Origin of the sequence: Buttiauxella cochleicola (assembly GCF_021283185.1) — a bacterium.
GTDB lineage: Bacteria > Pseudomonadota > Gammaproteobacteria > Enterobacterales > Enterobacteriaceae > Buttiauxella > Buttiauxella massiliensis.
In genome coordinates this window covers 287317-344525 of record NZ_JAJSOS010000004.1, presented here as the reverse complement: position 1 = coordinate 344525, position 57209 = coordinate 287317, and the positions used below count along the sequence as shown (strand labels likewise).

At 51.3% G+C, this 57209-nt stretch carries 47 protein-coding genes, 2 tRNA genes and 1 other RNA gene (1 of these 50 running past the window's edge); 30 read left to right on the top strand and 20 right to left on the bottom strand.

Going from position 1 to position 57209, the window contains the following annotated elements:
- Nucleotides 1-211 precede the first annotated feature (211 nt).
- On the top strand, nt 212-1105 hold the full coding sequence (locus LVQ76_RS08725; RefSeq protein ID WP_232921425.1) for a LysR substrate-binding domain-containing protein: 894 nt from the start codon (nt 212-214) through the stop codon (nt 1103-1105).
- 314 nt (nt 1106-1419) lie between these two features.
- On the opposite strand, the gene metK is transcribed toward LVQ76_RS08725, so the two are convergent.
- Complete coding sequence (gene metK, locus LVQ76_RS08720; protein ID WP_232903765.1) at nt 1420-2565, bottom strand: methionine adenosyltransferase; 1146 nt, start codon at nt 2563-2565, stop codon at nt 1420-1422.
- Nucleotides 2566-2663: 98 nt separating this feature from the next.
- Complete coding sequence (cfa, locus tag LVQ76_RS08715) at nt 2664-3812, bottom strand: cyclopropane fatty acyl phospholipid synthase (RefSeq protein WP_232903764.1); 1149 nt, start codon at nt 3810-3812, stop codon at nt 2664-2666.
- Between the two features lie 389 nt (nt 3813-4201).
- Between cfa and LVQ76_RS08710 the strand changes: the two genes are divergently transcribed.
- Nucleotides 4202-5038, top strand: a complete 837-nt coding sequence (locus tag LVQ76_RS08710; protein ID WP_232864361.1) for an AraC family transcriptional regulator — start codon at nt 4202-4204, stop codon at nt 5036-5038.
- A gap of 101 nt (nt 5039-5139) precedes the next feature.
- Here the strand turns inward: LVQ76_RS08710 and LVQ76_RS08705 are convergent, their stop codons facing one another.
- Both LVQ76_RS08705 and LVQ76_RS08700 read right to left on the bottom strand, forming a co-directional pair.
- A complete protein-coding gene (locus LVQ76_RS08705) occupies nt 5140-6801 on the bottom strand; it encodes an NAD-dependent malic enzyme (protein WP_232864362.1) in 1662 nt (553 codons plus the stop codon).
- Between the two features lie 352 nt (nt 6802-7153).
- Entirely contained in the window at nt 7154-8074 is a 921-nt protein-coding gene (locus tag LVQ76_RS08700) for a L,D-transpeptidase family protein (protein ID WP_232921424.1), read from the bottom strand.
- A gap of 402 nt (nt 8075-8476) precedes the next feature.
- Between LVQ76_RS08700 and LVQ76_RS08695 the strand changes: the two genes are divergently transcribed.
- A complete protein-coding gene (locus LVQ76_RS08695; protein ID WP_232921423.1) occupies nt 8477-8968 on the top strand; it encodes a hypothetical protein in 492 nt (163 codons plus the stop codon).
- A gap of 192 nt (nt 8969-9160) precedes the next feature.
- On the opposite strand, the gene ychF is transcribed toward LVQ76_RS08695, so the two are convergent.
- Both ychF and pth read right to left on the bottom strand, forming a co-directional pair.
- Nucleotides 9161-10252: a redox-regulated ATPase YchF gene (gene ychF / locus LVQ76_RS08690; protein ID WP_232921422.1), complete on the bottom strand. Its 1092-nt coding sequence runs from the start codon at nt 10250-10252 to the stop codon at nt 9161-9163.
- A 134-nt stretch (nt 10253-10386) separates the two neighbouring features.
- Complete coding sequence (gene pth, locus LVQ76_RS08685) at nt 10387-10974, bottom strand: aminoacyl-tRNA hydrolase (protein ID WP_232864394.1); 588 nt, start codon at nt 10972-10974, stop codon at nt 10387-10389.
- Nucleotides 10975-11249: 275 nt separating this feature from the next.
- On the opposite strand from pth, the gene ychH reads away from it, so the two are divergent.
- On the top strand, nt 11250-11528 hold the full coding sequence (gene ychH, locus LVQ76_RS08680; protein WP_034455878.1) for a stress-induced protein YchH: 279 nt from the start codon (nt 11250-11252) through the stop codon (nt 11526-11528).
- A gap of 55 nt (nt 11529-11583) precedes the next feature.
- Here the strand turns inward: ychH and dauA are convergent, their stop codons facing one another.
- From dauA to lolB, 4 genes are all read right to left on the bottom strand, one after another.
- Nucleotides 11584-13257, bottom strand: a complete 1674-nt coding sequence (gene dauA, locus LVQ76_RS08675; RefSeq protein WP_232921421.1) for a C4-dicarboxylic acid transporter DauA — start codon at nt 13255-13257, stop codon at nt 11584-11586.
- A 174-nt stretch (nt 13258-13431) separates the two neighbouring features.
- Nucleotides 13432-14379 (bottom strand): ribose-phosphate diphosphokinase, encoded by a 948-nt coding sequence (gene prs, locus LVQ76_RS08670; protein WP_008454180.1) that lies wholly within the window; start codon nt 14377-14379, stop codon nt 13432-13434.
- Nucleotides 14380-14501: 122 nt separating this feature from the next.
- Nucleotides 14502-15371, bottom strand: a complete 870-nt coding sequence (gene ispE, locus LVQ76_RS08665) for a 4-(cytidine 5'-diphospho)-2-C-methyl-D-erythritol kinase (protein ID WP_151995662.1) — start codon at nt 15369-15371, stop codon at nt 14502-14504.
- A complete protein-coding gene (gene lolB / locus LVQ76_RS08660; RefSeq protein WP_232921420.1) occupies nt 15371-15994 on the bottom strand; it encodes a lipoprotein insertase outer membrane protein LolB in 624 nt (207 codons plus the stop codon). Before lolB ends, ispE begins: the two co-directional genes overlap by 1 nt.
- 205 nt (nt 15995-16199) lie before the next feature.
- Here lolB and hemA point away from each other — a divergent pair, with 205 nt between their 5' ends.
- From hemA to kdsA, 6 genes are read left to right on the top strand one after another with little or no spacing between them, the layout of a single operon-like run.
- Nucleotides 16200-17456: a glutamyl-tRNA reductase gene (gene hemA / locus LVQ76_RS08655; protein ID WP_151995663.1), complete on the top strand. Its 1257-nt coding sequence runs from the start codon at nt 16200-16202 to the stop codon at nt 17454-17456.
- 35 nt (nt 17457-17491) lie between these two features.
- Entirely contained in the window at nt 17492-18574 is a 1083-nt protein-coding gene (gene prfA, locus LVQ76_RS08650) for a peptide chain release factor 1 (protein WP_151995664.1), read from the top strand.
- Nucleotides 18574-19404 (top strand): peptide chain release factor N(5)-glutamine methyltransferase, encoded by an 831-nt coding sequence (gene prmC / locus LVQ76_RS08645; protein WP_232864396.1) that lies wholly within the window; start codon nt 18574-18576, stop codon nt 19402-19404. The genes prfA and prmC overlap by 1 nt, the downstream gene beginning before the upstream one ends.
- A 17-nt stretch (nt 19405-19421) precedes the next feature.
- Nucleotides 19422-19811 (top strand): invasion regulator SirB2, encoded by a 390-nt coding sequence (gene sirB2, locus LVQ76_RS08640; RefSeq protein ID WP_151995666.1) that lies wholly within the window; start codon nt 19422-19424, stop codon nt 19809-19811.
- Between the two features lie 3 nt (nt 19812-19814).
- Complete coding sequence (gene sirB1, locus LVQ76_RS08635) at nt 19815-20624, top strand: invasion regulator SirB1 (protein ID WP_151995667.1); 810 nt, start codon at nt 19815-19817, stop codon at nt 20622-20624.
- A gap of 40 nt (nt 20625-20664) precedes the next feature.
- The gene (kdsA, locus tag LVQ76_RS08630; RefSeq protein ID WP_151995668.1) at nt 20665-21519 is read left to right on the top strand and encodes a 3-deoxy-8-phosphooctulonate synthase; all 855 of its coding nucleotides are present in this window, start codon (nt 20665-20667) and stop codon (nt 21517-21519) included.
- 91 nt (nt 21520-21610) lie between these two features.
- Here the strand turns inward: kdsA and chaA are convergent, their stop codons facing one another.
- Entirely contained in the window at nt 21611-22714 is a 1104-nt protein-coding gene (gene chaA / locus LVQ76_RS08625) for a sodium-potassium/proton antiporter ChaA (RefSeq protein ID WP_232864398.1), read from the bottom strand.
- Between the two features lie 280 nt (nt 22715-22994).
- Here chaA and chaB point away from each other — a divergent pair, with 280 nt between their 5' ends.
- Together chaB and LVQ76_RS08615 are read left to right on the top strand one after the other, a co-directional pair.
- A complete protein-coding gene (gene chaB / locus LVQ76_RS08620) occupies nt 22995-23225 on the top strand; it encodes a putative cation transport regulator ChaB (protein ID WP_232864399.1) in 231 nt (76 codons plus the stop codon).
- Between the two features lie 292 nt (nt 23226-23517).
- Complete coding sequence (locus LVQ76_RS08615; protein WP_232903937.1) at nt 23518-24213, top strand: gamma-glutamylcyclotransferase; 696 nt, start codon at nt 23518-23520, stop codon at nt 24211-24213.
- A 61-nt stretch (nt 24214-24274) separates the two neighbouring features.
- Here LVQ76_RS08615 and LVQ76_RS08610 read toward each other — a convergent pair whose 3' ends face one another.
- Both LVQ76_RS08610 and LVQ76_RS08605 read right to left on the bottom strand, forming a co-directional pair.
- Nucleotides 24275-24520: a DUF1883 domain-containing protein gene (locus tag LVQ76_RS08610; RefSeq protein WP_154150083.1), complete on the bottom strand. Its 246-nt coding sequence runs from the start codon at nt 24518-24520 to the stop codon at nt 24275-24277.
- Between the two features lie 262 nt (nt 24521-24782).
- Nucleotides 24783-25136 carry a DsrE/DsrF/TusD sulfur relay family protein gene (locus LVQ76_RS08605; protein WP_232864401.1) on the bottom strand — a complete coding sequence of 118 codons (354 nt, stop codon included), beginning with the start codon at nt 25134-25136 and terminating at the stop codon, nt 24783-24785.
- Nucleotides 25137-25207: 71 nt separating this feature from the next.
- Here LVQ76_RS08605 and LVQ76_RS08600 point away from each other — a divergent pair, with 71 nt between their 5' ends.
- The 7 genes from LVQ76_RS08600 (at nt 25208) to LVQ76_RS08570 (ending at nt 37788) form a co-directional block, all read left to right on the top strand.
- The gene (locus tag LVQ76_RS08600; RefSeq protein ID WP_232921419.1) at nt 25208-26401 is read left to right on the top strand and encodes a nitrate- and nitrite sensing domain-containing protein; all 1194 of its coding nucleotides are present in this window, start codon (nt 25208-25210) and stop codon (nt 26399-26401) included.
- Between the two features lie 334 nt (nt 26402-26735).
- Complete coding sequence (locus LVQ76_RS08595; RefSeq protein WP_232921418.1) at nt 26736-27989, top strand: CmpA/NrtA family ABC transporter substrate-binding protein; 1254 nt, start codon at nt 26736-26738, stop codon at nt 27987-27989.
- A 10-nt stretch (nt 27990-27999) separates the two neighbouring features.
- A complete protein-coding gene (gene ntrB, locus LVQ76_RS08590) occupies nt 28000-28881 on the top strand; it encodes a nitrate ABC transporter permease (protein WP_232864515.1) in 882 nt (293 codons plus the stop codon).
- A gap of 2 nt (nt 28882-28883) precedes the next feature.
- A complete protein-coding gene (locus LVQ76_RS08585) occupies nt 28884-29672 on the top strand; it encodes an ABC transporter ATP-binding protein (RefSeq protein ID WP_232921417.1) in 789 nt (262 codons plus the stop codon).
- A gap of 10 nt (nt 29673-29682) precedes the next feature.
- The gene (gene nirB, locus LVQ76_RS08580) at nt 29683-33750 is read left to right on the top strand and encodes a nitrite reductase large subunit NirB (RefSeq protein ID WP_232921416.1); all 4068 of its coding nucleotides are present in this window, start codon (nt 29683-29685) and stop codon (nt 33748-33750) included.
- Nucleotides 33747-36320 carry a nitrate reductase gene (locus LVQ76_RS08575; RefSeq protein ID WP_232921415.1) on the top strand — a complete coding sequence of 858 codons (2574 nt, stop codon included), beginning with the start codon at nt 33747-33749 and terminating at the stop codon, nt 36318-36320. Before nirB ends, LVQ76_RS08575 begins: the two co-directional genes overlap by 4 nt.
- Nucleotides 36321-36387: 67 nt before the next feature.
- Nucleotides 36388-37788: a YchO/YchP family invasin gene (locus tag LVQ76_RS08570; protein WP_232921414.1), complete on the top strand. Its 1401-nt coding sequence runs from the start codon at nt 36388-36390 to the stop codon at nt 37786-37788.
- Between the two features lie 55 nt (nt 37789-37843).
- Here LVQ76_RS08570 and narL read toward each other — a convergent pair whose 3' ends face one another.
- Together narL and narX are read right to left on the bottom strand one after the other, a co-directional pair.
- A complete protein-coding gene (gene narL, locus LVQ76_RS08565; RefSeq protein WP_064518454.1) occupies nt 37844-38494 on the bottom strand; it encodes a two-component system response regulator NarL in 651 nt (216 codons plus the stop codon).
- A complete protein-coding gene (gene narX, locus LVQ76_RS08560; protein WP_232921413.1) occupies nt 38487-40271 on the bottom strand; it encodes a nitrate/nitrite two-component system sensor histidine kinase NarX in 1785 nt (594 codons plus the stop codon). Before narX ends, narL begins: the two co-directional genes overlap by 8 nt.
- Nucleotides 40272-40579: 308 nt before the next feature.
- Here narX and LVQ76_RS08555 point away from each other — a divergent pair, with 308 nt between their 5' ends.
- The 8 genes from LVQ76_RS08555 to narI all read left to right on the top strand — a co-directional run bounded on the left by LVQ76_RS08555 (nt 40580) and on the right by narI (nt 52220).
- Nucleotides 40580-41971, top strand: a complete 1392-nt coding sequence (locus tag LVQ76_RS08555; RefSeq protein ID WP_232903715.1) for a NarK family nitrate/nitrite MFS transporter — start codon at nt 40580-40582, stop codon at nt 41969-41971.
- Nucleotides 41972-42169: 198 nt separating this feature from the next.
- On the top strand, nt 42170-42877 hold the full coding sequence (locus LVQ76_RS08550) for a GntR family transcriptional regulator (protein ID WP_232864410.1): 708 nt from the start codon (nt 42170-42172) through the stop codon (nt 42875-42877).
- 8 nt (nt 42878-42885) lie between these two features.
- Nucleotides 42886-43860 (top strand): sugar phosphate isomerase/epimerase family protein, encoded by a 975-nt coding sequence (locus LVQ76_RS08545; protein ID WP_232864411.1) that lies wholly within the window; start codon nt 42886-42888, stop codon nt 43858-43860.
- 97 nt (nt 43861-43957) lie between these two features.
- Nucleotides 43958-45223 (top strand): MFS transporter, encoded by a 1266-nt coding sequence (locus LVQ76_RS08540; protein WP_232864412.1) that lies wholly within the window; start codon nt 43958-43960, stop codon nt 45221-45223.
- Between the two features lie 340 nt (nt 45224-45563).
- Nucleotides 45564-49310, top strand: a complete 3747-nt coding sequence (locus LVQ76_RS08535; RefSeq protein WP_232921412.1) for a nitrate reductase subunit alpha — start codon at nt 45564-45566, stop codon at nt 49308-49310.
- Nucleotides 49307-50842, top strand: a complete 1536-nt coding sequence (gene narH / locus LVQ76_RS08530; protein ID WP_232864414.1) for a nitrate reductase subunit beta — start codon at nt 49307-49309, stop codon at nt 50840-50842. The genes LVQ76_RS08535 and narH overlap by 4 nt, the downstream gene beginning before the upstream one ends.
- A complete protein-coding gene (gene narJ / locus LVQ76_RS08525; protein WP_232903711.1) occupies nt 50839-51540 on the top strand; it encodes a nitrate reductase molybdenum cofactor assembly chaperone in 702 nt (233 codons plus the stop codon). The genes narH and narJ overlap by 4 nt, the downstream gene beginning before the upstream one ends.
- A gap of 2 nt (nt 51541-51542) precedes the next feature.
- Nucleotides 51543-52220 (top strand): respiratory nitrate reductase subunit gamma, encoded by a 678-nt coding sequence (gene narI / locus LVQ76_RS08520; RefSeq protein WP_232864416.1) that lies wholly within the window; start codon nt 51543-51545, stop codon nt 52218-52220.
- 179 nt (nt 52221-52399) lie between these two features.
- Here narI and LVQ76_RS08515 read toward each other — a convergent pair.
- The 5 genes from LVQ76_RS08515 to LVQ76_RS08495 all read right to left on the bottom strand — a co-directional run bounded on the left by LVQ76_RS08515 (nt 52400) and on the right by LVQ76_RS08495 (nt 54454).
- Nucleotides 52400-52530: non-coding RNA, RtT sRNA (locus LVQ76_RS08515), on the bottom strand.
- A 43-nt stretch (nt 52531-52573) separates the two neighbouring features.
- Nucleotides 52574-52658 (bottom strand) — tRNA-Tyr (locus LVQ76_RS08510).
- Between the two features lie 191 nt (nt 52659-52849).
- Nucleotides 52850-52934 (bottom strand) — tRNA-Tyr (locus LVQ76_RS08505).
- 164 nt (nt 52935-53098) lie between these two features.
- Nucleotides 53099-53944, bottom strand: a complete 846-nt coding sequence (purU, locus tag LVQ76_RS08500; protein ID WP_151995688.1) for a formyltetrahydrofolate deformylase — start codon at nt 53942-53944, stop codon at nt 53099-53101.
- 51 nt (nt 53945-53995) lie between these two features.
- On the bottom strand, nt 53996-54454 hold the full coding sequence (locus tag LVQ76_RS08495) for a YchJ family protein (RefSeq protein WP_232864417.1): 459 nt from the start codon (nt 54452-54454) through the stop codon (nt 53996-53998).
- 175 nt (nt 54455-54629) lie between these two features.
- Between LVQ76_RS08495 and rssA the strand changes: the two genes are divergently transcribed.
- The 3 genes from rssA to galU all read left to right on the top strand — a co-directional run.
- Nucleotides 54630-55538, top strand: coding sequence for a patatin-like phospholipase RssA (gene rssA / locus LVQ76_RS08490; protein WP_034455850.1), 909 nt, complete (start codon nt 54630-54632; stop codon nt 55536-55538).
- Nucleotides 55539-55631: 93 nt separating this feature from the next.
- Entirely contained in the window at nt 55632-56645 is a 1014-nt protein-coding gene (gene rssB / locus LVQ76_RS08485; protein WP_232864418.1) for a two-component system response regulator RssB, read from the top strand.
- A 200-nt stretch (nt 56646-56845) separates the two neighbouring features.
- Nucleotides 56846-57209, top strand: partial view of a UTP--glucose-1-phosphate uridylyltransferase GalU gene (gene galU / locus LVQ76_RS08480; RefSeq protein ID WP_151995691.1) — the start only. Its footprint extends 545 nt past the window's final position; 364 of the gene's 909 nt are visible here — the first part of the coding sequence; its start codon is at nt 56846-56848; its stop codon lies off the right edge, out of view.

Here is a 57209-nt window from a genome sequence, read left to right as displayed (position 1 = left end):
CTTCAGAACGGAGATGATCTGGTGCTCGGTGAATCGGATCTTACGCATAGCGATCTCCACAGGTGACATAATCAGTATGTCGGAAGATCTCTAAAAGTGAATGGCGCGGATTACGGGGATGCTTACAGATTCAGTTTGGTCCCGAAAGTAGTTAAACTCAAATATATAGATTTTACTGATTAATCATTTTTAATGATTAATGGAGCGATTTATGGATTTACGCCACCTGAAGTATTTTCTGGCTGTCGCAGAGGAACGGCATTTTGGCCGGGCGGCGGAACGGCTCAATATTGTTCAACCCGCGTTAAGCATGCAGATTAAAGCCCTTGAGGCTGAGCTGGGTGGGCCATTGTTGATTCGGACCAGCCGTCGTGTGGAACTGACCGAAGCCGGGAAGCTATTGCAAGCGGAAGCCACGCGCACACTAAAGCAAGTAGAACATACCCGTCTTTCCGTGGAGCGTTCTATTCGCGGTGAAACAGGCCGGGTGCGGATAGGGTTTGCCGGTAATGCTGTCTTCAGCGGCAGGCTGATGCAGGATGTCCGATCTTTTCATCGGGCCTACCCGGACGCTGAAATAATTTGCCAGGAGCTTGCGCCACAGCTTCAAAATGAAGCCATTCAGAACGGGACGCTGGATGTGGGTTATATGCCTGATTACGATCCGGATCATGAATCAACCCTTGTCTACGAATCTGTGGGGGAATGGGGACGGGTCGTGGTGATGTCCAGCGAGCACAGATTCGCCGATAAAGAGAGTCTGACGGTAGATATGCTGGCCCATGAGCCTTTGATTATGTACGCAATAAATGACGTGGATTCTCAACTTGATACGCAACTCCATAAACTGCTTGGCGACGCTTTGCATATTGCTTATCGGATATCCAGTTCACTGAGCGTCCTCGCTATGGCTGGAGCCGGGTTGGGTATCGCCCTTGTCCCAGCGCCATTAGCACAGGTGGCGATCCCGGGTGTGGTTTATCGAGTTCTTGATTCGAAGGAATTGGCAGCTAATCTGATGATGGTCAGTCGTAAAGACGAACCCAGTGCCGCCGTGCTTGCCTACCTCAAGCACACCCGGAAACACGGTCTCTTTATAGGGTGAACAACTTCCCGGCGTGACCGTAGGCGATTTTTTCCTTATTTCCTCAGTGAAATCATGACTTGATGCAATTCATTGGCAAACAGTGCCGGGTCGGTGGTTCATCTCGCACTCTCTGGAGTTTATTAATTACTTAACTAAAATTATTTGTGCAATATATATCCAGAGGCGTTCGAGTGAATTTTATATGAAATGGAAATGCCGCAGTCTGAGCGAATGAAAGAAAAATCCACGCAAAAGCGTGGATTTCCTGATGTTAACTGTTCTCTATGAGAATTAACTCGCGCTAACAACCTGGCCCTATAGAGCGTGAAAACTTAAAGGAAGCGGCGTAGCAGGTCAGCTTTGTCGGTCTGTTCCCAGCTAAAAATATCACGTCCAAAATGACCGTAGGCCGCTGTTTGCTGATATATCGGTTGCAGCAAATTCAGCGAGCGGATTAACCCATGTGGGCGAAGGTCGAAAAACTCACGAATAAGCATAATCAGTTTTTCATTATCCAGTTTTCCAGTACCGAAGGTTTCCACCATTATTGAGGTGGGTTCTGCAACACCAATGGCATAAGAAATCTGAATCTCACAGCGATCAGCTAACCCGGCGGCAACAATATTCTTAGCGACATAGCGTGCAACATATGCGGCTGAACGATCAACTTTAGATGGATCTTTACCGGAAAATGCACCGCCGCCGTGACGCGCCATACCGCCGTAGGTATCAACAATAATTTTGCGGCCCGTCAGCCCACAGTCACCCATTGGCCCACCAATAACGAATCGGCCGGTTGGGTTAATAAAATATTTGGTATCGCGCGTCAGCCACTCAGGCGGTAAAACAGGCTTAACGATCTCTTCCATCACGCCTTCACGTAGGGTTTGCTGGGTGACTGCTTCACTGTGTTGAGTGGAAATAACCACGGTATCAATACCGGTGATTTTGCCATTCTCATATGCAAAGGTAACCTGACTTTTCGCATCTGGTCTTAACCAGGGTAATAAACCGCTCTTCCGCACCTGAGCCTGGCGTGCCATTAAACGGTGAGCAAAGGTAATAGGAGCGGGCATTAGCGCATCGGTTTCGTTGGATGCATAACCAAACATAAGCCCTTGATCGCCTGCACCTTGATTTGCTTCATCTTCACGATCTACTCCACGATTTATATCGGGAGACTGTTTACCAATCGCACTTAAAACGGCGCAAGTGTGGGAATCAAACCCCATTTCTGAGCTGTTATAGCCGATGTCATGGATCGTGCGGCGCACAATCTCTTCTATATCCACCCACGTGTCGGTGGTAATTTCTCCCCCCACCAAAACCATGCCGGTTTTTACCAGCGTTTCACAGGCCACGCGCGCTCTGGGATCTTGTCCAATAATGGCATCGAGAATAGCATCAGATATTTGGTCGGCTATTTTATCAGGATGCCCTTCAGAAACAGATTCTGAGGTGAATAACTGTTGTGACATACAAAATCCTTAAATTAATAACTAAATCATTTAATACTGATAATAAAAATAGTAGTTATATTATCGAAATTAATTTGCGATTAAGGTTATAGCCTATATCAGCGATAAACATACATTCCACCTTCTACACCACGGCTAAATAAAACTTGCCACAGCTGAATGTCGCGGGCACGGAAAGCTCCTGCACAAGAGGTGAGGTAATAATTGAACATGCGTTTAAAAGATTCGCTGTAATTATCCTGTATCTCAGGCCAGAAAAGATTAAACCGTTGGTGCCAATCCATTAATGTCAGGTCATAATCTGCACCGAAATTGTGCCAGTCTTCGACGACAAAATGGGGTTCTGAGGCGCTGGCTATTTGTTTTACAGAAGGCAGGCAGCCGTTAGGGAATATATATTTATTAATCCATGGATCAACGTTGGTATCTGATTTATTCGCACCAATAGTGTGTAGCAGGAACATTCCGTCCGGTTTAAGGCAGCGGTTCACCACTTCAAAATAGGTGTCGTAATTTTTTGGCCCAACATGCTCGAACATCCCGACGGAAACGATACGGTCAAAATGGCTGTCGAGATCGCGATAATCCATTAGCTTGATGGAAACATCCAGCCAGGTGCAACGCTCCTGTGCCATTTTCTGCTGTTCTTCAGAGATGGTCACACCGGTAACATGAACATTGTAATGTTCTGCAGCGTACTGTGCCAAACCGCCCCAACCGCAGCCAATATCCAGCAGTTTCATACCGGGTTGAAGCTGCAATTTTTCACATAACATTTTCAATTTGGCTTCTTGCGCCTGACGCAAGTTGGTCGCATCTTTCCAGTAGCCGCAGGAATACTGCATATACGGATCGAGCATTTTTGCAAACAGATCATTGCCGATATCGTAATGTTCTTTGCCAACAATCCAGGCGCGTTTACGTGTCTGTAAATTAAATAAGCGCATACCCGCGACACGGGCTAAATCCCTGAAGTTTTTTGGTGCTTTCTCATCGAGTTTTGCACGAAGGATTTTCTCGAATAAAACATCCAGCGCGGCGCAATCCCACCAACCTTCCATGTAGGATTCACCAAGGCCAATAGAACCTTCCTGCAAAACACGTTTATAAAAGTCAGGATTGTGTACTTGAATATCCCAGCGGCGGCTGCCGTTAAAACGGACATCAGCCTGGTTCACAAGATCTTCTGCAATCCGATACCAGTTGTCTTTGCGTACGACGGGTGCACTTTCAACTTCAACACTCATATCTCATCCTCAATAAAAGCCTAAGCTAAATTTCTACTCGACTATCTGAACTCATTTATGTTTCGTTAAAAGAAAGTTTGAATAACAAATATATAAATTTGTTATTGATTGACTGCTGCGGTATAAATAATTAGCTCATGCTAGCTATATATTTTATAAATAGTAGAGTGGCTTATTCTAAATACCTCTGAGTTTTTTATTGGCTAAACTAATGGCGATGTCAGTCAACGCTTTATTCTGGGTGCGATTAAATATTTCATGTTACTACTTTACTGATTTTTGGTTACTCATTGACTGGGCTGATGAATTAATTATCGCAGCTAAGAAGGTTTGTGTATCATGAAGGGATGCCAAGTTGTGTCGATCAAGCGTCAATTTAGGTGAGTCAGATGGTTAAAACAAAAAAGGTATTACACTCATTCCGCTACACGGGCGATGCAACAGGGGCTAAACTTGCACGCCCTGTTTTCTTCCGTTCGTTTATGCTGGCGGAAAACGTGCAATCAGAACTGCATTCTCATCCTTTCATTCAGTTCCACTACGCCCGTGAAGGCTCCCTATATATTTCCGTGGAGAATAATTCATACATTATTCCTGCCTGTTATGGGTTATGGATACCGGCATTTATGCCTCATCGGGTGCAAACTGCCAGTGAAGTGATGCTGGAGAACCTTGATATCGACCCGGATTACTATGCGGCTACGGGTTGTAAAGCGGAGCTAAAGTTGGTAACTGTCTCTGACTTTGCGCGTAGTTTTATCCACCATGCAACGCAGACTATCCCCGAGTTTTATGATGCTAACGGTAAAGAAGGGCGCCTGGTATCCACTTTAATCGACGTGCTAAACGATCTTCCCGCCGCAGGATTTGCAATGACCTGGCCTACGGCACCGGCATTGCTGGAAATGTGCCAGGTGATCAGCGAATCACCCGATTTACCCCATTTAATGGAAGAGTGGGCCGAGCGGATAGGAATGTCGCCACGTACTTTTTCACGGCATTTTATTAAAGAAACCGGGATAACGTTCAGCAACTGGAAACAACGACATCGTTTACTGCATTCAATTATTTTACTACGCCAGTCACGCAGCGTGACCGAGATTGCGTTAATGCTGGGTTACGGTAGTACGTCAGCTTATACCTATGCATTCCGCCAATTATTTGGCGTATCTCCCTCGCGCTATGAAGCTACACCTCCACCGCCAGCTGCGATTTTATATGATTAAAACCAGATGTTTGCTGGGGAGGTAGCTTAATAAAAATCCGGAGATGCTAAACATTTCCGGATTTTTTATGGCTACTCAAAAAATGGAGTAGGGGTAATCAGTCAGAATGAAATACGCTTGTAACCCTGATACTCCGGTTTCCAAAATATCTTCTCTAATTTTTCTTCTAATTCATAAATTCCCATGCTGGTAGCAACGCCATCTTCAGCACCTGCAAGCGCAACGGCAATGGCGATCTTTTTAGATATTTCATGAATCTTTGTAAGCTCAGGTAATAATGCTCCATGCGGGTCTTTGAGCATAGGCGATGATTGTGCAAGGACTTTACTGGCTGCCAGGAACATACTTTCGGTTACACGTTTCGCATTTGAGAGTAAAACGCCCAACCCAAGACCCGGGAAGATATAAGAGTTATTGCATTGAGAAATAATGTGTTTATTACCATTGTAGATAACCGGCGCGAATGGACTTCCTGTTGCGATGATCGCGTTACCTTCGGTCCATTCGATAATATCGACAGGTTCAGCCTCAACGCGTGATGTTGGATTCGACAACGGGAAAATAATTGGCGTGGAAGTGCAAGAATGTATCGATTTGATAACTTCTTCCGTAAACAGGCCTGGTACACCCGATACCCCAATTAATATCGATGGTTGGATGCAATTAACCAGCGCCGCAATATTTTTGCCATCAGGGGAAAATGTTAAGCTTTCTCTTGCATGAGCCAGTCGATACTGGAAATCAGTTAATGCAGGGGTGTCTTTTAATACCAGACCATCTTTGTCGACAAGAAATATATGACTTCTGGCGATTTCCTCATCAATACCATCAGCCTTAAGTGCTGATACAATGAGCTCGGCAATGCCACAACCAGCAGACCCAGCCCCAACGAACATAATACGTTGCTCGGAAAGTGATATTTTATTACGCAGACAGGCTGCGAGAATAGAGCCTAATGCTACAGCCGCTGTCCCCTGGATATCATCATTAAAGCAACATAACTTATCCTGGTATTCTTTCAACAATGGCGTTGCATGTTGTAGTGCAAAATCCTCAAACTGCAACAACACTCCTGGCCAACGGCGCTCAATTGCTGACACAAAAATATCAATGAACTCAAAATATTCCGCATCAGAAATGCGTGCGTGGCGGGCTCCCATATATAATGGATTACTTAGCAGTTCTTTATTATTAGTCCCGACATCGAGCATTACGGGTAAACACTGGTGCGGGTCTATACCACCGCAAGCCGTGTATAAAGACAATTTCCCAATAGGAATACCCATTCCACCAATGCCCTGGTCGCCTAAACCGAGAATTCTCTCACCGTCTGTAACCACAATAATTTTGATATCATCGCTAAGAACATTTCGAAGAATGCTTTCAATATTGTCTCGGTCCTCCCAGGCAATAAATACTCCTCGGTTTTTACGCCAGATTTCCGAAAAGTGCTGGCAGGCATAACCAACCGTTGGCGTATAAATTAATGGCAGTGAAGCTTCGATATCAGATGTGATGTAATGATAAAAAAGCACCTCATTTGTATCTTGCAAGTTACGCAAAAAAATATGCTTATCTTCATCAGTAATGAAATTATTTAGCTGGAAGCGTATCCGGTCGCTTTGTTCGTCTATTGTTTCGACAATTGTGGGGATAAGTCCATGTAAGTTAAATTCATTACGCTCACTGTTACTAAATGCGCTTCCCTTATTAAAGGTAGTATTGCTAAGCAGGGATTGCCCGGAAAGGTGGGTGTATCGCATTTTACTCTCACTTTGTTAAATAGCTGACTCTCTGAATTTGTAGAGATATATATTCCTAATTATTTTCTTATGCAAATGTGCCAAATCATTAGCCAGAAGCCATATTCAAAAAGGCTATATGCAATGTGAGTAAGAGACTTAATCAAGAATAATAAAAACAAAAAAGCAACATCGCTAATTCTGAATAAATTTATCTGAAACATTCAGGTGCACAAAAGAAACATAATTAAGACAGGTGTGTTGTTTTAAGGTGAAGTGCAACAAAATATAACAGAAAGGTGGGTGTTGGTTTAACTAACAACATCAACGCCACCTTTTCTGCCGACCAACCTTTTATCAGTCCTGATAAGATTTAATTTGTGATGTTAATTTGTACAGGCAAGCCTGCGCGCATTGCCAATGCTTTATCCACAACGTCATGTTGCACCTGTTTATCCTGTAAGACGGATTCAATTTTCTGAGACAGGTGAAGAGGTGATACGTTTGCCGTGTTAAATTCTGCCTCATTTGAAGACAGTGGGTTATGAACCTCGACATAACGAGATCCATCTGGCTCAACAGTGGCTTTCACCGGTTCGTTAATCAATTCAACGCGAGTACCGACAGGGACTTCATTAAAGAGTTTTTTCAAGTCATCGGCCCTTAAACGAACGCAACCGTGGCTGACTCTCAGGCCAATCCCAAAGTTTGCGTTTGTGCCATGAATGGCAAAAAGATTACCGATATACATCGCATATAAACCCATCGGGTTTTCAGGCCCAGCAGGAACCACCGCCGGTAATATTTGGCCTTCTGCTGCAAACTCAGCCCTTTCATTCGGCGTAGGAGTCCAGGTTGGACCTGCTTTTTTACGTTGTACGCTTGTGACCCATTGTTCAGGTGTATCGTGGCCAACCTGACCTATACCCACCGGGAAAATCTCAACCACATTCTTGCCTTGCGGGTAATAGTAAAGCCGCATTTCAGCAGAATTAATGATGATTCCCTCATGTACCGTATCAGGCAGAATCACTTGCAGAGGGAAAGTGACAACGCTTCCCGATTGCGGCAACCAGGGGTCAATACCTGGATTCGCTTCCAGCATATTGCTTAAACCCACATGGTACTTAACTGCAAAATTTTCCAGCGGCTGCTGGTTGTGGGAAGGGATTTGCTCAACAGCATTTTGCCCAACCAAACGACTGCCGTCAGAAGGAAGAGTGAATGTTGAGGCGAATGAAGAATGTGAGGCCAGGAGTCCAATAACCAGGAGAGAGGGTGTGCGGAATTTCATGATGAACCATTTGTATGATGAATTGATGTGATATTACTCCCAATATAATCATCGCTCCATATTCATATTAATTTACACTGAAATTAAATGGAGGGGGTTACATATTCTGTACGAGGATTTATCTTTTTTATGAATGTTATGTTACATCAAAATAACATTTGGCATTATTTAAATGTGTGCAACGATGTCGTATTCCTATCCGTTTTACTAATGTGCAGTTTTATCTATTGCTCGAATAAAATAATGTCTATTTTTACCTATTGCACATAATGTATTTAAAATTTCGAAGGGCGTATGCTTAATATTCAGGATGAACTCCTGCTTTAATGCATTTTTATTTAATAAAAATATCCAGCCATTACTTTAACTTCACTCTATCTGTATTGCGAGGATGTTATCTATATGTTTAAAAAACTCTCTTTTCACATTATCCCGGTACAAATTTTCCTTGGTATTTTTTGGTTTAAAAACGGGTTCATTGATAAGGTTTGTGGCATTTTCAACGGTCTCATCTCGCCTGAGACGGCTTACCATGGGGATACCTGGGCAGGTTGGAAGGAGTACATCGTTGGAACCTGGGATAAGAGTCAGGTTGCCCATGTTGTATTAAGTCCGCTATTTGATGCACTTTTCCCTGTTTTGATTATTCTTCAGTGTCTTCCTTTCCTCTTCATTATTGTTTCTATTCTGAAACTGGAGTTTCTGACGGATGCTAATGCCCGTCCATGGCTAATGAAAAGTGCTGTGGCGTCTCTATTTGTTACCAGTGTGATGTTGTTTAGCCAGACACTGTCCGGCGCAAGCGATGGTGAATATCTCTGGCATCTTCTGGCTGCGGGAATGGTTCTAATAATGTATATCAAAAATATTAATACTATTATTGGAAAAGTATAAGACGGTAGGGTGAGCAATGGGGGGATATTAAACCCCTCATTATCGATACCGTTGTTATACTCATCTGTAATGTACTTTTCCGATATCATCTAAGATACGATTAAATAAAAAATCCACGCAATTGCGTGGATTTTATGGGATTTGTCGGTCCTCATGAGATTCAATGAAATCTCATGAGACAACAGAAGCTATTTAGACGTTGAACAGGAAGTTCATTACGTCGCCATCTTTAACGATGTAGTCTTTACCTTCTGCACGCATTTTGCCTGCTTCTTTCGCGCCTTGCTCACCTTTGTAGGTGATGAAATCTTCATACGCGATGGTTTGTGCGCGGATGAAGCCTTTCTCAAAGTCAGTGTGGATTTTACCTGCAGCTTGTGGGGCAGTTGCTCCAACAGGGATAGTCCAGGCACGTACTTCTTTCACGCCAGCAGTGAAGTAAGTTTGCAGGTTCAGCAGTTCGTAACCCGCGCGGATAACGCGGTTCAGACCTGGTTCTTCCAGGCCCATTTCTGCCATGAATTCATCACGGTCAGCATCGTCGAGTTCGGCAATGTCAGACTCAACAGCGGCACAAACAGCAACCACTACAGAACCTTCGGCAGCGGCGATTTCACGCACTTTATCGAGGTACGGGTTATTTTCATAACCGTCTTCGTTGACGTTGGCGATGTACATGGTTGGTTTCAGCGTCAGGAAGCTCAGGTATTTGATAGCGGTTTTGTCTTCTTCAGTCAGAGGAAGCGCACGCAACATACCGGCGTTCTCGAGCTGTGGTAGACATTTTTCCAGCGCAGCCAATTCAGCTTTTGCGTCTTTATCGCCGCCCTTAGCTTTCTTTTGCACACGGTGAATAGCACGTTCGCAGGTGTCGAGGTCAGACAGCGCCAGCTCGGTGTTAATTACTTCGATATCGTCAGCCGGGTCGACTTTGTTATTCACGTGAATGATGTTGTCGTTTTCAAAACAACGCACCACGTGGCCGATAGCTTCGGTTTCACGGATGTTGGTCAGGAACTGGTTACCCAGGCCTTCACCTTTGGATGCGCCTTTTACCAGACCGGCGATATCAACGAATTCCATGGTAGTTGGCAGAATGCGCTGTGGTTTTACGATCTCGGCCAATTTATCCAGACGTGGGTCCGGCATTGGTACCACACCAGTGTTCGGCTCAATGGTACAGAACGGGAAGTTTGCTGCTTCGATTCCCGCCTTGGTGAGCGCGTTGAACAGGGTTGATTTACCAACGTTCGGCAAGCCGACAATACCGCATTTGAATCCCATGGTTTAATTTACCTTAATTACTTGATATTCAATGAGTTGATTATGTCTCATTGATAAAATGATCATAACTTTCCCCATTATACACGCAAACAACATATAACGGGCGCAGAAATCCTCGTTGGCCGTTGTTCAGGCTAGGGTTGCGCCTTAAAGGTATGCAGTCGATTGGTGGCTTTAGTTAACCCTTCTTTTAGCCAAACTTCTGTGCAACGTGCCGCTTCGTCTACCGCATCATCAATCAGCTTCTGTTCGCTAAGTGGAGGTTTACCTAATACAAACCCGACAACTTTGTTTTTATCACCCGGATGGCCAATTCCGACACGTAAGCGGTGAAAGTTTGGGTTATTACCCAATTTGTTAATGATGTCTTTCAGACCATTGTGTCCGCCGTGGCCACCGCCGAGTTTAAATTTCGCAACGCCTGGTGGAAGATCCAGCTCGTCATGTGCGACCAGAATTTCATCGGGGGCAATGCGGAAAAAGGTCGCCATCGCGCCGACCGCTTTACCGCTAAGGTTCATAAACGTGGTTGGCACTAACAGGCGAACATCTTCTCCGGCAAGGTTTATGCGCGCCGTGTAGCCGAAGAATTTACTTTCTTCTTTAAGCGACTGGTTGTGGCGCTGAGCCAGCAAATCCACATACCAGGCACCAGCGTTATGGCGGGTAGCCGCATATTCCGCACCTGGGTTTGCCAGGCCAACTATTAATTTAATACTCACGTTTAATTTCCTGAAAACAGACCAGAGCCGCGTAGTTTACTGCGCTCAAGACGTGATGACAAAGAGCCAATGTGTCATCTATTGAATTCTTGAATAGTTCAATGAATGAACCATTAGAATTTGATGCTATTCAGCGAGTTATTTGTAAATTTTTGTAGCTTTTTCATTCGTTATTGTGATCGCTAACGCACATCATCCGAAGCGGTGTTGTCTATACTTTACACACAAGGAATGGGGATTTCCCCCGCCGACCCAGCAACACCCGGAGGTGACTTATGAAACGCAAAAACGCTTCATTACTCGGCAACATTTTCATGGGGTTGGGGCTTGTCGTCATGGTTGGTGGCGTTGGTTATTCCATTTTAAACCAACTCCCTCAATTCAACTTCCCGCAATATTTCGCCCACGGTGCTGTTTTAAGCATATTTGTTGGTGCGGTCCTTTGGCTGGCAGGTGCGCGCGTTGGTGGGCATGAACAAGTTGGTGACCGTTATTGGTGGGTGCGCCACTTTGATAAACGTTGTCGCCGTGATGATAATCATCGCCACAGCTAAAAAGTCTGGAAGTGAAAACGGTTCTGGTTAAGAACCGTTTTTTTTGGCAAAAATCTTATTCAGCCAGAGCCGCATGGATATCCGGGAAGAAAGCAAGACGACCTGGAATCGGCTGAACACCAGCACGTGCCAGCGTTTTTAGAGGCTGGAACTCCAGATTCGTCACCCGCAATTCGCAGCCATCCGGCAATTTTTCTACAAAGCGTTGAAACGCATCGAGGCCGCCAGCATCAAGCACCGGCACGGCATCCCATTGCAAAATGATCAGCTGGTTTTGCTCAACACGTTGGGCGAGGTCATTGAATAATCCTTCAGCTGCGGCAAAAAACAGTGGGCCTGTTATACGCAGCGCCAGGACGCCCTCCGGTGTATGGACATTCACAGGGGCGAGCCGCGTCATACGCGCGACACGGCGCATGAACAGCAACGATGCCAGTACAATCCCAACACTGATGGCAATGACCATATCGAACAGCACCGTCAACGACATACAGATAAGCATTACCACGATGTCATCTTTTGGAGCCCGCCTAAGCAGGCTCAGCACTTTATGTGCTTCACTCATATTCCACGCAACCATCAGCAGCAGAGCCGCCATGGCGGAAAGCGGTAGCCATGAAAGTAATGGGGCCAGCACCAGCAGCGCCATAATCACCAGCAGCGCATGAATAATTGCGGCAACAGGTGATGTTGCTCCAGCGCGCACGTTTGCAGCCGAGCGCGCAATGGCCGCAGTAGCCGTAATCCCGCCGAAAAATGGCGCAATGATATTGCCCAGCCCCTGGCCAATTAGTTCACCGTTGGCGTTGTGTTTGGTGCCGGTCATGCCGTCTAACACCACGGCGCACAACAGCGATTCAATCGCGCCGAGCATTGCCATGGAAAATGCAGCAGGAAGCAGGGCACTAAGTGAATCCCAGCTTAGGGTAAAGTTCGAGTCAGGAATGTTCCATGGCAGCATCAATTGCGGCAGTAATTGTGGAATGCCGTTGCCTTGCGTGCCGTCAGCCAAAACATAGTGGAAACGAGAGCCGATAGTCGCCACGTCGAAACCTGCGGCATGGACGATCGCCATTACCGCACAGCCAGCCAAAAGCGCGGGTAAATGGCCCGGCAAACGGATACCCAGGCGCGGCCATAGGATCAGCACGGCGAGCGTTACCACACCAATCGCTGCATCACCGAGATTAATCGTTGGCATCGCCATGGCTAACGCCGCCACTTTATTCAGGTAGTGTTCCGGCACATGTTCGAGCGTCAGACCAAAGAAATCTTTTACCTGCATGGTGGCGATGGTAATCCCAATCCCGGAGGTAAAACCGAGTGTCACAGAAAGTGGGATGTATTCAATCAGACGGCCAAATCGCGCCAGACCAAATAAGATAAGAAATACGCCAGACATCAGTGTCGCAATCAGCAAACCGGCAAGGCCAAACTGTTGAGCAACCGGATAGAGGATCACGACGAACGCAGCGGTCGGCCCGGAGACGCTAAAGCGTGAGCCGCCGCTTAAAGCGATAACTATCCCGGCGATAGCCGAGGTATATAGGCCGTACTGGGGGGCGACGCCGCTGCCAATCGCCAGGGCCATCGCCAGAGGGATGGCAATAATCCCAACGGTGATACCGGCAATAACATCGCGGCTAAAACGGGAAACTGTGTATTTCTCGCGCCAACAAGCGTCTACCAGAGCGCGGAACGGTAATACAGAAGAAGATACGTTTTTCACTTTGATTCCATCCGTGAGCGCATCATCTGTCATTAAGGCAGGTGAAGGAGGCTTAAACTTAATTACATACTACTTAGCGCCGTAGCGACCTTGCTACAGCTCCAGTTACCTTGTGGCTTAACATGCTATAAAAAGAAAAAACCCGCCGCAGCGGGTTTTTTTATGCGAGTTCTATTAGTGCTCGAACATCGCAGAGATTGATTCTTCATTGCTGATACGGCGAATTGCTTCAGCCAGCATACCGGACAGTGTCAGGGTGCGGACGTTTGGCAGTGCTTTGATTTCATCAGACAGTGGGATGGTGTCACATACGATAACTTCGTCGATAACGGAGTTACGCAGGTTGTGAACCGCATTGCCAGAGAAAATCGGGTGAGTTGCGTAAGCAAACACACGTTTAGCACCACGTTCTTTCAGAGCTTCAGCTGCTTTGCACAGAGTGCCGCCGGTATCGATCATATCGTCTACCAGTACGCAATCACGGCCAGATACATCACCGATGATATGCATAACTTGAGAAACGTTAGCGCGAGGACGACGTTTGTCGATGATAGCCATGTCGGTATCGTTGAGCAGTTTTGCGATAGCACGAGCACGCACAACGCCACCGATATCTGGAGAAACCACGATTGGGTTTTCCAGGCCGATTTGCAGCATATCTTCTAGCAGGATTGGGCTACCAAAGACGTTATCTACAGGTACATCGAAGAATCCCTGAATCTGTTCTGCGTGCAAGTCCACGGTAAGAACACGGTCAACCCCAACACTTGAGAGGAAGTCAGCAACCACTTTCGCGGTGATCGGCACACGGGCAGAACGCACACGGCGATCCTGACGAGCATAACCAAAGTAAGGGATAACAGCGGTGATACGACCTGCAGAAGCACGGCGCAGGGCGTCTACCATAACAACCAATTCCATCAGGTTGTCATTCGTTGGTGCACAGGTGGACTGGATGATGAAAATATCACCACCGCGTACATTTTCGTTGATTTGTACGCTTACTTCTCCGTCGCTAAAACGACCGACGGCGGCGTCACCAAGTGAGGTGTACAGGCGGTTGGCAATACGTTGTGCTAGTTCCGGGGTGGCGTTACCAGCAAAAAGCTTCATATCAGGCACGAGAAAAACCTCAGGCATGCGTCCAGTGGCGGATGGTACTACCGCAGCTTATGCGGGCGGGGTAGCGCCATCCAGGCGGTGTATAAAGAGCTTGATGCAACGTCTGAAACAAGGTGACGTTGTCACCAATACTCAGCTTGCCCGGATATGGCCTGATGCAGCGGGGAGACATTAACGCCTCGCGCAACAAACCCATGCAGCCATTCCGGGGCTTGCTTAAGCACCTGGCGGGCAGCGTCCTCGGTGTCAAATTCAGAAAACACACAAGCGCCGGTGCCGGTCAGGCGCGACGGCGCGTATTCTAACAGCCAGGAAAGCAGCTCATCAACCTTACGAAAACGTTTTCTTGCGATAACCTCACAATCATTACCAAATTCACAGTTTAATAACGTGTCAATTGATCTGATCGGGGTGTTTCGTGGTAGCTCAGGATCTTTAAAAATGACCGGAGTAGGGATACTGACTCCAGGATGTGCAACAAGGTACCATTTTTCCGCTGGTGAAACCGGCGTAAGCTTCTCACCAACACCTTCTGCGAAAGCGGCAAACCCACGGACAAATACCGGCACATCAGCACCGAGAGTCACTCCCAGTGCAGCAAGCTGATCTTCAGTCAGGCCGGTGTTCCAGATATGGTTAAGCGCCACCAGAACTGTTGCCGCGTTTGACGAACCACCACCCAAACCGCCACCCATCGGCAGCTGTTTTTCAACGCTGATATCGGCTCCAGCACCTTGTGGTAAGGTGCCCATCAGTAATGCCCTGTCTTGCAATAATCGGGCGGCGCGGACAATCAAATTTTCTTCATCTGCCACGCCTTCTATTGGTGTCGCAAGACGAATTTGACCATCGTTTCTCGGCTCAATGGTGATTGTGTCGCCATAATCTAGGAACTGAAATAAAGTTTGTAAATTATGATAGCCGTCCTCACGACGACCCGTGATATACAAAAAAAGGTTCAGTTTTGCCGGTGATGGCCAACGCTTTCTCATTATTTAACCGTCCAGCTGTCCATTTTGAGTTTGATGCGTTGGTCCCCTTCGCGCAGTTCCATATTAGATGGCAGGGCAGGTTGCACCTTGTCGTCATAATCACTGTAAACCACTTTCCAGGTTTTACCGTCTTGGGTGTAGTTGATTTCACTCAGGCGATATTGCGAGTCGATTTTATAGTCGGTCGCCTCACCTGGCAGGCCGAGAATCCATTGGCGCAGGCTGTTGAGCGGTATTGGCATCCCGGTCAATTTGCCAATCATCTCTTCGGCGTTATCAGCGACGTATTTTTTACCATTGCGATCGGTTAGTTGTACAACGCCCGGTTGCGCATTCAGTTCAAGCTCCGTGCTGCCTAATGGGTTAGTCAGCAGCAAGCGATAGCGTTCTGGCGTAGTCTGTTGCCAGTTGAAACGCGCATATACTTTTTGGCTATCGGAAAGATAAGCAAAAGCACCACGCGTCTGGTATTGGGTGATTTTTTGTACTTTTTGCTTGTGTTGTAACCATTGCGGAGAGTCAGGACTTTTTGCCGGACCGCTTGGTTGATGAATAGAACAAGCAGCCAAAACAAGGCTTGCCAGTGGCGCAAGGCGCAGCAGACGGGCTTTCGTCATAAACATAGTGGCAACGGATCCTTCTCATTAATTTTAGTTGTTAACTGTTTATGCTAGCGGCGCATAGCGAGGTCGTCTACGTTCAAGTTGTCTTAAATCATGAATTGCGACGATACTCCCCAAGGGGTGGCTCCCTTTTATTGACTGCGCGCATCCTGTATGATGCGCCGAGTTAATCCTTATCAACGTCGGTATTACTCACAGTCGCTCAATGACCCTTTTAGCTCTTGGCATCAACCATAAAACAGCTCCAGTATCGTTGCGAGAACGTGTTACGTTTTCGCCGGATTCGCTCGACCAGGCGTTGAACAGCCTGCTCGAACAGCCGATGGTACAGGGTGGGGTGGTGCTGTCGACGTGTAACCGTACCGAGCTATATCTAAGTGTTGAAGAGCAGGAAAACCTCCACGAAAAACTAGTGAGTTGGCTTTGTAACTACCACAACCTTGAAGAAGAGGAAGTGCGTAAAAGCCTTTACTGGCATCACGATAATGAAGCGGTAACGCATTTAATGCGCGTTGCCAGCGGTCTTGACTCCCTGGTGCTCGGCGAGCCGCAAATTTTAGGGCAGGTCAAAAAAGCCTTCGCAGATTCTCAGAAAGGACATTCGCTTTCCAACGAACTGGAGCGCATGTTCCAGAAATCCTTCTCGGTTGCCAAGCGCGTACGAACCGAAACCGAGATCGGCGCGAGTGCGGTATCCGTAGCCTTCGCGGCCTGTACCCTGGCACGTCAAATCTTTGAATCCTTATCGACTGTCACTGTTTTATTGGTCGGTGCGGGTGAAACAATTGAACTGGCCGCACGCCACTTGCGCGAACACAATGTCCAGAAAATGATCATCGCCAACCGCACGCGCGAACGCGCTCAAGCACTGGCAGATGAAGTTGGTGCAGAGGTTATTAGCCTGAGTGACATCGATTCACGGTTACAAGAAGCCGATATTATTATCAGTTCCACTGCCAGCCCGTTGCCTATTATTGGCAAAGGGATGGTAGAACGCGCCCTGAAAGCTCGCCGTAACCAACCGCTTTTATTAGTTGATATTGCCGTTCCACGCGACGTAGAACCCGAAGTCGGCAAACTGCCGAATGCCTATCTCTACAGCGTTGATGACCTGCAAGCGATCATTCAAAGCAATCTTGCGCAGCGCAAAGCTGCCGCAGTTGAAGCCGAAACTATCGTTGAGCAGGAATGCAGTGAATTTATGGCCTGGCTACGCGCGCAAAGCGCCACAGAGACCATCCGTGAATATCGCAGTCAGGCTGAACAGGTTCGTGATGACCTGGCTGCCAGAGCTATCGCCGCTCTTCAACAGGGTGCCGATGCCGAAACCGTTCTCCAGGATCTGGCGTGGAAATTAACCAACCGCCTGATCCACGCACCAACCAAATCGCTCACGCAGGCTGCCCGTGACGGGGATGAAGAACGCCTGCAGATTCTGCGCAACAGCCTCGGGCTGGATTAGCAAATAAACTCTTATTACAAGGTGAAACACCGCCCATGAAGTCTTCTATCGTTGCCAAACTAGAAGCCCTGCAAGAGCGCCATGAAGAAGTTCAGGCGCTTCTTGGAGATGCATCCACCATTGCCGACCAGGACCGTTTCCGCGCGTTGTCCCGCGAATACGCCCAGTTAAGCGACGTTTCCCGTTGCTTCCTGCAATGGCGCCAGGTGCAGGAAGATATTGAAACCGCACAAAGTATGCTCGACGACCCAGAAATGCGCGAAATGGCGCAAGAAGAGTTAAACCAGGCTAAAAGCGACAGCGAAGAATTAGAACAACAACTGCAAGTGTTGTTGCTGCCAAAAGACCCGGATGACGAGCGTAACGCGTTTGTTGAAGTGCGCGCTGGTACGGGTGGTGATGAAGCGGCAATTTTTGCTGGTGACTTGTTCCGCATGTACAGCCGTTATGCGGAGTCGCGTCGCTGGAAAGTCGAAATTCTTAGCGCTAACGAAGGCGAGCACGGTGGCTTCAAAGAAGTGATCGCTAAAATCAGCGGTGACGGTGTTTATGGTCGTCTGAAGTTTGAGTCCGGTGGCCATCGCGTACAGCGTGTTCCAGCGACCGAATCCCAGGGCCGTATTCATACTTCAGCGTGTACCGTTGCGGTAATGCCAGAGATTCCTGAAGCGGAATTACCAGATATCAACCCAGGCGATTTACGTATCGATACCTTCCGCTCCTCGGGTGCGGGCGGCCAGCACGTTAACACCACCGACTCGGCCATCCGTATTACCCACTTGCCAACCGGCATTGTGGTTGAGTGCCAGGACGAACGCTCCCAGCATAAAAACAAAGCGAAAGCGCTTGGGGTGTTGGGCTCACGCATTCGTGCCGCCGAAATGGCTAAACGTCAGCAGGAAGAAGCGTCAACGCGTCGTAACCTGCTTGGCAGTGGTGACCGTTCAGACCGAAACCGCACTTATAACTTCCCGCAAGGCCGCGTAACCGACCACCGTATCAACGTGACCTTATATCGTCTGGATGAAGTGATGGAAGGCAAGCTCGACGGTCTTATTGAACCTATCGTGCAGGAGTTCCAGGCAGACCAATTAGCGGCGCTATCTGAGCAGGACTAATGGATTTTCAACACTGGTTAAAACAGGCAATTGCCCAGCTTGAGGATAGTGAAAGCCCGCGTCGTGATGCGGAAATCCTGCTGGGTTTTGTCTGCGGGAAAGCGCGAACCTTTATTCTGGCATTCGGTGAAACCGAATTGACCGCGCAGCAACAGCAACAGTTGGATGTTTTGCTGGCGCGCCGTGTGAAGGGGGAGCCTATCGCGCATTTGGTGGGCGAGCGTGAGTTCTGGTCGCTGCCGCTGCGTGTCTCTCCAGTGACGCTTATCCCACGCCCGGATACGGAATGCCTTGTCGAACAAGCCCTCGCAAGGATGCCCGCAGCCGCATGTTCCGTGCTGGATTTAGGCACGGGTACTGGAGCAATTGCTCTGGCGATTGCCAGCGAGCGCCCGGATTGTGAAGTGATAGCACTTGATCTAATTCCTGAGGCGGTAGAACTTGCGCGTGATAATGCGAGCCGCCTCGGAATAACCAATGTTAAGGTCTTGCAAAGCAATTGGTTTAGTGCGCTCAATACCCAACGTTTCTCCGTGATAGTCAGCAACCCGCCTTATATCGACGAGGAAGACCCGCATCTTTCACAGGGTGATGTTCGTTTTGAACCGCGTAGCGCTCTGGTGGCAGATAATCACGGTTTGGCTGATCTACGTGTTCTTGTGGAATCAGCTCGCAATTTTCTTGAGCCTGGCGGTTGGTTATTGCTCGAACACGGCTGGCTTCAGGCTGCGCAAGTTCGCGACTTGTTTACACAAGCAGGATATACCGAGATACAAAGCTGTCAGGATTACGGTGGTAATGACCGCCTGACAGTAGGACGCTATTTCTAAATAAGGAACTGAGCAAAATGGCAACTTACTTCGCGCTCAAGCATTTGCATATTCTGACGGTCTTCATTTCCGTGAGTCTGTTCGTTTTACGCTACTGGTGGCAATACCGCGAATCAGCCATGTCAAACAAGCGCTGGGTGCGCATTGTGCCGCATGTGAATGACACCGTGTTGCTGGTCAGCGGCGTTGCTCTTGTGATGATTACGCATTTCTATCCCTTCACGCCACAAGGTGCATGGCTGACTGAGAAGCTATTTGGCGTTATTATCTATATCGTTTTAGGGTTTATCGTGTTGGGCAAACGCCCACGCAGCCAACAGATTCGGTGGTTTGCCTTTCTGTTGGCCCTGGTGGTGCTTTACATCATCATTAAACTCGCCACCACAAAAATACCATTACTGGGGTAAGTCATGAGGTCGTTAGCCGATTTCGAATTCAATCAGGCGCCGTTATGCGAGGGCATGATCTTAGTCTCGCAGCTGATCCGTGATGATTTCCCGGCGCAAGAAGTGCGAGCACAACTGGAAAGCCTGGCGAGCCTGGCGCGTGAAGAGATCTGCGAAGGTCTACACCAGGATGTGCAGCTCGAAAAATTAGTCGAACTGTTTTATGGCACCTGGGGTTTTAAAGACTCCAGCGGCGTTTACCGTTTATCCGATGCCCTGTGGCTCGATAATGTACTGACCAAGCGTCAGGGCAGTGCAGTGTCGCTGGGTGCTATTTTATTGTGGATAGCCGACCGTCTTGATATCCCACTGAATCCGGTAATTTTCCCCACTCAGCTGATTTTACGCGGCGACTGGATGGACGGTGAAATGTGGCTCATTAACCCATTCAATGGTGACACGCTCAACGAACACACGCTGGAAGTGTGGCTCAAGGGTAATGTCGGGCCGACAGCCGAGCTGTTTGATGAAGATTTAGATGAAGCAGACAACGCGGAAGTGGTGCGAAAATTACTCGACACCATGAAGTCCGCGCTGATGGAAGAGCGTCAGATGGAGTTGGCACTGCGTACCAGCGAAGCTTTGCTCCAGTTTAACCCGGAAGATCCTTATGAAATTCGTGACCGTGGCTTGATATATGCTCAGCTCGATTGCGAACATGTGGCACTCAACGACCTCAGCTATTTTGTTGAGCAGTGCCCGGAAGACCCGATAAGCGAGATGATCAAAGCGCAAATTAACTCTATTTCGCAAAAACAGATCACTCTGCACTGATGCCAAATTTTTAAATGTTTCCCAACAAGGCGAGATTAAGATGAAACAGAAAGTCGTAAGCATTGGCGATATTAACGTCGCAAACGACCTGCCATTTGTACTGTTTGGCGGCATGAACGTGCTGGAATCACGTGACCTGGCGATGCGTATTTGTGAGCACTATGTCACTGTGACCCAGAAACTGGGCATCCCTTACGTATTCAAAGCGTCTTTCGATAAAGCCAACCGTTCATCCATCAACTCTTATCGTGGTCCCGGCCTGGAAGAAGGGATGAAGATTTTCCAGGAGCTGAAGCAAACTTTCGGCGTGAAAATCATCACTGACGTTCATGAAGCAAGCCAGGCGCAACCTGTTGCGGATGTGGTTGATGTGATTCAGTTGCCTGCTTTCCTTGCTCGCCAGACTGACCTGGTTGAAGCGATGGCGAAAACTGGCGCGGTTATCAACGTCAAAAAACCACAGTTCGTAAGCCCTGGTCAAATGGGGAACATCGTTGATAAATTCCACGAAGGTGGCAACGACCAGATTATCCTGTGTGACCGTGGCGCAAACTTCGGTTATGACAACCTGGTAGTTGACATGCTGGGCTTTAGCGTGATGAAACAAGTGTCTAATGGCTCACCGGTCATCTTCGACGTGACTCACGCGCTGCAATGCCGCGACCCGTTTGGCGCAGCATCTGGTGGCCGTCGTGCTCAGGTTGCTGAACTGGCACGTGCGGGTATGGCGACTGGCCTTGCTGGTCTGTTTATCGAAGCGCATCCGGATCCAGAAAACGCGAAATGCGACGGTCCTTCAGCACTGCCACTGGCAAAACTCGAGCCGTTCCTTCAGCAAATCAAAGCTATTGATGACCTGGTGAAGAACTTCGAGCCGCTGGATACCAGCAAGTAAGAATGAATTAATCGCGTATGGCGTTGCTGTTAGCCGCCAAAACAAAAAGCCCTTATCTCACGATAAGGGCTTTTTTTATGATGCTGACCCGTCAGGCAAATATCGTCATCAAATAAGCGGCAAACAGCGCAAGGTGCGCGGTGCCGTTGAGGACATTTGTACGCCCGGTCGAGAATGAAATCTGACACAACACGAGCGACGTCAACATCACGACTAACTCAGGCATTCCTAAACCAAAGGTCAGATCGTTGCCCGTCAGCATAGCAATCAGCGTCACGGCCGGAACCGTCAGTGAAATCGTTGCCAGCACGGAGCCGAAGAACAGGTTCATTGCGCGCTGAACCTGGTTATTCAATACCGCTCTCAACGCCCCTAAACCTTCCGGCGAGAGAATTAGCAAAGCGATCAGGAATCCCGTGAACTGCGCTGGCGCATTCAGAGTGCTCAGCAATGACTCGAGCGGCATAGCATTCATCTTGGTGACGGCAATTACTGCAATCAGATGCACGATCAACCAAATAGCATGCCAGGTGCTGCTGTGTGCCGATGGTTTACCATGATGCGGGTCATCATCGTCAGCCTCGTCTTCATGCTCGTAAACAAACAGGCTCTGATGTGTTTTGGTCTGAATCAGTAAGAACACGCCATACATTGCAGCGGAAATGGCCGCAGCCATTAATGCCTGCCCGGTACTAAAGTTACCTTCTGGCAATGCAGTTGGAAGCACTAGCACAATGACGGCTAGTGGGAACAAAGCAATTAAGTACTGTTTGATGCCAAACAGATTCATATATTGCGTCGCGAATTTGTTTCCGCCCAGCAGAAGTGAGAAACCGACCAGACCCCCCGTCACAATCATAATTATGGAGTACAACGTGTCACGCATCAGTGTTGGCGCGGCATCGCCGGTCGCCATCAATGCAGAAATGAGACTAACTTCGAGAATAACTACCGAAAGACTAAGAATGAGAGAACCATAAGGTTCACCTAAACGATGCGCAAGCACGTCAGCATGACGAACCACGCTAAAAGCACTACTTAAGATGCCCACCAGGGCCAGAATGTTGATCCCTATCACCGCCGGTAAAGACTGGCTTCCTCCCCACATCACCAGAACGACCAGCGCTAATACCGGGAAAATGAGCGAACTCTCCTTATGACGGGTTTTCACCGCCTCATGTTGTGTTTTGGTCAAAATGCATCTCCATCTGTGCAGGCATTAAGCTATTTATTGATTATAGTCGGACATTATATCCCCGTTAAAATAGCAAAGAACGGGCGTTTTCTGAGAAAATTTACTCAGTTTTACCGCTTAGATAACAATAGTATTTCTGATGAGTGAAAATGGCTGTTTACTCATATTAAGCAATACAAAACATAAGGATGTGTTTGTCATAAATACAATTATTGATTTTAACTGGCAGGATTGGTCCTCGTGTTTCACACTTTAAGTTTCCCTGATTCTGGATAACGTGATGCCTTATAAAACCCGAAGTGACCTCCCGGAAAGCGTGCAAAATGTCCTTCCCGCGCATGCTCAGGATATTTACAAAGAGGCCTTTAACAGCGCGTGGGATGAGTACAAAGATAAAGAAGACCGGCGGGATGATGCCAGTCGTGAAGAAACTGCCCATAAAGTTGCGTGGGCGGCTGTGAAACATAGTTACCAAAAGGGTGATGATGATAAATGGCATAAGAAAAACTAAACCTTACATAATGTATTGATATTCATCTTCAAACTTCTCAGCACACTCCAGTATGGCAAGTTAATATGACATTTTTGTTGTTTTGTGATCGTCATCAAACTTGCCAGCGTCCCGCTAATTGCTTATGTTCACAGATATGTTGCTTTATAAATAACCTTCATAATTCGATTCACAGGTAAGCGAGAGCGCCAACACCCCTGTGGATTGAAGAATGAGGGTTATAAAAAAGTCAAAAGCCCGGAAGGCGCATCTGACGTATTAACACGGAAGTATGCAGTGGCGGAGGTGTATGGTGTTAACGCGTGATTTCTTAATTAAAGCAGATTGTAAGACAGCTTTTGGTTCCATAGAGGAATCGCTGTTGTGGACCCCTGAGCAGCGCTCGGCATCACTCGCCGCGACGCTCGCTTGCCGTCCCGATAGCAGTCCCGTATGGATTTTTGGCTATGGTTCTCTGATGTGGAACCCTGCATTTGAATATGAAGATTCAGCGGCAGGTACACTTGTTGGCTGGCATCGTGCCTTTTGTCTGCGTTTAACGGCAGGGCGCGGCACTGCATGCCAGCCTGGTCGCATGCTCGCCCTAAAAGAAGGCGGGCGCACTACAGGGCTTGCTTACCGCTTGCCAGAAGCCATTCTTGAAGACGAACTGACGCTGGTGTGGAAGCGTGAGATGATCACCGGCTGTTATTTGCCTACCTGGTGCAAACTCGAGCTGGATGATGGTCGCGTGGTGAATGCGCTGGTGTTTATTATGGACCCGCGTCATCCACTCTATGAAGCTGACACACGTGCTGACATTATCGCGCCGCTGATTGCCGCCGCCAGTGGCCCATTGGGCACCAACGCACAGTATCTGTTCTCACTTGAACAAGAACTGATAAAGCGGGGCATGCACGATGATTGTCTTGATGAACTAGTGAATAAAGTCAGAGATTGGTTACAACCGAAAGGTGAGGATGGGGAGTTTCAGCCTGGCTTTGCCTGACCATTTCTAAGCCTCATCCTGCAAAAAAGTAGCCCTCAAAAAGAGGGCCGGGATGAGGTTTTTATGCGGCTACATAACTGATTGAGTGCTCAAGAGATTTACTGTGGCTATCAATCAACACTTTCCACGTCCCGCTGTAAGGTACCGTCAAATAAGCAGACTGCTTATCTTCCACACTCAGAATATCGGCCTGTGGTTTACCCGCAGAACTGGTGTCGCTCATCAAATGAATATGGCTTTTGTTTGAACAGTGAACCACCACGGTGTCACCGCCAAAAAGATGCAAACTGGCTTTCACTACTGGCATTTTTATACTCCGCTATCACATCAAAGTTAGACATCCATGCGCCGGGTTATCCTTGCAATCAGTGACGCTGCTCACAAATTACACTTCATGCATAACACCAGACCCCAGCTTCACAAATGCTGACTTTGATCAAAAAATGCCATAACGATTAAACAAAAATGCAGATGCACCTGAAACCATTCAGCTGACGGTTTTTTATACGGAGAATTAGCGTCAGGTCATCATTAAATTTGGTTTCAGCCCAGAGCTATAAGCTCGTTTATTAGAACGTTAAAACCTTATCGGCGCTCAGTGTCCACTCCGCCAGTTCAACCAGCGTGCCAATCTCAACGCCATCCACCAACGGCAAAGCAGTGATGCCGCGCCCGTCGGTGCAGGTCTTACACAATTTCACCGGCACATTCTGCGCGGTTAAAATCTCCAACATTTGCTGGATGTTATAGCCCTCGGCGGGCTTCTGGCCGCGCAGGCCAGCCGTCACCGCGTCAGACATCAAAAACATTTTCACTTCCGGCTGCGGCTGCTGGTCGCATAGCGCAATAGCCAGGCGCAGGCTGTTAAACAGCGATTCACTGCCGTATGCCGCCCCGTTGGCAATAATCACAATCTTTTGCATTTTTTCTCCTTAGCACCCGACGGCACGACTTTTGCTTCTCTACATTATCCGTTGCCGCTCAGGAGTATTTTATGAAGGCCACCGCCCATGATTTTTTACTGGCCGCCCGAAACCGTGGGCGCGAGCAATTGCAGGATATTCTGCAAATCGGTGAACTCACCGGCTGCATCGCCAGGCTCGCTCACATGCTACAACGCGAGCGCGGGGCTTCCAACATTTGGCTGTGTTCCCGGGGCAGGTTGTTTGCCGCCGAACGCGAGCTTTGCATTCAGGAAGTGGATACCGAATTAGGCCTTTTTCGCCGGGCAATCGCCGAACCGGATTACCTGCCAGGAAGCGCGTTGTTTGTCAGCCTCGCATGCGCGCTGCATTACTTTGAGCAACTGCCCGCGCTGCGAACGCAGATTACCGTCCAACAGATTCAGCCGCTCAATGCGATGGAGCAGTTCAACATCACGCTGCGCCATCTACTGAGTATTGTTCCTGAAACCAGCAACGTGGTTGATGACAGTGGTGTGGCGCGAGCGCTGGCGGCGTTATTCAGCTTTATGCAGGGTAAAGAACTGGCGGGGCAGGAGCGGGCGATTGGCGCGCTCGGTTTCATGCAGGGGGAATTTAGCGACACCTTGCGCCAGCAACTGGTCGATAGAATTGACAGCCAGCAGCACTGTTTTGACGCCTTTTGCAGCATGGTCGATTTGCCACTGCGCCAGCAATTTCTGGCCTGCGGTGAACCTTGCCGCGAAACCGAACGGCTCCGGCGCATCGCCTGCACCCGGCTGCAAGCTGCAGATGAACCGCAGCGCGCCTTGCGCTGGTTTGCGCTATTAACCACGCGAATCGACGCCCTGAAAAACGTGGAAGATGCGCTTATCAACGCCGTCATGCTCCAGGCGCAGCAGGCGCTCGGGCAGGTTTTGCAGCAAACAGAACCGGTGGAAAGCGACATCGCCAGTTGGGTCGCCGGGCACGGTGGCTACGATGGGGAACGCTATTTTGACCGCCATCTTTTGCCGCTGGTGCGCCAGCAGGCACAGCAGCTTGAAACCATGGCGCAACAGTTAGCCTCGCTTCAGGCAACACTTGAGGAACGCAAAGTTATCGACCAGGCCAAAGCGTTGCTCATTCGCCATCAAGGTTACAGCGAAGAACAGGCGTGGCAAACCCTGCGGAAAATGGCGATGAACCAGAACAAACGCATGGTGGATGTGGCGAGCGCGATGGTTTCCGTGGCAGACATCTGGCGGCTACCCACTAAGGAGTAGGTGCACAAACAGTGGGCGTAAACTGCCTTTCCGTAGTGCAAAACCCTTCATCTTTCACGTTGCAGATGCGTTGGCTTCACTCACTCACCTCAGTCACTTACTTTAGTAAGCTCCTGAGGATTCGTAAGTTCGCCGCCTTCCTGCACCACGAAATCTAAAGGGTTTAAAGGGGTGATCTTGAATCTGGCACGCGAGTTGCAACACTCATTATGAAAATTACTTTGACCTGAATCGCGCCAATGGCGGTGTGGTTCCGGTTGGACAAAGGCGTCCTTCAATGTGCTGACCCACATTGTTGGGCGCTTTTTTTTACCTTTCTATCAGGAAGAAGCCGATGAGCCACAAAACCATAACCCTCTCGCGCCGCCGATTTTTACAGGCGGGTGCGGCATTAGGCGGTGCGTATTTGCTGCCAGGCATGATGAATTCCGCGTGGGCGGCGGGGAGCGACAAACCTGAACAAACCGTGGTCAAAGTCGGGTTTATCCCGCTTACCGACTGCGCTTCGGTCGTCATGGCGGCGGTCAAAGGCTTCGACAAGAAATACGGCATCTCCATCGTGCCGAGCAAAGAGGCGAGCTGGGCCGCGGTGCGCGACAAAATGGTTTCCGGTGAACTCGATGCCGCCCATGTTTTATACGGCCTGGTCTACGGCCTGGAAATGGGTATCGCCGGAAAACAAGAGCCAATGGCCAACCTGATGACGCTCAACAACAACGGCCAGGCGATTTCCCTCTCGAGCGATTTGGCGAAGCAAGGCGTCACCGACGGGCAAAGCCTGAAGAAGCTAGTCGCCAGCAAAGAGCCGGGCAGTTTTACCTTCGCCCATACCTTCCCGACCGGCACTCACGCGATGTGGCTTTATTACTGGCTGGCGCAGGCGGGAATCAACCCGTTTACCGACGTGCGCACTGTGGTGGTTCCGCCGCCGCAAATGGTGATGAACATGCGCATCGGCAATATGCAGGGTTTCTGCGTGGGCGAACCGTGGAACCAACGCGCCATTAGCGACGGCATCGGTTTTACCGCCGCAACCTCGCAATCCATCTGGCCAGATCACCCGGAGAAAATCCTCGGCACGCGCAGCGCCTGGGTTGAACAAAACCCGAACACCGCACGCGCTTTAGTGGCGGCCATTCTTGAGGCGTCGCGCTGGATTGATACCAGCGACGAAAACCGCCGCGAAACCGCCAATGTGCTCGCCGGACGTGCGTACCTCAACACCAAAGCCGACTTCCTGACCGGGCGCATGCTCGGGCAATACGACAACGGCATCGGCAAAAAATGGCAGGACGACCACGCCATGCGCTTCTTCCGCGACGGCGAAGTCACCTTCCCGTGGCTTTCCGACGGCATGTGGTTCCTGACCCAGCACCGCCGCTGGGGCCTGCTCGAAGCCGACCCCGATTACCTCGCCGTCGCCAAACGCATCAACCGTATCGACATCTATCAGCAAGCCGCCACCGCCGTGGGCAACGTTTCCGTGCCAGCCAGCCCAATGCGCACCAGCACGCTGATGGATGGAAGCACCTGGAACGGCAGCGACCCTGCCGCCTACGCCGCAAGTTTCGCCATTCATAAACGTTAAGGGGAATGAGATGAATCAGCCTGCACACCAACCGCCCGCCGCCGCGCTTAGCGCCACGGTTGGGGAAGTGATTACCCTGCCGCCCGTCACCGTTCGCCGCCGCACGCCGCAGTGGCGCAAGTTTTGCCTGGGCTTTTTCCAGCGCCTGGTGCCCGCCGTTCTTGGGATGGGATTGTTAGTCATCGCCTGGCAAATCGCGGCGCTCAACAGCAAAGGTTTCCCGACGCCGCTCAGCACGCTGCAATCGGCGATAACGCTGTTTTCCGACCCGTTCTACAACGCCGGGCCGAACGACCAGGGCATCGGCTGGAATATATTGGCCTCGCTCCAGCGCGTGGCGGTGGGCTTTGGCCTCGCCGCAATTGTCGGCATTCCGGCGGGCTTCCTGATTGGCCGCTTCACCTTTTTAGCCCGCATGTTCAACCCGATCATCTCGCTGTTGCGCCCCGTCAGCCCGCTCGCCTGGCTGCCGATTGGCCTGCTTTTATTCCAGAAGGCAGAACCGGCATCGAGCTGGACGATTTTTATCTGCTCCATCTGGCCGATGGTGATTAACACCGCCGAAGGCGTGAAACGTATCCCGGACGATTACCTCAACGTGGCGCGCGTGCTGAAGCTTTCCGAATGGACGGTGATGCGCAAGATCTTATTCCCGGCGGTTCTGCCTGCGGTTCTGACCGGCGTGCGCTTGTCCATCGGCATCGCGTGGCTGGTGATTGTCGCTGCCGAAATGCTCACCGGCGGCCTGGGGATTGGCTTCTGGATCTGGAACGAATGGAACAACCTTAACGTCGAAAACATTCTTATCGCGATTGTGATTATCGGCGTCGTCGGGCTGCTGCTTGAACAGGCTTTGATGCTGCTGGCGCGTCGCTTTAGCTGGGAGAAATAATTATGAAGAAAATTATTCAGGTTCAAAATGTTAGCCAGCGTTTTTCCACCGCCAGCGGCGAATTTCTGGCGCTGAGCAACGTCAGCTTTGATATCGCCGAAGGGGAAACCATCAGCCTGATCGGTCACTCAGGATGCGGCAAATCCACGCTGCTGAATCTGATTGCTGGGATCACCTTGCCCTCCGAAGGCGGCCTGCTGTGCGATAACCGCGAAATCGCCGGGCCAGGGCCGGAACGCGCCGTGGTGTTTCAAAACCACTCGCTGCTGCCGTGGATGACCTGTTTTGAAAACGTCGCGCTGGCAGTGGATCAGGTGTTTCGCCACACCATGAACCGCGCCGAGCGCCGCGAATGGATTATTCACAACCTTGAGCGCGTGCAAATGGGCCACGCCATTAATAAGCGCCCCAATGAAATCTCCGGCGGCATGAAACAGCGCGTCGGCATCGCCCGTGCGCTGGCAATGAAACCCAAAGTCTTACTGATGGACGAACCTTTCGGCGCGCTCGATGCCCTGACTCGCGCCCATTTGCAGGACGCCGTGATGCACATCCAGCAAGAGTTGCACACCACCATCGTGCTGATCACCCATGACGTCGACGAAGCGGTGCTGCTTTCCGACCGCGTGCTGATGATGACCAACGGCCCGGCGGCGACGGTAGGCGAAACGCTGAACGTTGACTTACCGCAACCGCGCAACCGCGTGGAACTCGCCGAAGACAGCCGCTATCACCATCTGCGCCAGCAGGTGCTGCGCTTCCTCTACGAAAAGCAGCCGAAGGCCGCCTGAGGAGCTACTCATGACGCGACGTCTGATTGTGATCGGCAACGGCATGGCGGCCATCCGCCTGGTGGAGCAAATTGTGGCCCGAGCGGCGGGGCGTTTCGCCATTACCATTTTTGGTGAAGAACCCGCGCTCAGCTACAACCGCATTTTGCTCTCGCCGGTGCTGGCGGGGGAAAAGCCCGCGCTGGCGACGCAGTTGCACGATGCCGCCTGGTACGTTTCCCACGGCATTGAACTGCTGACGGGCGAAGCGGTGCGGGAAGTGGACACCCAGCGCCAGACGGTGAGCACGGATATTCGCACTCTCGACTATGACGAACTGGTTTTCGCCACCGGTTCACGCCCGTTTATCCCGCCGATTGACGGGCATCAGTTGCCGCATGTCCACGGATTCCGCACCCTCGCGGACGTCGACGCGATTCTGGGCGGCGAGGGAAACGCCGTGGTGCTCGGCGGCGGTTTACTGGGCGTGGAAGCGGCGGCGGCACTTTGCGCCCGCGGTATTCCCGTTACGTTAATCCACCGCCAGTCGTGGCTAATGGACATTCAGCTTAACCAGCAGGCAGGTTTGCTGCTTGAGGAACATCTCGCAACACGGGGCATTCGTTGCCAGCTTAATTGCGGCATTGAGCGCATTTCTGAAACCAGCGTGACGTTGAGCAACGGCGACGTTTTACCCGCAGGAAGGGTCATTATCGCCACAGGCGTAAAACCCAATATCGCGCTTGCGCAACAGACCGGAATGGTTTGCCAGCGCGGTATCACCGTTGATGCCCAATTGCGCAGTTCAACGCTTCGTGTAAGCGCGTTAGGTGAATGCTGTGAAATCGACGGGCAAACCTGGGGGCTGGTGGCACCGTGTTTACAACAGGCCGACGTTTTAGCCGCGCGTTTATGCGGCGAGCCAACGGCAGATTTTCAATATCAGGACTGCGGCACGCGCCTCAAAGTCAGCGGCATCCCGCTATTTTCCGCAGGCGACCTTCGCGAACAGCCCGACACGCGCATCCTTACCGCTTTCGATCCTCTTTCAAAAAACTATCGCTGCCTGCATATGCGCGGCGACAGGCTGGTGGGTGCATTGCTGCTGGGCGATATCACGCCCGCTAATTCGCTTACCGACATCTTACTCAGCGCGGCACCCGTTACGCCTGCCGCGCTGTTTGACGAATACCACTCTGATGAGCAGCCGCTGGCTGCCGGAAATGACGACATGACAAAAGCAACGCTGGTAGTAATCGGTCACGGCATGGTCGGGCACCACTTTCTGGAACAGTGCGTGGCGCAGCAACTGCACCACAGCTATCACATTGTGGTGTTTGGTGAAGAGCGCCATCCGGCGTATGACCGCGTGCATCTTTCGGAATATTTTGCCGGACGCAGCGCCGAATCGCTTTCGATGGTGCAGGGCGATTTCTTTGTTGAGAACGGCATTGAGCTGCGCTGTAACAGCAAAATCGTGGAGATCGACCGCCAGCAGCGCGTGGTTCGCGACGGCGAAGGGCGCGAAACTTACTTCGACAAACTAGTGCTGGCGACCGGCTCGTACCCGTTTGTGCCGCCAGTTCCCGGTAACGATCTGCCCGGCTGCTTTGTTTATCGCACGCTCGACGATCTGGATGCGATTGCCGAACGCGCCCGCAGCGCCAGACGCGGCGTGGTGATTGGCGGTGGTTTATTGGGGCTGGAAGCGGCGAATGCGCTCAAACAGCTTGGCCTCGAAACGCATGTGGTGGAATTCGCTCCCAACTTAATGGCGGTGCAACTCGATAATGACGGGGCTGCGATGCTGCGCGCAAAGATCGGCGAAATCGGCGTCCGGGTTCATACCAGTAAATCGACCACCGCCATTACCGACGTGAACGGTTTGCAGCTTAATTTCGCCGATGGCGAAACGCTGACGACCGATCTTATCGTCTTTTCCGCCGGTATTCGTCCGCAAGACGCGCTGGCAAAAACCAGCGAACTGATGTTGGGCGAACGCGGCGGGATTGTGATTAACGACCATTGCCAAACCAGCGACAGCGCGATTTACGCCATCGGCGAATGCGCTTTATGGGAAGGGAAAATCTTTGGCCTGGTGGCACCGGGTTATCAAATGGCACGGGTCGCGGCGGCAACGCTTGCGGGCGTTGAATCGGCATTCCTCGGCGCGGATATGAGCACCAAACTGAAACTGCTCGGCGTGGAAGTGGCCTCGTTTGGCGATGCCCACGGGCGCACGCCCGGCTGCCAGAGCTACCAATGGACCAACGGGCCGCAGCAAATCTACAAAAAGATCGTCGTGTCAGCCGATAACAAAACCCTGCTCGGCGGCGTGCTGGTGGGTGACAGCAGTGAATATGCGACGCTGCTGCAAATGATGCTCAACGGCATGGCGCTGCCCGCGCAGCCGGAAAGCCTGATTTTGCCCGCGTCGGCGGGCGGTGCGCCAAAAGGGCTTGGCGTGGCGGCATTACCGGAAACCGCGCAGATTTGCTCGTGCCATAACGTCAGCAAAGCGGATATTTGCGCGGCGGTGAGCAACGGCGCGGGCGACATGGGCGCGGTTAAAGCCTGCACCAAAGCAGCGACGGGCTGCGGCGGTTGTTCGGCGCTGGTGAAACAGGTAATGGAATTCCAGCTACAAGAGCAGGGCGTGGAGGTGAAAAAGGACATTTGCGAACACTTCGCGTACTCGCGCCAGGAAATCTACCACCTGGTGCGCGTCAACCATATCCGCAGTTTTGAACAGTTGATTAGCCGCTACGGGCATGGCAACGGGTGTGAAATCTGCAAGCCGCTGGCGGCTTCTATTCTCGCGTCATGCTGGAATGAATATTTGTTGAAACCCGCGCACTTACCGTTGCAGGACACCAACGATCGCTACTTCGCCAACATCCAGAAAGACGGCACTTACTCGATTGTGCCGCGCGTTCCCGCAGGCGAAATCACCCCGGACGGTTTAATCGCCATCGGCCAGGTGGCAAAACGCTACCAACTGTACAGCAAAATCACCGGCGGCCAGCGCATCGACCTGTTTGGCGCGCGTCTTGAGGAATTGCCTGCGATTTGGGAAGAGCTGGTAGCGGCAGGCTTTGAAACCGGTCACGCCTACGGCAAGTCGCTGCGCACCGTAAAATCCTGCGTCGGTTCCACATGGTGCCGTTACGGCGTGCAGGATTCGACGGGGCTGGCGATTGAGCTGGAGAACCGCTACAAGGGGCTGCGCTCGCCGCACAAAATCAAAATGGCGGTGTCCGGCTGCACCCGCGAATGTGCCGAAGCGCAAAGCAAAGACATCGGCGTGATTGCCACCGACAAAGGCTGGAACCTGTACGTGTGCGGCAACGGCGGCATGAAACCGCGCCATGCAGATTTGTTCGCCAGCGATCTCGACAGGGAAACGCTGATCCGCACCATCGACTGCCTGCTGATGCTTTACATCCGTACCGCCGACCGTTTGCAGCGCACCAGCACCTGGATGGACAACCTCGAAGGCGGCATCGAATACCTGCGCGAAGTGATCCTTAACGACAGCCTCGGCCTCAACGACGAGCTGGAAAAAGAGATGGTCAGCGTGGTCGATACCTTCCAGTGCGAATGGCAAACCACGCTCAACAGCCCGGATCGCCTCGCGCTGTTCCGCTCCTATGTTAACAGCGAACAACCGGATGAAGCGGTGCAGCGCCAGACACTGCGCGGGCAGTTACAGCCGGTCAGCGAAGTGGTGCATCTGCCAGCCGCCGCACCGGTCAAACCGTGGCAGGCGGTGTGCAACGTCAGCGAAATCCCCGCGCAGGCGGGAATCGGCGCGCGTCTTGGCGATCAGCAAATTGCGCTATTCCGCTTTGGCGATGCGATTTATGCCCTTGATAACCTTGAACCGGGCAGCGATGCCAACGTGCTTTCGCGCGGGATTGTCGGCGATGCGGGCGGCGAGCCGATTGTCATTTCACCACTGTATAAACATCGCATTCGCCTGCGCGACGGGCGCACCCAGGATGGCGAACAGGCGGTTCGTGCCTGGCCGGTGAAAGTGGAACAGGGCACCGTGTGGGTGGGAAGCCAGGCGCTGATTATGCGTGCGGAGGCATCATGACAAACTTTGTGCGCTCAACATGCCCTTACTGCGGCGTCGGCTGTGGCGTGAAGGCGCAGCAAACGGAAAACGGCTTGCAGATTAGCGGCGACGAACAGCATCCGGCAAACTTTGGGCGCTTGTGCGTAAAAGGCGCGGCACTCGGCGAAACGCTCGGGCTGGAAGGTCGCTTGTTGTACCCGGAAATCAACGGCGAGCGCGTGGAATGGGAAGCCGCACTGGATGAAACCGCCCGTCGTCTGCAAGGGATTATTGACGAATTCGGCCCCAAAGCGGTGGCGTTCTACGCCTCCGGCCAGCTGCTGACCGAAGATTATTACGCCGCCAATAAGCTGATGAAAGGGTTTATCGGCGCGGGGAATATCGACACCAACTCGCGGCTGTGTATGTCTTCGGCGGTGGTGGGGTACAAGCGGGCGTTTGGCGCGGATTTTGTGCCGTGCAGCTATGAGGATCTCGAACAAACCGATTTGGTGGTGCTGGTGGGTTCCAACGCTGCATGGGCGCATCCGGTGTTATATCAGCGCCTGGTCAAGGCTAAACAGCAGCACCCGAATATGAAAGTGGTGGTGATTGACCCGCGCCGCACGGCGACCTGTGACATTGCCGATATGCACCTGGCGCTTCGCCCAGGAAGCGACGCCGCTTTGTTTGTTGGTTTGCTGAATGTTTTGCCGCCGACTGAGCCAAACGTTTTTGACGGTCAACCGACTGCGCTGGAAATAGCTGCCAATTGGACACTGGAAAAAACCGCCGACTTTTGCCAGCTGGAAAACGCGGATGTGCAAACTTTCTGGCAATGGTTTGCGCAGGCCGACCGCGCCATGACGCTCTACACCATGGGTATCAACCAGTCGTCGAGCGGCAGCGACAAATGCAACGCGATTATCAATGTCCATCTGGCGAGCGGCAAAATTGGTCGCGACGGCTGCGGCCCCTTTTCGCTGACCGGGCAGCCAAATGCCATGGGCGGTCGCGAAGTCGGCGGGCTTGCCAATCAGCTCGCCTGCCACATGAATTTTGAACCTGCGGATATTGCCTGCCTGGGGCGGTTCTGGGGCAGCGAACGCATTGCCGAAATGCCGGGATTAATGGCTGTCGAACTGTTTGAGGCGATAGGGCGCGGCGAGGTCAAAGCCGTGTGGATTATGGGAACCAATCCGCTGGTTTCGCTGCCGGATAGCTCCTGTGTGGCGCAGGCGCTGGCGAACTGCCCGCTGGTGATTGTCTCGGATGTGGTGCGCGAAACGGACACTTCGCGCTTCGCTACCGTCAAATTCCCGGCGCTGGCGTGGGGCGAGAAAAACGGCACCGTCACTAATTCCGAGCGGCGTATTTCCCGCCAGCGTGCGTTTTTACCCGCACCCGGCGAGGCGCGTGCCGACTGGTGGATTATTTCTCAAATTGCTCAGCGTCTGGGATATGGCGAAGCGTTTAGCTGGCAGCATCCGCAGGAGATCTTTTGCGAACATGCTGCACTTTCCGGTTATGAAAATAACGGCACGCGTGCGTTTGATATCAGCGCTCTGGCGACGTTAAGCCGTGAGCAATATGACGCGCTGGAACCGGTGCGCTGGCCGGTCGCTGCACAAGTGCATTCTTCGTTTAAAAGCTGGCGGCCGAACGGAAAATTCCAGTTGCTGCCGGTTGAACCGGCATTACCCCAGGCAAACGCCGATCGCTATTATCCGCTGATCCTCAATAGCGGGCGCATTCGCGACCAATGGCACACCATGACGCGCACAGGCTCGGTGTCGCGCCTGATGCAGCACATCAATATGCCGTTTCTTGAAATTCACCCGACGGATGCGAAACGTTACGGTGTCACTCATAATGATCTGGTCAGAACCGCCTCGCGCTTTGGCGGGATTGTGGCGAAAGTGCTGGTGAGCGAAAACCAGTTGCCGGGGAACGTGTTTGCACCGATGCACTGGAACCAGCAGTTTGCCCGCAAAGGGCAGATTAACGGCCTGGTGGAAAGTATCTGCGATCCTCATTCCGGGCAGCCAGAAAGCAAGCAAACCGCAGTGCGTATTCAGCGCTGGCAGCCCGCCTGGTGCGGGGAGGTTTTTGCTCGCGAAAACATCACTTTTGCCGACGATATTCAATGGTGGAAGCAGGCGACATCTGGCTTGCAGCACTTCCTTTGCGCCGCAGACGGTAACGCCCAGGCATGGATTGAAACCCTTGACGCCGGGCGCGGATGGCAGTTGCAAACCGCCAGCGGGGATGGGCAGTTTTATCATGTACTGGCCTGGCAAAACGGGGAGTTACAGCTGGCGTTTTACAGCGCCAACGTCTGGCCGAATATCAGCTCAGCTGCGGTCGTTGCGGCTTTTGAACAGGCACCGGAAACGGCCGCTGAACGTCATCGCTTATTAGCTGGAAAAACTGCCGGAGCCGCTATGGATGCGGGTGCCACGGTGTGTAGCTGTTTTGGCGTCGGGGAGAAAACGATTATTGCCGCAATCGCAGGCGGCTGCCAGTCAGTCGCGCAACTGGGTGTAAAACTGCGCTGTGGCACCAACTGTGGCTCTTGTATTCCAGAGCTGAAAGCATTGTTGAAATAACACCCGGAGTAATCTGTGTTTACGAGTTTGGGAATGAATTGCTGTTGTGTGATGTTATAATTTCCAGATGTTTAGAAAAGCCGTTCCATTTTTCACTTTGTCATACGCACTCCTCAGCGCAGGAGGGGCTGCCAGTACCCACCAGACCTTTATCGAAAAAGCCGCCGATCCTTTTGACCAGTCCACCGAACAATTACCGGATTTGGGTATTGCCCCAGAAACTGACGCCGCCGCGCGTGAAATTGCCGCGATGGCTAAGAAATTTGGCGAAGCGAGTATGGTCGATGACGGGCTGGATGCGGGCGACCAGGCTCGCACGCTCGCGTTCACTCAGCTACGCGATGTGCTGACCAACAAAGTGACCAGCGAAGCGGAATCGCTGTTGTCGCCGCTGGGCAAAGCCAACATTAATTTGCTGGTCGACGAACACGGGAACTGGAACGGCAGCAGCGCCTCGGTGTTTACGCCCTGGGAGGATAACAACCGTTATCTGACCTGGAGCCAGGTGGGTTTTACGCAGAAAGACGACGGCACGATTGGCAATATCGGTGCCGGGCAGCGTTGGGTGGCGGGCGACTGGCTGCTGGGCTACAACGCGTTTTATGACAATCAGCTTGCCACTCAATTGCAGCGCGCCGGATTCGGTACCGAAGCGTGGGGCGAGTATTTACGCCTTTCCGCGAATTATTACCAGCCGTTAGCCAGCTGGCAGGAAGGTGATAGCGAAACGCTGGAACAACGCCTGGCACGAGGTTATGACATTACGGCACAGGCGTGGCTACCGTTTTATCGCCATATCAATACCAGCCTGAGTTTTGAGAAATACTACGGCAACAGCGTGGATTTGTTTGACAGCGGCACCGGTTATCGCAATCCGGTTGCGGTAACAATGGGGCTGAGCTACACGCCGATCCCGCTGCTGACGCTCACCGCGCAGCATAAGCAGGGGGAAAGCGGCGTTTCGCAGGATAATCTTGGCCTGAAGCTGAATTACCGTTTTGGCGTTCCGGTGGCAAAACAGCTTTCTGCCGCCGAAGTGGCGACCAGCAGTTCGCTGCGTGGCAGCCGTTATGACAACGTAGAACGTGATTCGCTTCCAGTAATGGAATATCGCCAGCGTAAAACGTTATCGGTATTTTTGGCGACGCCACCATGGGAATTGCACGCGGGTGAAACCGTGGCACTTAAGTTGCAAATCCGCGCCAGCCATAAGATTCGCAATATTACCTGGCAGGGCGATACCCAGGAGTTAAGCCTGACGCCGCCTGCGGATAACCGCGACACCAACGGCTGGAGCATGATCATGCCGATGTGGAACGAAAACGGCCCGAATGAATATCGTCTTTCGGTGGTGATCGAGGATGATAAAGGCCAGAAGGTGACATCTAACTGGATTACGCTGAAACTGGCGGAGCCGCTGGTGGTCAGCCCCGTGGACGATCCGCGTTATGAGCTGTTGCCGCAGTAGCGGAGCAATGTCGGATGACGCTGGCGCGTCATCCACCGCATTTACCGTTTAAACCTTAAAATATCCGATCCTGATGCACCCAAACTGCCGCTTCGACGCGGGATTTCAGCTTCATCTTTTTAAGCAGATGCTTCACGTGGACTTTCACCGTGCTTTCGGTGATATCCAGACGGCGGGCAATCATCTTATTAGGCAAACCCTGGGCAATCAGTTTCAGGATATCGCGTTCGCGCGGTGTTAACAGATTCACATCACGGTCTGAGGTGGCGCGGTTGGCACGCAGGCTTGCGGCCAGTACTGGCGTTAACGCTTCGCTTAGTACCATCTCGCCAGCGGCGGCTTGTTGCAGCGCTTTGAGCAAATCTTCCGGCTCCATATCTTTTAACAAATAGCCGTCTGCGCCACGCTTGAGAGCGGTCACCACATCTTCTTCGTGATTCGAGACGCTAAACACCACGATGCGGCCCGAGAGCGGTTTCTCGCGCAGGCAGTCGAGCGTTTCTAACCCGTTCATCCCCGGCATATTCAAATCCAACAGGATCAAATCAGGGTCAAGCTCTTCGGCAAGCAGCACTCCTTGCTCACCATTGCCTGCCTCACCAACAACTGCAAGTTCAGGAGCCATACTGATGAGCTGTTTAACGCCAGTACGCAGCATGGGATGATCGTCGATAAGCAGTATGGTTGAAGCTTCCGGGTTACTCATGATTTGCTCCTGTGGCTATTTCGGGGATAAAACTGACGATGACCTGGGTACCACCACCCGGGCGCGCTTGCACCTGGCAATCACCTTTCAGGCTTTGCGCACGGTCTCGCATAATGATAAGTCCGTAGTGGTTGCGGCGCTCGCCGTTGTCGGCAATGCCATGACCGTTATCCCATATGGTTAATGTAATTTGCTTGTCGTGATAGAAAACACTGACTCCACATGAAGTGGCACAGGCGTGTTTCAGGCTGTTATTAAGTGCTTCTCGAGTGATTTGCACCAGATGAATTGCCTGATGCGACGGCACCAGACGTGGTGGTACTTGATAATCAAGACTCACCTGGAAACCCAATTTCTCACTAAATTCTCGGCAGCTTGCTTCTAGTGCCGGACGCAGTCCTGGCTCAGTTAGTTGCAGGCGGAACGTGGTCAGTAATTCTCTGAGTTGTCGCCACGAGGTATTGAGTTCGCTACGCATTTGACCGAGCAGAGTCTGCACCTGCTCAGGCAATGTAGCCCCTTGCATTTGCAGACAACTCACCTGCATTTTCAGGCAAGAGAGCGATTGAGCAATGGAGTCGTGCAGCTCGCGGGCGATAGCGGAACGTTCTTCCATCACCACCAACTGCTGCTGATGTTCATATTGCCGCTCTAACGCAAGTGTCGCCGTCAGCTGTTCCATCAGTGTCAGAATTAACTGTTGCTGATCGTGTGTCAGGCTGCGGCCAGTGGGCAATTGAGCCAACATCAGACCGTACTGGATATGGTTGTCGGTTAAACGCCATTTTTGTGCGGTGGTTTCGCAAGGTTGCAGGATTGGTTCGCGCGGGCAAAGGTTACAGCCGCTGGCTTCACAGCTGCTGTCCGGCTGGTAGGTATATTCTTCGTAATTCTCTTCGTCTTCATATTCATACACGCGTAGCTCAATATTACGCAGCGGAGTTAAATGCTGTAACTCGCTGAGAACCGGCGACAGGCGCTGGCACAACGGAGCCTGAGAGTGCAGGCGGCGGTTGGCCTGATAAAGGAAAGAAAGGATCTGGTTTTTTTGCTCAAGCCCGGCGGTTTTCTCGAGCACGCGCTGTTCGAGGCTGGCGTAACTTTCAGCCAGTTCGGCGGACATGCTGTTCAGCGCGATGCCCAGCGTCGCCATTTCATTGCGGCCACGCACATTCACGCGGTGAGTGAAGTCTCGCTGCCCAATGGCCTGAGCCATCGTCAATAATTTCTGCCACGGGCGCAACAGGCGCTTGCGTAACCAGATGACGGTAAAAATAATCAGCAAGCCCATTAAGGCTGCCATCCCCATCTGGAGCTGGATAATGCGGTGCAGGCGCATTTCGGTGGTGTGATCAAAAGTGGTGACCAGTTGATCGATTTGCCCGACAAATCCGGCGACATGCGGCTTAACTTGTTCTGCACTTTGTGCCTTGCGCAGAGCGGGTTCTAACTCTTCACGCCAGTAGTGTTGCAGTGCAGCTAATTTTGCTTCCTGCCCGTCTTGCTGTGCCGCCTCTTGTAAATCGGAACTCCAGGTGGTTTGCTCCATCTCATCTAACAGAACGTTGTCTTTCTCGGTTAGCGGAATGGCTGCCAGCAGGCGATAACTTTGCATACGCATCGACCCGGCTTTATTGATAGCGTGCGCGTTTCCCTGAATACCTTGTGCCAGCCAGCCAGCAAGACTCATTCCCGCGACACCCAACAGTGCCAACAACAGCACAATCAGCGCTAGTTGGTTGAACAAAGTGAGGGGAGAAAGCAGGCGTTTTAGCATTGACAGGTATACTCCGGGGTAAAGGAAATCTATTGCGGGTATTCTCAGACATCCCCCGGAGTATACCCATACCCCTTAAGGATTACCCACTAATTGCCGGAAGTAGCATAACGCGGTGTAAGGTGACTAACACCTGCGTTCAGGTTTGTGAAAAGCCACACTATTTATGTTTTTTACGTTTACCCATAAAGAATGACAGTTGTTTTTTAGCCGTCTGTAAGATGGTTTATCCCTTGATTCACATCAATTTTTATTCCCCATTAGCACCTAAGGTGGCGGCAATTACTCTCACTTTTTTTGAGGTGTTTATGTCTCAGTCACCGGATCACAGCCCAAAAACGGGATCGCTCATTACCGAATGGCGACCTGAAGACCCAGCATTTTGGCAAAGCAAAGGCCATGGCATTGCCAGCCGAAACTTATGGATTTCCGTTCCTTGTTTACTGCTGGCATTCTGCGTGTGGATGCTCTTCAGTGCCATTGCGGTAAACCTGAATAAAGTGGGGTTTAGCTTCACTACCGATCAACTCTTTATGTTGACCGCACTGCCATCTGTTTCTGGCGCATTGTTGCGTGTGCCTTACTCCTTTATGGTGCCAGTCTTCGGTGGCCGCCGCTGGACGGCATTCAGCACCGGGATTCTGATCATCCCTTGTGTGTGGTTGGGTTTTGCGGTGCAAAACCCTGCAACACCTTTTAGTGTGTTTATCATCATTGCATTGCTGTGTGGTTTTGCGGGCGCAAACTTTGCTTCCAGTATGGCGAACATCAGCTTTTTCTTCCCGAAGGCGAAGCAGGGTGGTGCGCTGGGTATCAACGGTGGCTTGGGTAACCTCGGTGTGAGTGTTATGCAGTTGGTTGCGCCACTGGTGATTTCACTTTCCATGTTTGCCGTGTTTGGTGGCATAGGTGTTGAGCAGGCTGACGGGACTATGCTGTTCCTGGAAAATGCGGCATGGGTATGGGTGCCACTGTTGGCAATCTTTACTATTGCAGCCTGGTTTGGAATGAACGACCTCGCCACCTCAAAAGCTTCTTTAAAAGAGCAGTTGCCGGTTCTCAAACGTGCACACCTGTGGATTATGGGCGTGCTGTATCTGGCAACCTTCGGCTCGTTTATCGGTTTTTCCGCCGGTTTTGCGATGCTGGCGAAAACCCAGTTCCCTGACATCAATATTTTGCACTTCGCCTTCTTCGGCCCGCTGTTTGGTGCGTTGGCACGTTCTGCAGGTGGCGCGATTTCTGACCGCTTTGGCGGCACCCGTGTTTCGCTGTTGAACTTCATCTTTATGGCGATTTTCAGTGCATTGCTGTTTACCACGCTGCCGCACAATGGCGTTGGCGGTAACTTTATTGCCTTCTTCGGCGTGTTCCTGATGCTGTTCCTGACCGCCGGTCTGGGGAGTGGTTCTACCTTCCAGATGATCTCCGTGATCTTCCGTAAGTTGACGATGGACCGCGTGAAAGCGCAAGGTGGAACAGAAGAGCGCGCGCTGCGTGAAGCGGCAACTGACACCGCTGCGGCGCTGGGCTTTATCTCTGCCATTGGCGCGATTGGCGGGTTCTTTATTCCGAAAGCGTTCGGTACTTCGCTGGCGCTGACCGGTTCTCCGGCAGGTGCGATGAAAGTTTTCCTGGTGTTTTATATTGTGTGCGTGGTGATTACCTGGGTCGTGTATGGCCGTAAATCTTCACGCTGATGACAACCGATTGACCTTTTGGTTATCCCTTGCGCGACTTCGGTCGCGCTTTTTTTTGCCTGAAATTCCTCCTCGATCCGGCTTTATTCTGCGAGAAACCTCACATTTAGAATAACTACCCGCCCGGGCACCATTGTCACATTCGCTGGTGAAGAGTACCGTGACGACAAATCTGGTTTAAACCAAATGGATTAAAGCATGAAAAACCATTCCACTGTTGAAGCAGCAAAAGAGATGCTCAACAACTGGCTGAACAAAGGCGTTGTCCAGCCTGGCAGTAAGTTACCTTCCGAGCGTGAACTGGAAGAATTACTGGGCATTAAACGCATGACGCTGCGCCAGGCGCTGCTGTTTCTCGAAGGGGAAGAGAAGATCTTCCGTAAGGATCGTCGTGGCTGGTTTGTTGCCTTGCCATGTTTCAAGTACACGCCAAATACTTCCACCAGTTTTAAACAGGCGGCTCTGGAACAAGGGCGTTTGCCGTCCTGGGGCTTTCTGGAAAAAGAACGGGTTTACACAGCGGAACCTGAAATCCTCGCGCAGTTGAATGTGAAAGAGGGCGATGAAATCTACAAGATTTGCGGCTGGGGAGCGCTTGATAACCATAAAGTTTTCTACCACGAAACCTTTATCAACGCGCAGTTCGCTCCTGGTTTTATCGACAAATTAGGTGAGCGTTCTTTTGTCGAAGTGTGGCGAGAAGATTTTGGCAAAAGCTCGCACACGCAGCATTTAGCGTTTAAACCTACGCGGCTCTCGGCGGGGGCGTGCAAAGGCATGGGCGGCACACCGGGCACACCGTCTATTCGCGTTGAAAAATACCGTGCCGACGAATCCGGGCACGTCATTCAGGTTGATATCGAATATTGGCGTTTTGAATCTGTAGAGTTTTATATCGATTTTTAGGAGTTTCCATGAACCACATCCAGGCTAAAAAAATTGTCGAGCGCGCTGCCAATTTGCCGCTTTATCTGCATGCCTACGCGTTTCATTTAAATATGCGTATGGAGAAGATCCTGCCGGAAGATTTGCTGGATATCGCCAGCCAACAGCGGCTGAAAGGGGTGAAAATTCACGTCGTGGATGGTGAGAGCCAATCGTTAAGGCATGCCAGCGATGAGCGGCTTGAAAGTTTTGCAGAAAAATCGCGCCAGTTGGGGTTGGATGTTCACATCGAAACCAGCGCCTCGGATGCCCAAACCATTGATGAAGCAGTGAACATTGCGCTGAAATCCGGGGCGACTTCGGTGCGCTTTTATCCGCGCTATGAAGGGACACTTTCTGAGGTGATGGAAATCATTGCCCAGGATATTCAATACATTAAAGCGAAATACCAACATAGCGGCCTGACATTTACCCTCGAGCAACACGAAGATCTGCAAAGCCATGAATTGGTACGACTGGTTCAACAGGCCGACTTCCCTCAGCTTTCGCTGCTGTTTGATTTTGCCAATATGATTAACGCTAACGAAGAGCCACTTGAAGCGTTGGCAGTCATGGGAAATGAAGTCACCCAGGTCCATATTAAAGATGCGTTAATAACTCACGAAGGTGAAGGGCGCGGGCATACGGCGTGTATTTCCGGGCAGGGTGAATTACCGTTTAAAGAGTTACTGCTGCAATTAATTTGTTTAGGTGAAGATAAACCGCAGGTCACGGCATTTGGTCTGGAAGAAGAAGTGGATTATTACGCCCCGGCATTTCGCTTCACCAATGAAGATAAAAATCCGTGGATTCCATTACGGCAGATGAGTGAAACCCCGTTGCCAACCTCCGGACTGGAAGAAAGACTGAATAAAGAAATTGACGATGCCATGAATCAAATATTGCATGTGCGTAATATTCTTTCTGAGCTTAACAAAGATGCCATGGCTATTTTTCAGAAATAAATAATCCGAATCGTTTAATTCCGGCGCTTTGCTTTTCGTGAAGTGACTGTACTCTCAAATAATAATTAATTCCGCTAATTCAGGGGTGGGGTGTCTTATGCTATCCAAAAAAAGATGGACTATATTTAGCTTGTTGGTTCTGTGCGGTGGGACAATATATAAACTGCCGTCATTGAAAGACGCATTTTATGTTCCTATGCAGGAGTATTTTCACCTGACCAACGGTGAGATTGGTAATGCGATGTCGGTTAACTCCATTGTTACGACCATTGGTTTCTTCTTATCAATTTACTTTTCCGACAAATTACCGCGCCGCTTTACGATGTCGCTTTCACTGATTGCGACTGGCCTGCTGGGGATCTACCTTTCTACCATGCCGGGCTACTGGGGGATACTTTTTGTCTGGGCGCTGTTCGGCGTGACCTGCGACATGCTGAACTGGCCTGTGCTGTTAAAGTCGGTGAGTTTGCTCGGAGACAACACCCAACAGGGGCGCTTGTTTGGTTTCTTCGAAACCGGGCGAGGCATTGTTGATACCATTATCGCCTTTAGCGCGCTGGCTGTTTTCACCTGGTTTGGTAGCGACTATTTCGGTTTTAAAGCCGCAATATTGTTTTACTCATTTATCGCGATTGCGGTGGGTGTGATTATTTTCTTCGTATTAAAAGAAAGCCCGGAAGAACAAACGGCGAAAAAAGAGAATGCAGCGAAAAAAGAAAGCAATCCAGGTTTGGGGAATGTATTAAAAAACAAAACCGTCTGGTTAATCGCTTTTAGTGTGTTCTGTGTTTATGCGGTGTATTGTGGATTGACATTCTTTATTCCATTCTTAAGAAATGTCTACGCATTGCCTATTGCACTGGTGGGCGCCTATGGAATTATCAATCAATATTGTTTGAAAATGGTAGGCGGCCCTATTGGTGGCTTAATTGCTGACAAGGTTTTAAAATCTCCCAGCCAGTATTTGTTCTATACCTTTATTATTAGCGCTCTGGCGTTGGTTGCCTTGATATTACTGCCGCATGAGCAAATGCCTGTTTATTTGGGCATGGCCTGCACGCTGATGTTTGGTGCGGTTATCTTTACACAACGTGCAGTATTCTTCGCCCCAATCGGTGAAGCGGGAATCAGTGAGAAAAACACCGGTGCGGCAATGGCATTGGGCAGTTTTATCGGTTATGCCCCGGCGATGTTCTGCTACAGCCTGTATGGCTACATTTTAGATACCAACCCAGGGTTATTGGGCTATAAAATCGTGTTTGGCTTGATGGCTGTTTTCGCCTGCGCCGGGATAGTTATTTCGGGTCTGCTTATCAAAAACATTCGTGCGGAACGCAAAGCTGAACCGTTAACTTCTGTCTGATTGTGACACCATCCAACATGGGGCTTCTCTGATAGAGGATGCCCCATTTTGGGTTTCCCACCCTCCATCTTGGCGGACTTACCCCTTAATACCCAGTCGTTCTGATTTCTACTCCTTACAGAATGTAGAGAAAGGGTATTTTATTTATATATCAATTAATTAACTATCAATATTCGATTGCCACTTTGGTGGTATATCGCCACTTCGTGCTTAAAACATCCTCAACCCCAGTTGATCCTTATCAATTATCCCTTCATATGTGCGAGTTACCGTGCCGCCATCGTTAGTAATGTCGTTTTCATAAGATAGAGCCTCCAGGCTCCACATCAGGAGAACCCCGATGAGCAAATTTCTTGACCGGTTTCGGTACTTCAAACAGAAGGGCGAAACTTTTGCCGATGGACATGGCCAACTGCTCGATACCAATCGTGATTGGGAAGAAGGTTATCGCCAGCGTTGGCAGCACGACAAAGTGGTGCGTTCCACTCACGGTGTAAACTGCACGGGCTCCTGCAGCTGGAAGATCTACGTCAAAAGCGGCCTGGTAACCTGGGAAACCCAGCAAACCGACTACCCGCGTACCCGCCCAGATATGCCAAACCATGAGCCACGCGGCTGCCCACGCGGCGCAAGCTACTCCTGGTATCTCTACAGCGCCAACCGTCTGAAATATCCTTTGATGCGCAAGCGTCTGATCCAACTGTGGCGTGAAGCGAAAACCCTGCATCAAGATCCGGTCGACGCCTGGGCTTCCATCATCAACGACCCGGAAAAAGCAAAAAGCTATAAACAAGCCCGTGGTCGCGGTGGTTTTGTGCGCTCAAGCTGGCAGGAAGTGAACGAGCTGATTGCCGCGGCAAACGTGTTTACCGCGAAAACTTTCGGCCCTGACCGTATCGCGGGCTTCTCGCCGATCCCGGCAATGTCGATGGTTTCTTATGCTTCCGGCGCTCGCTATCTTTCGCTGATTGGCGGCACCTGCCTGAGCTTCTACGACTGGTATTGCGATTTGCCGCCTGCGTCGCCGATGACCTGGGGCGAGCAGACTGACGTTCCTGAATCTGCCGACTGGTATAACTCCAGCTACATCATGGCCTGGGGCTCTAACGTTCCACAGACCCGTACACCGGACGCCCACTTCTTTACCGAAGTGCGTTACAAAGGCACCAAAACCGTCGCGGTGACGCCGGATTACGCTGAAATCGCCAAGCTGTGCGACCAGTGGCTGGCACCAAAACAAGGTACCGATGCGGCGATGGCGCTGGCGATGGGCCACGTGATGCTGCGTGAGTTCCACCTCGATAACCCAAGCCAATACTTCACTGATTACGTGCGTCGTTATACCGACATGCCAATGCTGGTGATGCTGGAAGAGCGTGACGGCTTCTACGCCGCTGGACGCATGTTACGCGCCTCTGACCTGGTTGACGGTTTGGGTCAGGAAAATAACCCGCAGTGGAAAACGGTCGCCATGGACAGCCAGAACGGCGAGTTGCTGGCACCGAACGGTTCTATCGGTTATCGCTGGGGCGAGAAGGGCAAGTGGAACCTCGAACAGCGCGATGGCACCAGCGGCGAAGAAGCCGAACTGCGCCTGAGCCTGCTCGGCAGCCACGACGAAGTGGCGGAAGTGGGCTTCCCATACTTCGGCGGCGAAAGCACCGAGCACTTTAGCAACGTGAAGCTCGATAACGTGCTGATGCATAAACTGCCGGTTAAACGCATTCAGCTGGCAGACGGTACTACCGCGCTGGTGACTACCGTTTACGACCTGACGCTGGCGAACTACGGCCTGGATCGCGGCCTGAATGACGAAAACTGCGCGTCCAGCTACGACGACGTGAAAGCGTATACCCCGGCGTGGGCGGAGCAGATTACCGGCGTAACTCGCCAGAACATCATCCGTATTGCCCGTGAATTTGCTGACAACGCCGACAAAACCCATGGCCGCTCGATGATTATCGTCGGTGCCGGTATGAACCACTGGTTCCACATGGACATGAACTACCGCGGTCTGATCAATATGCTGATCTTCTGCGGTTGCGTCGGCCAGAGCGGCGGCGGTTGGGCACACTATGTTGGCCAGGAAAAACTGCGCCCACAAACCGGCTGGACTCCGCTGGCGTTCGCCCTCGACTGGCAGCGCCCGCCGCGCCAGATGAACAGCACTTCGTTCTTCTATAACCACTCCAGCCAGTGGCGCTACGAGTCGTTGACTGCCGAAGAACTGTTGTCGCCGTTGGCGGATAAATCCCGTTATAGCGGCCACCTGATTGACTTCAACGTGCGTGCTGAACGCATGGGCTGGTTGCCGTCTGCACCACAGCTCAACACCAACCCGTTGCACATTGCAAAACAGGCGAAAGCGGCAGGTATGAGCCCGGCTGATTTCACCGCGCAGCAACTGAAAAGCGGCGACATTCGCTTTGCCGCAGAACAGCCGGATGCGGGCAATAACCATCCGCGCAACTTGTTCGTCTGGCGTTCAAACCTGCTGGGTTCTTCCGGTAAGGGCCACGAGTACATGCTCAAATATTTGCTCGGTACCGAGAACGGTATTCAGGGTAAAGATCTGGGTAAAGAAGGCGGCGTGATGCCGGAAGAAGTCGAGTGGGTCGATAACGGCCTAGACGGCAAACTGGATCTGGTGGTGACGCTGGACTTCCGCCTGTCGAGCACCTGTCTGTACTCCGATATCGTGCTGCCAACGGCGACCTGGTATGAGAAAGACGATATGAATACGTCGGATATGCATCCGTTTATTCACCCGCTATCAGCAGCCGTTGACCCAGCCTGGGATTCAAAAAGCGACTGGGAAATCTATAAAGCCATCGCGAAGAAATTCTCCGAAGTGTGCGTCGGCCATTTAGGTAAAGAAACCGACGTGGTGACGCTGCCGATTCAGCATGATTCCGCCGCAGAACTGGCGCAGCCGTTTGGCGTGATGGACTGGAAAAAAGGCGAATGTGATCTGATTCCGGGCAAAACCGCACCGCATCTAATCACCGTTGAACGTGATTACCCGGCGACTTACGAGCGTTTCACCTCGATTGGCCCGCTGATGGAAACCATCGGCAACGGTGGTAAAGGCATCGCCTGGAATACGCAGTCTGAAATGGATCTGTTGCGTAAGCTCAATTACACCAAAACCGAAGGCCCGGCGAAAGGCCAGCCGACTCTCAACACGGCGATCGATGCCGCAGAAATGATCCTCACCCTGGCACCGGAAACCAACGGCCAGGTTGCGGTAAAAGCCTGGGCGGCACTCAGCGAATTTACCGGACGCGACCACACGCACCTGGCGCTCAATAAAGAAGACGAAAAGATTCGATTCCGCGATATCCAGGCGCAGCCACGCAAAATCATCTCCAGCCCAACCTGGTCGGGTCTGGAAGATGAACACGTTTCTTACAGTGCCGGATACACCAACGTTCACGAGCTGATCCCATGGCGCACGCTGTCTGGCCGCCAGCAGCTGTATCAGGATCACCAGTGGATGCGTGATTTTGGCGAAAGCCTGTTGGTATACCGTCCGCCGATTGATACCCGATCAGTGAAAGGTGTGATGGGTAAAAAATCTAACGGTAACCCAGAGAAGGCGCTGAACTTCCTGACGCCGCACCAGAAATGGGGCATTCACTCAACCTACAGCGACAACTTGCTGATGCTGACGTTGTCACGCGGCGGGCCGATTGTCTGGATGAGTGAAATCGACGCCAAAGATTTGGGCATCGTCGATAACGACTGGATTGAAGTATTCAACAATAACGGTGCTTTGACCGCGCGTGCGGTGGTGAGTCAGCGTGTGCCGGAAGGCATGACCATGATGTACCACGCGCAGGAACGTATCGTGAACCTGCCGGGTTCTGAAATTACCGGGCAACGCGGCGGGATTCATAACTCGGTCACCCGAATTAGCCCGAAACCGACGCACATGATTGGCGGCTATGCGCAGCTGGCTTACGGCTTTAACTACTACGGCACCGTCGGTTCAAACCGTGATGAGTTCGTAGTCGTGCGCAAGATGAAAGACATTAACTGGTTAGACGGTGAAGGCAACGACCAGAAACAGGAGAGCGTAAAATGAAAATTCGTTCACAAGTCGGCATGGTGCTGAATCTTGATAAATGCATCGGCTGTCACACCTGTTCTGTGACCTGTAAAAACGTCTGGACCAGCCGCGAAGGGATGGAGTACGCGTGGTTCAACAACGTGGAAACCAAACCGGGAACTGGCTACCCAACTGACTGGGAAAACCAGGAAAAATGGAAGGGCGGCTGGATCCGTAAAATTAACGGCAAACTGCAACCGCGCATGGGTAACCGCGCGATGCTGCTGGGAAAAATCTTCGCTAACCCGCATCTGCCCGGCATCGACGATTACTACGAGCCGTTTGATTTCGACTATCAGCATCTGCATAACGCGCCAGCAGGCAAGCATCAGCCGATTGCGCGCCCGCGATCGCTGATTACCGGCCAACGGATGAACAAAATCGAAGCAGGCCCGAACTGGGAAGATGATCTGGGTGGTGAGTTCGAAAAACTCTCTAAAGACCAGAACTTCCACAACATGCAAAAGGCGATGTACGGCCAGTTCGAAAACACCTTTATGGCGTACCTGCCGCGCTTGTGCGAACACTGCCTGAACCCGGCGTGTGCGGCGACGTGCCCGAGCGGTGCGATTTATAAGCGTGAAGAAGACGGCATTGTGCTGATTGACCAGGACAAATGTCGTGGCTGGCGTATGTGTATCACCGGTTGCCCGTACAAAAAAATCTACTTCAACTGGAAAAGCGGCAAATCAGAGAAGTGCATTTTCTGTTACCCGCGTATCGAAGCAGGCCAGCCGACGGTTTGCTCCGAAACTTGCGTAGGCCGTATTCGTTACCTCGGCGTGCTGTTGTATGACGCGGACGCGATTGAGTCCGCAGCCAGCACCGAAAACGAGAAAGATCTGTACGAGCGCCAGTTGGGTATCTTCCTCAATCCGAATGACCCGGCGGTTATCGAGCAGGCGCGGAAAGACGGCATTCCAAATAGCGTTATCGAAGCCGCACAGCAGTCGCCAGTTTATAAAATGGCGATGGACTGGAAGCTGGCGCTGCCGCTGCACCCGGAATATCGCACGCTGCCGATGGTCTGGTATGTGCCGCCGTTGTCGCCAATTCAGTCTGCGGCTGACGCGGGTGAACTGCCGCACACCGGGATCCTGCCTGACGTTGAAAGCCTGCGTATTCCGGTGGAGTACCTGGCGAACTTGCTGACCGCGGGCGACACCGCGCCGGTTCTTCGCGCTCTGAAACGCATGATGGCGATGCGCCACTACAAGCGTGCGGAAACGGTAGAAGGCGTTCACGATATCAGCGCGCTGGAAGAAGTGGGCTTGACCGAAGCGCAGGCGCAGGAAATGTATCGCTATCTGGCGATTGCCAACTACGAAGACCGTTTCGTAGTGCCATCAAGCCACCGCGAGCTGGCGGCAGATGCCTTCCCGGAAAGTAAAGGTTGTGGTTTCAGCTTCGGCGACGGTTGCCACGGTTCGGATTCCAAATTCAACCTGTTCAACAGCAAGCGTATCGATGCGATTGATGTGTCCAGCAAAACGGAGCCAAAACCATGATCGAACTTTTGGTGATTTCCCGTCTGCTTGAGTACCCGGATGCTGCCCTGTGGCAGCATCAGCAGGAACTGCGTGATGCGATGGCTGAAGGAAGCGCGTTGAATTTGCAGCAGGCGGCTCAGCTTAACGGTTTCATTACTTCGTTGTGCAGCCGCGATTTGCTGGATGCGCAGGCGAGTTACAGCGAGTTGTTTGACCGTGGTCGCGCGACTTCACTGCTGCTGTTTGAACACGTTCACGGCGAATCCCGTGACCGTGGGCAGGCGATGGTTAACCTGATGGGGCAGTACGAGCAAGCCGGGATGGAGATCGACAGCCGCGAGCTGCCGGACCATTTGCCGCTGTATCTGGAATATCTGTCGCAGCGTGAAGAAAGTGAAGCGCGTGGTGGTTTGCAGGATGTCGCACCGATTCTCGCCCTGCTGGCTGCGCGCCTGAAACAGCGCGAAAGTGATTATGCGGCGCTGTTTGATGTGCTGCTCGGCCTGTCGCAAAGCGATGTGGCGGTTGAGAGCGTGAGCAAGCAGATTGCTGGCGAAGCGCGCGATGACACGCCGCAGGCGCTGGATGCGGTATGGGAAGAAGAGCAGGTGAAATTTGTGGCTGACGCCGGTTGCGGTGAATCTGAAATTTCCAGCCATCAGAAGCGTTTTGCCGGGGCTGTCGCTCCGCAGTATCTGAATATCGGAGGACAGTAATCATGCAATTTCTCAATGTGTTCTTCTACGACATGTATCCGTACATTTGCGGGACGGTATTCCTGCTAGGGAGCTGGTTGCGTTACGACTACGGCCAGTACACCTGGAAAGCGGGTTCCAGCCAGATGCTGGATCGCAAAGGGATGAATCTGGCGTCAAACCTGTTCCATATCGGGATTCTCGGGATTTTTGCCGGTCACTTCCTGGGGATGTTAACGCCACACTGGATGTACGAGTCGTTCCTGCCGATTGATGTGAAGCAGAAGATGGCGATGATTGCCGGTGGCGCGTGCGGTGTGATGACGCTGGTGGGCGGTTTGCTGCTGCTGAAACGCCGCCTGTTTAACCCGCGCATTCGTGCGACGTCGAGCGTGGCGGATATTCTGATTCTCAGCCTGTTAGTGATTCAGTGTGCGTTGGGTTTGTTGACGATTCCGTTTTCGGCGCAGCATATGGACGGCAGCGAGATGATGAAGCTGGTGGGCTGGGCGCAGGCGGTGGTGACTTTCCACGGCGGTGCATCTGAGCATCTGGACGGCGTGGCGTTTATCTTCCGCGTGCATTTGGTATTGGGCATGACGCTGTTCCTGCTGTTCCCGTTCACCCGTCTGGTGCATGTGTGGAGCGCTCCGGTGGAGTATTTGACGCGTAAGTACCAGATTGTGCGCGCTCGTCGCTGACGGTTGTTGGTTGGATTGAAAATACCTGGCTTCGGCCGGGTATTTTTTTGCCTGTTATGTCGGATGACTCTGCGCTTATCCGAACTACGGATCGGGAAAACGGAACGTAAAAAATCCTTCCCCAACGGGAATATGGAAGATTGTGCGATTTGGATTTGTTTAGAGGTATTGCTAGAGAATGGTGGCGGGGGAAGGATTTCTCGACGCTTTGCGTCTCGCCCTTCGGGTCGTTGCCTGCGGCAACGCTTTCTCGCTTCGCTCGAATCGAACCTTAGTCGAAGCTTCTCATCCTTCCCCAACGGGAATATGGAAGATTGTACGATTTGGATGAGCTGGGAAGGTGTTGCAAAGAATGGTGGCGGGGGAAGGATTCGAACCTTCGAAGTCGATGACGGCAGATTTACAGTCTGCTCCCTTTGGCCGCTCGGGAACCCCGCCAGGGGTGTTGGGTACTGCTAAAGCCTGATTGGTGTTGCCTTGTTGAACATAGTGGGAAGGATGACCGTTGCTAAAGCAACGTTGTCTCACTACGTTCGACTCGAACCTTAATCGAAGATTCTCGTCCTTCCCCAATAAGTGCTCATCTCAATGATAACTTATTGCCTTAACCACAATGTAGTGGTCAAGAATGGTGGCGGGGGAAGGATTCGAACCTTCGAAGTCGATGACGGCAGATTTACAGTCTGCTCCCTTTGGCCGCTCGGGAACCCCGCCAGGGGTATTACATTTTGTTGGCTTTCTTACTCGCCTCCTTCGTCTGGAAGCGGGGCGCATCATATCAAATGAAGCGCCGCTGTAAAGCATTCACTGTAAGAAAATGAATCGTTTGCCGTTTTTTTACACGTAACGTCGCAAACCTAAGCAATAACATGATTGATCTACAGAATAATCGTGCGATTACCGTATACAAACACGCGCTGGGCCAGCACTTGATACAGTGCGCGGCTGAGAACATTTTTCTCAACATCACGCCCGGCACGCATCATATCTTCTGCAGTGTAGGTGTGATCGACGTGAATCACATCCTGCATGATGATTGGGCCTTCATCCAAATTGTCGTTCACGTAGTGTGCGGTGGCACCGATAATCTTCACGCCGCGCTCGTACGCCTGGTGATAAGGACGCGCACCGATGAACGCAGGCAGGAACGAGTGGTGGATGTTGATAATCTGGTTCGGGAAGCGCGAAACAAACTCAGGCGTCAACACACGCATGTATTTCGCCAGTACCACGTAATCCGGTTTATGCGCTGCAATTGCGTCGGCCATTTGTTGGTCGTGATCTTCGCGCGTCAGACCTTCATGGCTGACCAGCTCAAACGGAATATCAAAACGCTCAACCAGCGTGCGCAGCGTTTCGTGGTTGCCGATAACAGCAGCGATCTCAACATCGAGGCCGCCATAATTGGCTTTCATTAATAAGTCACCCAGGCAGTGCGCTTCTTTGGTGACCAGGATCACCACGCGACGACGACCCGCAGGAATGAGTTCACGCACCGAACCTTCAGGCAATGCGCCATCTAAATCAGCCAGTAGCGTGTTGTCGTTGAAAATCCCCTCAAGCTCGGTACGCATAAAGAAGCGCCCGGTGCGATGGTCAACAAACTCGTTGTTCTGAACAATGTTCAGTTCGTGCTTGTAACAAATGTTGGTGATCTTGGCGATCAGGCCCTTAGCGTCAGGGCAAATGGTGCGGAGTACTTTTCGCTGTAGTGCTTGTGTCACGGGGAAATCCTGTTGTGCGTGTGTTTGCTAATTGATTTGTGCCACGGTGAGTTAACGACCACAACACTTTTTATATTTTTTTCCAGAACCGCAAGGGCAGGGGTCATTGCGACCAAATTGCGGGCGTGTTCCATCGACATAGTACCACTGGCCGTTTTCCTTTAAGAAACGCGAACGCTCGATAATGGCACTTTCTTCGCATTGTTCTTCAAAGCGCGCGACAAAACTGACGAAACCTTCGTTTTCATCGCGTCCGGCAGCAGCTTCATAAACTGTCAGACCTAACCACTTGGTTGTGCCAAAACTTCCTGAAATATCTGATTTCAGCGAAGGGCTGCGGGTTTGCGGGTGCCAGGTCGTGACAAGATAGTCTGCGTCCTGCATCACATACGCACTATAACGTGAACGCATTAGCTGTGATGGGGTTGGCGCGGGCTTGTCTGCGCGTAGGTAAGGCTGGCAACATACGCTATACTCCAGACCGCTACCACAAGGGCAAAGTTGCGACACAGCATCTCCTTGGTTACAAAAAATAGTCAGCGTAAATACGCGGGGTAGTTATGTTAACTGAGCTGTGGCGAGTTCGCCACGAGGTGATATATCCATGGGCATTTGAGTTGCAATCAACACCACCCGCAGCTTGATGAATGATGGGTATAAACCGGGGAAGAAAGACCGAGGCAAAATGAGACAGGTAAAGATCGGCCTGGCATTAGGGTCGGGAGCAGCAAAAGGATGGGCGCATATTGGTGTCATTAATGCGTTAAAACGAGCAGGCATTCAGGTTGATATCGTTGCAGGTTGCTCGGTTGGGGCACTGGTCGGTGCCGCGTATGCAAGTAATCGCTTACCTATGATGGAACGATGGGTGCGCTCGTTCGGCTATTGGGATGTACTGCGACTAATGGATCTTTCCTGGCGTCGTGGCGGATTGTTGCGTGGCGAAAGAGTGTTCAACAACGTCCGCAAAATCATTACCGAAGAGAAAATTGAAGACTGCGCGCTGCGTTTTGGCTCTGTTGCCACCAATTTAAGTACTGGACGTGAATTGTGGTTCACGGATGGTGATTTGCATCAGGCTGTTCGAGCCTCTTGCAGTATGCCGGGGCTATTGTCGCCGGTCGGGTATAACGGCTACTGGCTGGTGGATGGCGCAGTGGTTAACCCGGTGCCTGTTTCGCTAACGCGTGCGCTGGGTGCCGATATCGTGATTGCCGTCGACCTGCAACATGATGCGCATTTGATGCAGCAAGATTTACTCTCCGTCAATATGACGACTCCTCTGGCTGAAAATCAGGTGCAGCCTGATTCATGGCGTGGTCGTTTGCGCGAACAGCTCGGCAAAATCACTACCCGTCGTGCCAATACCACGCCAACGGCCATGGAAATCATGACCACCTCTATTCAGGTGTTGGAAAACCGCTTAAAGCGTAACCGTATGGCGGGTGACCCACCGGATATTTTGCTGCAACCTTTTTGCCCCCAGATTTCAACGCTTGATTTCCACCGTGCCGCGGAAGCGATAAGTGCGGGCAGTCTTGCCGTCGAGAAAAAGATGGATGAGCTGCTGCCATTGGTTCGTACCCATGATTGAGTATGGTGAAAACTCGCATCTTCAGGCAATTCTGACAGGCGGTGATTGTCATACCATGCCACTATTGATCTATCGCCAGTCAGGGGAGCGAAAATGACACAGCCACTCGTTGGAAAACTGATTCTCATTGTTGAAGATGAGCCCGTTTTCCGCTCTTTACTGGAAAATTATCTCTCTTCCTTAGGTGCGGTCATTGCTGTTGCCGTTGATGGTATAGATGCTCTGGAAAAGATGACCAGTTTTGCGCCCGATCTGCTGATTTGCGATCTGGCTATGCCGCGCATGAATGGATTGAAGCTGGTAGAGCACTTGCGTAATGAAGGCATACAGACGCCAATCCTTGTGATCTCAGCCACCGAGAACATGTCAGATATCGCCAAAGCCTTACGCTTTGGGGTGCAGGATGTTCTGCTCAAGCCAATTAAAGACCTCAATCGTCTGCGTGAAACAGTCTTCGCCTGCCTCTATCCCAACATGTTTAATTCGCGTGTTGAAGAAGAAGAGCGGCTGTTTCAGGACTGGGATGCGCTGGTCAGCGACCCGCAGGCTGCATCTACGCTACTGCAAGAACTACAACCCCCGGTACAACAGGTGATTTCGCATTGCCGGGTGAATTACCGCCAGTTAATCACTCATAATCAACCAGGACTTGTTCTGGATATTGCTGCTTTGTCAGAGAACGACCTGGCATTTTATTGCCTTGATGTGACAAGAGCAGGGGATAATGGGGTGCTGGCGGCGCTGTTATTACGAGCGCTATTTAACGGGCTATTGCAGGAACAACTTTCCAAACAAAACCAACGTTTACCTGAGCTCGGTAATTTACTCAAACAAGTGAATCAATTATTACGTCAGGCCAATCTTACCGGGCAGTTTCCGCTGATGGTGGGTTATTACCATAGTGAACTCAAAAACCTCATTTTGGTCTCGGCGGGGCTAAATGCCACCTTAAATACCGGTGAGCATCAAATTCAGGTCAGCAACGGTGTGCCTTTGGGAACACTGGGCAATACTTATCTCAATCAAATTAGCCAGCGTTGTGAGTCCTGGCAGTGTCAGGTTTGGGGAAGTGGCGGGCGATTACGGCTGATGTTGTCTGCGGAATGAGCATCTGGATGGTTGAAATCATTTAGGTTTTCTCCCCTATCATTGCTGGTGGTAATATCGTATCTATCCAAATCGTATTAGTCTTAAATTATCAACGCAACGGGTAAACAGCCGCAGATTCCATTTTTAAGCTGATATACTCGAGACGTTTTTTTAATTGACGTGCAAGTGAAAACTTGAACAGTCCAGGAGATTTTTCAATGGCTGCCATTAATTCTAAAGTAAGAAAAGCAGTAATCCCTGTCGCGGGATTGGGCACACGTATGTTACCGGCTACCAAGGCTATTCCAAAAGAGATGTTGCCTTTAGTCGATAAACCGTTAATTCAGTATGTGGTCAATGAATGTATCGCCGCGGGCATTACTGAAATTGTGCTGGTGACTCACTCTTCGAAAAACTCCATCGAAAACCACTTCGATACCAGCTTCGAACTTGAAGCCATGCTCGAAAAACGTGTTAAGCGCCAGTTGCTGGATGAAGTTCAGGCTATTTGCCCTCCGCATGTCACTATCATGCAGGTTCGTCAGGGCCTGGCTAAAGGCCTGGGGCACGCAGTGCTGTGCG

Bases quoted from the DNA above. Each gene is read 5' to 3' on its own strand.
- LVQ76_RS08545 (WP_232864411.1), top strand. From the start codon at position 42,886: ATGAACCACATCCAGGCTAAAAAAATTGTCGAGCGCGCTGCCAATTTG.
- sirB2 (WP_151995666.1), top strand. From the start codon at position 19,422: ATGGCAACTTACTTCGCGCTCAAGCATTTGCATATTCTGACGGTCTTC.
- sirB1 (WP_151995667.1), top strand. From the start codon at position 19,815: ATGAGGTCGTTAGCCGATTTCGAATTCAATCAGGCGCCGTTATGCGAG.
- prfA (WP_151995664.1), top strand. From the start codon at position 17,492: ATGAAGTCTTCTATCGTTGCCAAACTAGAAGCCCTGCAAGAGCGCCAT.
- LVQ76_RS08550 (WP_232864410.1), top strand. From the start codon at position 42,170: ATGAAAAACCATTCCACTGTTGAAGCAGCAAAAGAGATGCTCAACAAC.
- LVQ76_RS08700 (WP_232921424.1), bottom strand. From the start codon at position 8,074: ATGAAATTCCGCACACCCTCTCTCCTGGTTATTGGACTCCTGGCCTCA.
- LVQ76_RS08535 (WP_232921412.1), top strand. From the start codon at position 45,564: ATGAGCAAATTTCTTGACCGGTTTCGGTACTTCAAACAGAAGGGCGAA.
- ychH (WP_034455878.1), top strand. From the start codon at position 11,250: ATGAAACGCAAAAACGCTTCATTACTCGGCAACATTTTCATGGGGTTG.
- rssA (WP_034455850.1), top strand. From the start codon at position 54,630: ATGAGACAGGTAAAGATCGGCCTGGCATTAGGGTCGGGAGCAGCAAAA.
- LVQ76_RS08605 (WP_232864401.1), bottom strand. From the start codon at position 25,136: ATGCAAAAGATTGTGATTATTGCCAACGGGGCGGCATACGGCAGTGAA.
- narI (WP_232864416.1), top strand. From the start codon at position 51,543: ATGCAATTTCTCAATGTGTTCTTCTACGACATGTATCCGTACATTTGC.
- LVQ76_RS08575 (WP_232921415.1), top strand. From the start codon at position 33,747: ATGACAAACTTTGTGCGCTCAACATGCCCTTACTGCGGCGTCGGCTGT.
- LVQ76_RS08570 (WP_232921414.1), top strand. From the start codon at position 36,388: ATGTTTAGAAAAGCCGTTCCATTTTTCACTTTGTCATACGCACTCCTC.
- LVQ76_RS08595 (WP_232921418.1), top strand. From the start codon at position 26,736: ATGAGCCACAAAACCATAACCCTCTCGCGCCGCCGATTTTTACAGGCG.
- LVQ76_RS08695 (WP_232921423.1), top strand. From the start codon at position 8,477: ATGTTTAAAAAACTCTCTTTTCACATTATCCCGGTACAAATTTTCCTT.
- narJ (WP_232903711.1), top strand. From the start codon at position 50,839: ATGATCGAACTTTTGGTGATTTCCCGTCTGCTTGAGTACCCGGATGCT.
- ispE (WP_151995662.1), bottom strand. From the start codon at position 15,371: ATGAGAAAGCGTTGGCCATCACCGGCAAAACTGAACCTTTTTTTGTAT.
- rssB (WP_232864418.1), top strand. From the start codon at position 55,632: ATGACACAGCCACTCGTTGGAAAACTGATTCTCATTGTTGAAGATGAG.
- narL (WP_064518454.1), bottom strand. From the start codon at position 38,494: ATGAGTAACCCGGAAGCTTCAACCATACTGCTTATCGACGATCATCCC.
- ntrB (WP_232864515.1), top strand. From the start codon at position 28,000: ATGAATCAGCCTGCACACCAACCGCCCGCCGCCGCGCTTAGCGCCACG.
- LVQ76_RS08555 (WP_232903715.1), top strand. From the start codon at position 40,580: ATGTCTCAGTCACCGGATCACAGCCCAAAAACGGGATCGCTCATTACC.
- LVQ76_RS08540 (WP_232864412.1), top strand. From the start codon at position 43,958: ATGCTATCCAAAAAAAGATGGACTATATTTAGCTTGTTGGTTCTGTGC.
- LVQ76_RS08600 (WP_232921419.1), top strand. From the start codon at position 25,208: ATGAAGGCCACCGCCCATGATTTTTTACTGGCCGCCCGAAACCGTGGG.
- prmC (WP_232864396.1), top strand. From the start codon at position 18,574: ATGGATTTTCAACACTGGTTAAAACAGGCAATTGCCCAGCTTGAGGAT.
- LVQ76_RS08710 (WP_232864361.1), top strand. From the start codon at position 4,202: ATGGTTAAAACAAAAAAGGTATTACACTCATTCCGCTACACGGGCGAT.
- chaB (WP_232864399.1), top strand. From the start codon at position 22,995: ATGCCTTATAAAACCCGAAGTGACCTCCCGGAAAGCGTGCAAAATGTC.
- LVQ76_RS08585 (WP_232921417.1), top strand. From the start codon at position 28,884: ATGAAGAAAATTATTCAGGTTCAAAATGTTAGCCAGCGTTTTTCCACC.
- metK (WP_232903765.1), bottom strand. From the start codon at position 2,565: ATGTCACAACAGTTATTCACCTCAGAATCTGTTTCTGAAGGGCATCCT.
- nirB (WP_232921416.1), top strand. From the start codon at position 29,683: ATGACGCGACGTCTGATTGTGATCGGCAACGGCATGGCGGCCATCCGC.
- LVQ76_RS08725 (WP_232921425.1), top strand. From the start codon at position 212: ATGGATTTACGCCACCTGAAGTATTTTCTGGCTGTCGCAGAGGAACGG.
- narH (WP_232864414.1), top strand. From the start codon at position 49,307: ATGAAAATTCGTTCACAAGTCGGCATGGTGCTGAATCTTGATAAATGC.
- LVQ76_RS08705 (WP_232864362.1), bottom strand. From the start codon at position 6,801: ATGCGATACACCCACCTTTCCGGGCAATCCCTGCTTAGCAATACTACC.
- LVQ76_RS08610 (WP_154150083.1), bottom strand. From the start codon at position 24,520: ATGCCAGTAGTGAAAGCCAGTTTGCATCTTTTTGGCGGTGACACCGTG.
- narX (WP_232921413.1), bottom strand. From the start codon at position 40,271: ATGCTAAAACGCCTGCTTTCTCCCCTCACTTTGTTCAACCAACTAGCG.
- ychF (WP_232921422.1), bottom strand. From the start codon at position 10,252: ATGGGATTCAAATGCGGTATTGTCGGCTTGCCGAACGTTGGTAAATCA.
- kdsA (WP_151995668.1), top strand. From the start codon at position 20,665: ATGAAACAGAAAGTCGTAAGCATTGGCGATATTAACGTCGCAAACGAC.
- hemA (WP_151995663.1), top strand. From the start codon at position 16,200: ATGACCCTTTTAGCTCTTGGCATCAACCATAAAACAGCTCCAGTATCG.
- lolB (WP_232921420.1), bottom strand. From the start codon at position 15,994: ATGTTTATGACGAAAGCCCGTCTGCTGCGCCTTGCGCCACTGGCAAGC.
- cfa (WP_232903764.1), bottom strand. From the start codon at position 3,812: ATGAGTGTTGAAGTTGAAAGTGCACCCGTCGTACGCAAAGACAACTGG.